54 protein-coding genes and 1 tRNA gene (1 of these 55 running past the window's edge) are annotated in these 55,712 nt (G+C 59.8%); 27 read left to right on the top strand and 28 right to left on the bottom strand.

The annotated features are described in order from the left end of the window. From speG to purM, 3 genes are all read right to left on the bottom strand, one after another. On the bottom strand, positions 1 to 368 hold the 5' portion of the coding sequence (gene speG, locus ACEQFP_RS11440) for a spermidine N1-acetyltransferase (protein ID WP_005283759.1). The gene continues 184 nt to the left of window position 1, outside the view; only the first 368 of its 552 coding nucleotides appear in the window; it begins with the start codon at positions 366 to 368; its stop codon lies beyond the left edge, outside the window. Between the two features lie 91 nt (positions 369 to 459). Then, the gene (gene purN, locus ACEQFP_RS11435; protein WP_370546889.1) at positions 460 to 1,098 is read right to left on the bottom strand and encodes a phosphoribosylglycinamide formyltransferase; all 639 of its coding nucleotides are present in this window, start codon (positions 1,096 to 1,098) and stop codon (positions 460 to 462) included. A gap of 10 nt (positions 1,099 to 1,108) precedes the next feature. Beyond that, positions 1,109 to 2,152 carry a phosphoribosylformylglycinamidine cyclo-ligase gene (gene purM, locus ACEQFP_RS11430; RefSeq protein WP_097364039.1) on the bottom strand — a complete coding sequence of 348 codons (1,044 nt, stop codon included), beginning with the start codon at positions 2,150 to 2,152 and terminating at the stop codon, positions 1,109 to 1,111. A gap of 268 nt (positions 2,153 to 2,420) precedes the next feature. Between purM and upp the strand changes: the two genes are divergently transcribed. The 3 genes from upp (at position 2,421) to hda (ending at position 5,293) form a co-directional block, all read left to right on the top strand. Further along, positions 2,421 to 3,047: a uracil phosphoribosyltransferase gene (gene upp / locus ACEQFP_RS11425; protein ID WP_005296572.1), complete on the top strand. Its 627-nt coding sequence runs from the start codon at positions 2,421 to 2,423 to the stop codon at positions 3,045 to 3,047. A gap of 104 nt (positions 3,048 to 3,151) precedes the next feature. Continuing rightward, a complete protein-coding gene (uraA, locus tag ACEQFP_RS11420) occupies positions 3,152 to 4,429 on the top strand; it encodes a uracil permease (protein ID WP_005283772.1) in 1,278 nt (425 codons plus the stop codon). A 147-nt stretch (positions 4,430 to 4,576) separates the two neighbouring features. Next, positions 4,577 to 5,293 carry a DnaA inactivator Hda gene (gene hda, locus ACEQFP_RS11415; protein WP_005283774.1) on the top strand — a complete coding sequence of 239 codons (717 nt, stop codon included), beginning with the start codon at positions 4,577 to 4,579 and terminating at the stop codon, positions 5,291 to 5,293. A 115-nt stretch (positions 5,294 to 5,408) separates the two neighbouring features. On the opposite strand, the gene arsC is transcribed toward hda, so the two are convergent. Next, complete coding sequence (gene arsC, locus ACEQFP_RS11410) at positions 5,409 to 5,762, bottom strand: arsenate reductase (glutaredoxin) (protein WP_005283777.1); 354 nt, start codon at positions 5,760 to 5,762, stop codon at positions 5,409 to 5,411. Positions 5,763 to 5,829: 67 nt separating this feature from the next. Then, the gene (locus ACEQFP_RS11405; protein WP_005296570.1) at positions 5,830 to 7,311 is read right to left on the bottom strand and encodes a M48 family metallopeptidase; all 1,482 of its coding nucleotides are present in this window, start codon (positions 7,309 to 7,311) and stop codon (positions 5,830 to 5,832) included. A 242-nt stretch (positions 7,312 to 7,553) separates the two neighbouring features. Here ACEQFP_RS11405 and ACEQFP_RS11400 point away from each other — a divergent pair, with 242 nt between their 5' ends. Further along, complete coding sequence (locus tag ACEQFP_RS11400) at positions 7,554 to 8,633, top strand: AI-2E family transporter (protein ID WP_005296568.1); 1,080 nt, start codon at positions 7,554 to 7,556, stop codon at positions 8,631 to 8,633. 40 nt (positions 8,634 to 8,673) lie between these two features. Here the strand turns inward: ACEQFP_RS11400 and bcp are convergent, their stop codons facing one another. Together bcp and ACEQFP_RS11390 are read right to left on the bottom strand one after the other, a co-directional pair. Beyond that, the gene (bcp, locus tag ACEQFP_RS11395; protein ID WP_370546888.1) at positions 8,674 to 9,144 is read right to left on the bottom strand and encodes a thioredoxin-dependent thiol peroxidase; all 471 of its coding nucleotides are present in this window, start codon (positions 9,142 to 9,144) and stop codon (positions 8,674 to 8,676) included. A 20-nt stretch (positions 9,145 to 9,164) separates the two neighbouring features. Further along, on the bottom strand, positions 9,165 to 9,767 hold the full coding sequence (locus ACEQFP_RS11390) for a glycine cleavage system transcriptional repressor (protein ID WP_370545989.1): 603 nt from the start codon (positions 9,765 to 9,767) through the stop codon (positions 9,165 to 9,167). 102 nt (positions 9,768 to 9,869) lie between these two features. On the opposite strand from ACEQFP_RS11390, the gene dapA reads away from it, so the two are divergent. From dapA to ypfH, 5 genes are all read left to right on the top strand, one after another. Beyond that, positions 9,870 to 10,751, top strand: coding sequence for a 4-hydroxy-tetrahydrodipicolinate synthase (dapA, locus tag ACEQFP_RS11385; RefSeq protein WP_005283793.1), 882 nt, complete (start codon positions 9,870 to 9,872; stop codon positions 10,749 to 10,751). Positions 10,752 to 10,767: 16 nt separating this feature from the next. Continuing rightward, on the top strand, positions 10,768 to 11,808 hold the full coding sequence (gene bamC, locus ACEQFP_RS11380; RefSeq protein ID WP_005296561.1) for an outer membrane protein assembly factor BamC: 1,041 nt from the start codon (positions 10,768 to 10,770) through the stop codon (positions 11,806 to 11,808). Between the two features lie 157 nt (positions 11,809 to 11,965). After that, positions 11,966 to 12,679 (top strand): phosphoribosylaminoimidazolesuccinocarboxamide synthase, encoded by a 714-nt coding sequence (gene purC / locus ACEQFP_RS11375; RefSeq protein ID WP_005283802.1) that lies wholly within the window; start codon positions 11,966 to 11,968, stop codon positions 12,677 to 12,679. Positions 12,680 to 12,988: 309 nt separating this feature from the next. Further along, a complete protein-coding gene (locus ACEQFP_RS11370) occupies positions 12,989 to 14,959 on the top strand; it encodes a tRNA(Met) cytidine acetyltransferase TmcA (RefSeq protein WP_396464346.1) in 1,971 nt (656 codons plus the stop codon). 156 nt (positions 14,960 to 15,115) lie between these two features. Continuing rightward, a complete protein-coding gene (ypfH, locus tag ACEQFP_RS11365; RefSeq protein ID WP_005283811.1) occupies positions 15,116 to 15,790 on the top strand; it encodes an esterase in 675 nt (224 codons plus the stop codon). Between the two features lie 12 nt (positions 15,791 to 15,802). On the opposite strand, the gene ACEQFP_RS11360 is transcribed toward ypfH, so the two are convergent. From ACEQFP_RS11360 to acrD, 5 genes are all read right to left on the bottom strand, one after another. Further along, the gene (locus tag ACEQFP_RS11360) at positions 15,803 to 16,009 is read right to left on the bottom strand and encodes a YpfN family protein (protein WP_005283814.1); all 207 of its coding nucleotides are present in this window, start codon (positions 16,007 to 16,009) and stop codon (positions 15,803 to 15,805) included. Then, complete coding sequence (locus ACEQFP_RS11355) at positions 16,006 to 16,686, bottom strand: M15 family metallopeptidase (RefSeq protein WP_035606580.1); 681 nt, start codon at positions 16,684 to 16,686, stop codon at positions 16,006 to 16,008. Before ACEQFP_RS11355 ends, ACEQFP_RS11360 begins: the two co-directional genes overlap by 4 nt. Then, complete coding sequence (gene dapE, locus ACEQFP_RS11350) at positions 16,683 to 17,816, bottom strand: succinyl-diaminopimelate desuccinylase (RefSeq protein WP_005283820.1); 1,134 nt, start codon at positions 17,814 to 17,816, stop codon at positions 16,683 to 16,685. The genes ACEQFP_RS11355 and dapE overlap by 4 nt, the downstream gene beginning before the upstream one ends. After that, positions 17,813 to 18,196, bottom strand: a complete 384-nt coding sequence (locus ACEQFP_RS11345; protein WP_035594387.1) for an ArsC family reductase — start codon at positions 18,194 to 18,196, stop codon at positions 17,813 to 17,815. The genes dapE and ACEQFP_RS11345 overlap by 4 nt, the downstream gene beginning before the upstream one ends. Positions 18,197 to 18,621: 425 nt before the next feature. Further along, a complete protein-coding gene (gene acrD, locus ACEQFP_RS11340) occupies positions 18,622 to 21,738 on the bottom strand; it encodes a multidrug efflux RND transporter permease AcrD (protein WP_396464345.1) in 3,117 nt (1,038 codons plus the stop codon). A gap of 285 nt (positions 21,739 to 22,023) precedes the next feature. Between acrD and ACEQFP_RS11335 the strand changes: the two genes are divergently transcribed. After that, entirely contained in the window at positions 22,024 to 22,311 is a 288-nt protein-coding gene (locus ACEQFP_RS11335; RefSeq protein WP_005296554.1) for a helix-turn-helix domain-containing protein, read from the top strand. Between the two features lie 34 nt (positions 22,312 to 22,345). On the opposite strand, the gene narP is transcribed toward ACEQFP_RS11335, so the two are convergent. Together narP and narQ are read right to left on the bottom strand one after the other, a co-directional pair. Then, entirely contained in the window at positions 22,346 to 22,993 is a 648-nt protein-coding gene (gene narP, locus ACEQFP_RS11330) for a nitrate/nitrite response regulator protein NarP (RefSeq protein WP_005296552.1), read from the bottom strand. A 54-nt stretch (positions 22,994 to 23,047) separates the two neighbouring features. Beyond that, positions 23,048 to 24,748 carry a nitrate/nitrite two-component system sensor histidine kinase NarQ gene (narQ, locus tag ACEQFP_RS11325; protein WP_097364035.1) on the bottom strand — a complete coding sequence of 567 codons (1,701 nt, stop codon included), beginning with the start codon at positions 24,746 to 24,748 and terminating at the stop codon, positions 23,048 to 23,050. Positions 24,749 to 25,141: 393 nt separating this feature from the next. Here narQ and napF point away from each other — a divergent pair, with 393 nt between their 5' ends. The 7 genes from napF to napC are packed head-to-tail and all read left to right on the top strand — an operon-like array spanning position 25,142 to position 31,107. Next, complete coding sequence (gene napF / locus ACEQFP_RS11320; RefSeq protein ID WP_005283841.1) at positions 25,142 to 25,651, top strand: ferredoxin-type protein NapF; 510 nt, start codon at positions 25,142 to 25,144, stop codon at positions 25,649 to 25,651. Continuing rightward, positions 25,651 to 25,917 carry a chaperone NapD gene (gene napD, locus ACEQFP_RS11315; RefSeq protein ID WP_005283844.1) on the top strand — a complete coding sequence of 89 codons (267 nt, stop codon included), beginning with the start codon at positions 25,651 to 25,653 and terminating at the stop codon, positions 25,915 to 25,917. The genes napF and napD overlap by 1 nt, the downstream gene beginning before the upstream one ends. Beyond that, the gene (gene napA, locus ACEQFP_RS11310) at positions 25,914 to 28,403 is read left to right on the top strand and encodes a nitrate reductase catalytic subunit NapA (RefSeq protein ID WP_005283847.1); all 2,490 of its coding nucleotides are present in this window, start codon (positions 25,914 to 25,916) and stop codon (positions 28,401 to 28,403) included. Before napD ends, napA begins: the two co-directional genes overlap by 4 nt. A gap of 12 nt (positions 28,404 to 28,415) precedes the next feature. Next, positions 28,416 to 29,168, top strand: coding sequence for a ferredoxin-type protein NapG (napG, locus tag ACEQFP_RS11305; protein WP_005283850.1), 753 nt, complete (start codon positions 28,416 to 28,418; stop codon positions 29,166 to 29,168). Further along, positions 29,168 to 30,034, top strand: a complete 867-nt coding sequence (gene napH, locus ACEQFP_RS11300; protein ID WP_068869882.1) for a quinol dehydrogenase ferredoxin subunit NapH — start codon at positions 29,168 to 29,170, stop codon at positions 30,032 to 30,034. The genes napG and napH overlap by 1 nt, the downstream gene beginning before the upstream one ends. Further along, a complete protein-coding gene (gene napB / locus ACEQFP_RS11295) occupies positions 30,031 to 30,477 on the top strand; it encodes a nitrate reductase cytochrome c-type subunit (protein WP_005283856.1) in 447 nt (148 codons plus the stop codon). The genes napH and napB overlap by 4 nt, the downstream gene beginning before the upstream one ends. A 9-nt stretch (positions 30,478 to 30,486) precedes the next feature. After that, positions 30,487 to 31,107: a cytochrome c-type protein NapC gene (gene napC / locus ACEQFP_RS11290; RefSeq protein ID WP_396464344.1), complete on the top strand. Its 621-nt coding sequence runs from the start codon at positions 30,487 to 30,489 to the stop codon at positions 31,105 to 31,107. 140 nt (positions 31,108 to 31,247) lie between these two features. On the opposite strand, the gene ACEQFP_RS11285 is transcribed toward napC, so the two are convergent. The 5 genes from ACEQFP_RS11285 to ACEQFP_RS11265 form a co-directional block, all read right to left on the bottom strand. Further along, the gene (locus ACEQFP_RS11285; protein ID WP_396464343.1) at positions 31,248 to 32,201 is read right to left on the bottom strand and encodes a hypothetical protein; all 954 of its coding nucleotides are present in this window, start codon (positions 32,199 to 32,201) and stop codon (positions 31,248 to 31,250) included. Between the two features lie 65 nt (positions 32,202 to 32,266). Next, positions 32,267 to 32,923 (bottom strand): 4Fe-4S dicluster domain-containing protein, encoded by a 657-nt coding sequence (locus tag ACEQFP_RS11280; RefSeq protein WP_005283863.1) that lies wholly within the window; start codon positions 32,921 to 32,923, stop codon positions 32,267 to 32,269. Positions 32,924 to 32,981: 58 nt separating this feature from the next. Then, on the bottom strand, positions 32,982 to 33,665 hold the full coding sequence (locus ACEQFP_RS11275) for a YdhW family putative oxidoreductase system protein (protein WP_370557676.1): 684 nt from the start codon (positions 33,663 to 33,665) through the stop codon (positions 32,982 to 32,984). A gap of 10 nt (positions 33,666 to 33,675) precedes the next feature. Next, positions 33,676 to 35,778, bottom strand: a complete 2,103-nt coding sequence (locus ACEQFP_RS11270) for an aldehyde ferredoxin oxidoreductase (protein ID WP_396464342.1) — start codon at positions 35,776 to 35,778, stop codon at positions 33,676 to 33,678. 107 nt (positions 35,779 to 35,885) lie between these two features. Then, on the bottom strand, positions 35,886 to 36,512 hold the full coding sequence (locus ACEQFP_RS11265; RefSeq protein WP_005283873.1) for a ferredoxin-like protein: 627 nt from the start codon (positions 36,510 to 36,512) through the stop codon (positions 35,886 to 35,888). Positions 36,513 to 37,148: 636 nt separating this feature from the next. Here ACEQFP_RS11265 and nudK point away from each other — a divergent pair. The 3 genes from nudK to ACEQFP_RS11250 all read left to right on the top strand — a co-directional run bounded on the left by nudK (position 37,149) and on the right by ACEQFP_RS11250 (position 41,129). Next, positions 37,149 to 37,721: a GDP-mannose pyrophosphatase NudK gene (nudK, locus tag ACEQFP_RS11260; RefSeq protein WP_005283883.1), complete on the top strand. Its 573-nt coding sequence runs from the start codon at positions 37,149 to 37,151 to the stop codon at positions 37,719 to 37,721. A gap of 215 nt (positions 37,722 to 37,936) precedes the next feature. Further along, entirely contained in the window at positions 37,937 to 40,216 is a 2,280-nt protein-coding gene (gene maeB, locus ACEQFP_RS11255) for an NADP-dependent oxaloacetate-decarboxylating malate dehydrogenase (protein ID WP_005283886.1), read from the top strand. A gap of 94 nt (positions 40,217 to 40,310) precedes the next feature. Continuing rightward, on the top strand, positions 40,311 to 41,129 hold the full coding sequence (locus ACEQFP_RS11250) for a ChaN family lipoprotein (RefSeq protein WP_068869866.1): 819 nt from the start codon (positions 40,311 to 40,313) through the stop codon (positions 41,127 to 41,129). On the opposite strand, the gene ACEQFP_RS11245 is transcribed toward ACEQFP_RS11250, so the two are convergent. The 3 genes from ACEQFP_RS11245 to amiA form a co-directional block, all read right to left on the bottom strand. Beyond that, positions 41,115 to 41,567, bottom strand: coding sequence for a YaiI/YqxD family protein (locus ACEQFP_RS11245; RefSeq protein ID WP_005283891.1), 453 nt, complete (start codon positions 41,565 to 41,567; stop codon positions 41,115 to 41,117). The two genes, ACEQFP_RS11250 and ACEQFP_RS11245, sit on opposite strands and share 15 nt — an antisense overlap. After that, a complete protein-coding gene (gene hemF / locus ACEQFP_RS11240) occupies positions 41,564 to 42,484 on the bottom strand; it encodes an oxygen-dependent coproporphyrinogen oxidase (protein WP_005283896.1) in 921 nt (306 codons plus the stop codon). The genes ACEQFP_RS11245 and hemF overlap by 4 nt, the downstream gene beginning before the upstream one ends. 88 nt (positions 42,485 to 42,572) lie before the next feature. Continuing rightward, a complete protein-coding gene (gene amiA, locus ACEQFP_RS11235) occupies positions 42,573 to 43,442 on the bottom strand; it encodes an N-acetylmuramoyl-L-alanine amidase AmiA (protein WP_035607456.1) in 870 nt (289 codons plus the stop codon). A 373-nt stretch (positions 43,443 to 43,815) separates the two neighbouring features. Between amiA and ACEQFP_RS11230 the strand changes: the two genes are divergently transcribed. The 3 genes from ACEQFP_RS11230 (at position 43,816) to ACEQFP_RS11220 (ending at position 46,042) form a co-directional block, all read left to right on the top strand. Beyond that, positions 43,816 to 44,241 (top strand): GNAT family acetyltransferase, encoded by a 426-nt coding sequence (locus tag ACEQFP_RS11230; protein WP_005296536.1) that lies wholly within the window; start codon positions 43,816 to 43,818, stop codon positions 44,239 to 44,241. A gap of 155 nt (positions 44,242 to 44,396) precedes the next feature. Continuing rightward, complete coding sequence (locus ACEQFP_RS11225; RefSeq protein WP_097364026.1) at positions 44,397 to 44,978, top strand: RpoE-regulated lipoprotein; 582 nt, start codon at positions 44,397 to 44,399, stop codon at positions 44,976 to 44,978. 164 nt (positions 44,979 to 45,142) lie between these two features. Beyond that, positions 45,143 to 46,042 (top strand): Dyp-type peroxidase, encoded by a 900-nt coding sequence (locus tag ACEQFP_RS11220; RefSeq protein ID WP_369115010.1) that lies wholly within the window; start codon positions 45,143 to 45,145, stop codon positions 46,040 to 46,042. A 110-nt stretch (positions 46,043 to 46,152) separates the two neighbouring features. Here the strand turns inward: ACEQFP_RS11220 and crr are convergent, their stop codons facing one another. The 5 genes from crr to cysZ form a co-directional block, all read right to left on the bottom strand. Further along, complete coding sequence (crr, locus tag ACEQFP_RS11215) at positions 46,153 to 46,662, bottom strand: PTS glucose transporter subunit IIA (protein WP_005283911.1); 510 nt, start codon at positions 46,660 to 46,662, stop codon at positions 46,153 to 46,155. A gap of 48 nt (positions 46,663 to 46,710) precedes the next feature. After that, a complete protein-coding gene (gene ptsI / locus ACEQFP_RS11210) occupies positions 46,711 to 48,438 on the bottom strand; it encodes a phosphoenolpyruvate-protein phosphotransferase PtsI (RefSeq protein WP_005283914.1) in 1,728 nt (575 codons plus the stop codon). Between the two features lie 53 nt (positions 48,439 to 48,491). Next, positions 48,492 to 48,749 (bottom strand): phosphocarrier protein Hpr, encoded by a 258-nt coding sequence (ptsH, locus tag ACEQFP_RS11205; RefSeq protein WP_005283926.1) that lies wholly within the window; start codon positions 48,747 to 48,749, stop codon positions 48,492 to 48,494. Positions 48,750 to 49,131: 382 nt separating this feature from the next. Beyond that, a complete protein-coding gene (gene cysK, locus ACEQFP_RS11200) occupies positions 49,132 to 50,091 on the bottom strand; it encodes a cysteine synthase A (RefSeq protein WP_005283932.1) in 960 nt (319 codons plus the stop codon). 152 nt (positions 50,092 to 50,243) lie between these two features. Further along, positions 50,244 to 51,023: a sulfate transporter CysZ gene (gene cysZ, locus ACEQFP_RS11195; RefSeq protein WP_396464341.1), complete on the bottom strand. Its 780-nt coding sequence runs from the start codon at positions 51,021 to 51,023 to the stop codon at positions 50,244 to 50,246. Positions 51,024 to 51,291: 268 nt separating this feature from the next. On the opposite strand from cysZ, the gene zipA reads away from it, so the two are divergent. The 4 genes from zipA (at position 51,292) to ACEQFP_RS11175 (ending at position 55,285) form a co-directional block, all read left to right on the top strand. Further along, complete coding sequence (gene zipA, locus ACEQFP_RS11190) at positions 51,292 to 52,239, top strand: cell division protein ZipA (RefSeq protein WP_005296523.1); 948 nt, start codon at positions 51,292 to 51,294, stop codon at positions 52,237 to 52,239. Positions 52,240 to 52,308: 69 nt separating this feature from the next. Next, complete coding sequence (gene ligA / locus ACEQFP_RS11185) at positions 52,309 to 54,336, top strand: NAD-dependent DNA ligase LigA (RefSeq protein ID WP_370557074.1); 2,028 nt, start codon at positions 52,309 to 52,311, stop codon at positions 54,334 to 54,336. Beyond that, positions 54,336 to 54,554, top strand: a complete 219-nt coding sequence (locus tag ACEQFP_RS11180; RefSeq protein WP_035594827.1) for a DUF3820 family protein — start codon at positions 54,336 to 54,338, stop codon at positions 54,552 to 54,554. Before ligA ends, ACEQFP_RS11180 begins: the two co-directional genes overlap by 1 nt. A gap of 62 nt (positions 54,555 to 54,616) precedes the next feature. Then, on the top strand, positions 54,617 to 55,285 hold the full coding sequence (locus ACEQFP_RS11175; protein WP_005283953.1) for a hypothetical protein: 669 nt from the start codon (positions 54,617 to 54,619) through the stop codon (positions 55,283 to 55,285). Between the two features lie 161 nt (positions 55,286 to 55,446). On the opposite strand, the gene ACEQFP_RS11170 is transcribed toward ACEQFP_RS11175, so the two are convergent. Then, positions 55,447 to 55,522 (bottom strand) — tRNA-Val (locus ACEQFP_RS11170). Between the last annotated feature and the right edge of the window lie 190 nt (positions 55,523 to 55,712).

Raw genomic sequence — 55,712 nt, 5'->3', positions numbered from 1 at the left:
AAGAGATAGAGCTTATACAGGTTTAGCACCGCGAAGGCGTGCTCCATCGCCAGCAGCGCGGCCTTACTGGCGTAGCCTCGGCCCTGATGGGCGGGATCGATGATGATCTGGAATTCGGCGCGGCGATGAATGTGGTCGATCTCCACCAGCTCGACCAGCCCGATCTTGTTGCCATCCTGCTCGACCACGAAGCGGCGTTCGCTCTGGTCGTGGATATGCTTATCGTACAGTTCGGCCAGCTCGACGAAGGCGATATACGGCTCTTCGAACCAATAACGCATCACGCTGGCGTTGTTATCGAGCTGATGGACAAAGGGCAGGTCTTCCCGTTCCAGGGGATGGAGCCTGACGTGGCTGGTGCTGGACATGATCGTTCCTCTCGTCACAGATGGTGGGCGGCCGGCGGGCCGCCGAGTAGGAGCGATAGTATAACTGTTGTTTATCGATTACAGCAGGGGGCTAGTCGTCGGCGTAGCCTTGCGGCGGTAACGGGCGACCGTCTAGCCAGGCTTGTGGCGCGTGGTATTGCAGGCGGCCTTGGCAAAACCAGGCGACGACCAGCGGATAGATGGCATGCTCTTGCACCTGCACTCGGGCGGCGATCTCCTCGACGCTGTCGTCGGGGAAGATCGGCACCCGTGCCTGGAGCACCACCGGGCCGCCGTCTAGCGTCTCGCTGACGAAGTGCACCGAGGCGCCATGCTCACGATCCCCCGCCGCCAGGGCGCGGCGGTGGGTGTCTAGGCCAGGATAATGCGGCAGTAGCGAGGGGTGAATGTTGAGCATCCGCCCGTGGAAGCGGCGGACAAAGTCGGGCGACAAGATGCGCATATAGCCGGCCAGTACCAGCAGATCGGGCTGGTAGGCGGCGATACGCTCCGCCAGCGCGGCGTCGAAGGCCTGACGGTCAGGATAATCCGTGGGCACCAACGCGTGGGCATCGATGCCCGCCTGACGCGCGCGCGTCAGGCCGTAAGCATCGGCGCGGTTGCTGAAGACGGCGACGATCTGCCCCGGGATGCGTCCCGCCTGACAGGCCGCAATCAAGGCCTGAAGATTACTGCCCTGGCCGGAGATGAGGACGAGGATACGTTTCATCGCCTTCCCCTTAACGCAAGATCTCGACCTGCGGCTCGTCGCCCTGTGCCTCGGCGATGTGACCCAACAGCCAGGCCTGCTCGCCCTGTTGCGTCAGGCGCAGCAAGGCGCTCTCCACTTCCTCCTGTGGCAGCGCGATCACCATGCCGACGCCACAGTTAAAGGTGCGGTACATCTCGTGGCGGCTGACATTACCCGTCTGTTGCAGCCAGTCAAAGATCGCCGGCCATTGCCAGCTGTTCTCGTCGATCACCGCCTTGCTGCCGGCAGGCAGTACGCGGGGAATATTTTCCCAGAAGCCGCCGCCGGTCAGGTGGGCCAGGGCGTGCACGTGATGGTGGGCGATCAGATCCAGACAGGCGGCGACGTAGATCTTAGTCGGCGCGAGCAGATGGTCGGCCAGCGCACGCCCCGCCAACTCGGTGTGACGCGGGTCGCAACCGCTAACCTGCAAGATCTTGCGGATCAAGGAGTAGCCATTGGAGTGGGGGCCGCTGGCCGCCAGGGCGATCAGGGCGTCGCCGGGGCGTACTTGGCTGCCGTCGATGATCTCTGACTTCTCGACGACCCCGACGCAGAAACCGGCGACGTCATAATCTTCGCCGTGGTACATCCCAGGCATCTCGGCGGTTTCTCCCCCGACCAGCGCACAGCCAGCCTGCTTACACCCCGTGGCGATCCCGCTGATCACGCTGGCGGCGGTATCGACATCCAGCTTGCCGGTGGCGTAGTAGTCGAGGAAGAACAGCGGCTCGGCGCCCTGAACCACCAGATCGTTGACGCACATCGCCACCAGATCGATGCCGATGGTGTCATGGCGTTGCAGATCCATCGCCAGGCGCAGCTTGGTGCCGACGCCATCGGTGCCGGAGACCAGTACCGGCTCGCGGTATTTCTGCGGCAACGCACACAACGCGCCAAAGCCACCGAGTCCTCCCATCACCTCGGGACGGCGAGTCTCCTTGACGACTCCCTTAATCCGGTCGACCAAGGCATTGCCCGCATCGATGTCTACTCCGGCGTCTTTGTAACTGAGCGTGGTTTTGTCGGTCACTGCGTAAATCCCCATGGCGGTTAGGCGTGGTCCGCCGGGCGTGTCTGGACGCTGGCGAACCCTGCGGAAAATGTCAGGCGGCGCAATTCTAGCAGTCAAAGCAATCGTTTGCTATCCCCTTATCGCCGACGTGAACGTTTTCGTCGTGCTAGATAGAGAGTGTTCCTTCATTGACGAAGATCATAATTTTTCCTCTGGCATCCCGGCGAAAAGGCGGTATAATCTCGCGATTTTTTTGGGCGCAGAACAGCTACATGGGAGAAAAAAAATGAAGATCGTTGAAGTGAAACACCCGCTTGTGAAACACAAACTGGGTTTGATGCGTGAAAATGACATCAGCACCAAACGATTCCGCGAACTGGCCTCGGAAGTGGGCAGTTTGCTGACCTATGAAGCGACCGCAGACCTCGAAACAGAAAAAGTAACCATTGATGGTTGGTGCGGCCCGGTCGAAGTTGAACAGATTAAAGGGAAAAAGATCACCGTGGTGCCGATCCTGCGCGCAGGGTTGGGCATGATGGAAGGGGTACTGGAGCATGTGCCGAGCGCCCGTATCAGCGTGGTCGGTATTTACCGTAACGAAGAGACGCTGGAGCCGGTGCCGTACTTCCAGAAACTGGTATCGAATATCGATGAGCGTATGGCGCTGGTGGTCGATCCGATGCTGGCGACGGGGGGGTCGATGATCGCCACCATCGATCTGCTGAAGAACGCCGGTTGCCGTGCGATCAAGGTGTTGGTGCTGGTCGCCGCACCGGAAGGCATCGCCGCGCTGGAGCAGGCGCATCCGGATGTCGAGCTGTATACCGCCTCCATCGATCAGGGGTTGAACGATAAAGGCTACATTATCCCGGGGTTGGGCGACGCCGGCGATAAGATATTTGGTACCAAATGACCCGTGAGCCGACTCGTTAGTCGGCTTTTTTTTGGCGTGGCGGCGCTTCACCGCCATGCCTTGCCAGAGTATAACACCCTTCAACGTTATTAGAGGAAACTGACATGACCCGTCGCGTCATCGGTGTCAGCGAGCGCCCGCCGCTGCTGCAAACGATTCCGCTGAGCTTCCAGCATCTGTTCGCCATGTTTGGCGCCACCGTGCTGGTGCCTATCCTGTTTAAGATCAACCCGGCGACGGTATTACTGTTTAATGGTATCGGCACCCTGCTGTACCTCTTCATCTGTAAGGGGAAGATCCCCGCTTATCTCGGTTCCAGCTTCGCCTTTATTTCGCCGGTGATGCTGCTGTTGCCGTTGGGCTATGAGTTGGCCTTGGGCGGCTTCATTATCTGCGGTGCCCTGTTCTGCCTGGTGGCGTTAATCGTCAAGAAGGCGGGGACGGGGTGGTTGAATGTGATCTTCCCACCGGCGGCGATGGGGGCCATCGTGGCGGTGATCGGTCTGGAGCTGGCCGGTGTCGCGGCCAACATGGCCGGTCTGTTGCCCGCCGACGGTAGCCATGCCGATACGACGACCATCACCATTTCGATGGTGACCCTGGCGGTGACGGTCCTCGGTTCGGTGCTGTTCCGGGGCTTCCTGGCCATCATCCCGATCCTGATCGGGGTGCTGGTCGGTTATGCGCTCTCTTTCTACCTGGGCGTCGTCGATATTACGCCGATCAAAGAGGCGCACTGGTTTGCCCTGCCGACCTTCTATACGCCGCGCTTCGAGTGGTTCGCCATTCTCACCATCCTGCCGGCTGCGCTGGTGGTGATCGCCGAGCATGTCGGTCATCTGGTGGTGACCGCCAACATTGTGAAGAAAGATCTGATGCGCGATCCGGGACTGCATCGTTCCATGTTCGCCAACGGCTTCTCCACCATGATCTCCGGCTTCTTCGGGTCGACGCCGAACACCACCTACGGCGAGAATATCGGTGTGCTGGCGATCACCAAGGTCTACAGCACCTGGGTCATCGGTGGGGCGGCGATCTTGGCGATCCTGCTCTCCTGCGTCGGTAAGTTGGCGGCGGCGATCCAGGTGATCCCGGTGCCGGTAATGGGCGGGGTCTCGCTGTTACTGTACGGGGTGATCGGGGCTTCCGGTATCCGCGTGTTGATCGACTCCAAGGTGGACTACAACAAGGCGCAAAATCTGATCTTGACCTCGGTGATCCTGATCATCGGTGTCAGCGGCGCGAAGGTACACATCGGCGCCGCCGAGCTGAAGGGGATGGCGCTGGCCACCATCGTCGGGATCGGCATGAGCCTGCTGTTCAAGCTGTTTAGCCTGCTGCGTAAGGAAGAAGAGATCATCGAACTGCCCGAGGATATCTGATCGTTGGAATGAGGCGGCCAGCGGACAGGCCGCTTTTCCCTGGGAGCCGCGCCGTCCTACTGTCGGCGCGGCTTTTTGCTCGGCAGACGGATTAGCGCATGCCAGGGCGAATTTCTGTGTTAAACTGAAAACGTTTTTTGCAAGTTCATGTCTGAGGTGATTCTGAACACGCCCACCCAGCTTTCATTGCCGCTCTATCTGCCCGACGATGAAACCTTTGCCAGTTTCTATGCGGGAGAGAATGCCGCGCTGCTCGCCGCGTTGCAGAATGCATTACGTCAGGAGCACGCCTCCTACATCTACTTTTGGTCGCGCGAGGGCGGCGGCCGCAGCCACCTGTTGCACGCGGCCTGTGCCGAGATGTCGCAACATGGCGAGGCGGTGGGGTTTGTGCCGCTGGATAAACGCGCCTACTTCGTGCCGGAAGTGTTGGATGGCATGGAGCAGCTGGCCTTAGTCTGCATCGACAATATCGAATGTATCGCCGGCGATGAGGCCTGGGAAATGGCCATCTTCAACCTGTACAACCGCATTCAAGAGAGCGGGCGCTCACGCCTGTTGATCACCGGCGATCGGCCGCCGCGTCAGCTGAATCTGCATCTGCCCGATCTGGCCTCGCGCCTGGACTGGGGGCAGATCTATAAGCTACAACCCCTGGGGGATGAAGAGAAGCTGCAGGCGCTGCAACTGCGCGCCCGGCTACGTGGCTTCGAGTTGCCGGAGGATGTGGGGCGTTTCCTGTTGAAGCGCCTGGATCGTGAGATGCGTACGCTGTTTATGACGCTGGATCAACTCGATCGCGCCTCGATCACCGCACAGCGTAAGCTGACCATTCCCTTCGTCAAAGAGACGTTGCTGCTTTAGCCGCGGGTTTGACGAGATCCCCATGCGCATCGTGGTGCGCATCACAATAACGGGCGGCGATGGCTGCCCGTTATCGTTGTCTTCCCGTTATCGTTGTCTTCGCTCCCCTCTGGCGTTAGAGCAGCGCCAAGACCTGCTCCGGCGGTCGGCCGAGACGTGCGCGTCCATCTTTGACCACGATCGGGCGTTCGATCAGTTGCGGATACTGCACCAGGGCGGCGATCAGCGCCGCCTCGTCCACACTCGCCTCATCGAGGCCCAGGCTTTGATACAGCGCCTCGCCCTGACGCATCAGTTGGCGTGCCGAGCTGAAGCCCAGCGCCTGGAGCAGCGCGCGAAGGGTGGCGGCATCCGGTGGGGTCTCCAGATAATGCACGACCTCGGGCTGGATACCGCGCTCGGTTAACAGTTGCAGGGTGGCGCGACTCTTGGAGCAGCGCGGATTGTGGTAGATGACGACGGCAGACATAGCGGCTCCTGCTGGCTGGGGTGAGCGGGGCGACTCCCGACCGTAGCATGCCGGGAGCGCCGTTGAATTAACGACGTTGGTACTGTTTGAAGCGTTCTTGCAGTTGACGCAGTTGATCGATGCGTGCGTCATAACGCGCCTGCTTCAAGCTGCCGAGTGGGACCAGGGCGCTGGCATTGCCCAGCAAGCCGATGGCTTGTTGCAGTTCGCCCGTCAGCGCCAACTGCTCGGCGCGGGCGGCCAGCTCCTCATCACGCAGCCCTTGGGCGCCACTGGCCTGGGCTAACAACTCCCAGCCGTTGACGTCGTTGGGGTGGCTATAGGTATAGCGGTACAGCAGGCGGGAGGCCTGTGCGGCCTTTCCCCCCTGAATGTAGGCATTCGCCAGGTTGATCTGCAAGACGGCATCGTTGCGATTTTTCGCGAGCGCCGCCTCTAGACGGGCGATGGCGGCGGCAGCCTGTTTCTGGTTGAGATCGATGTCGGTCATCAGGTCGATATACCAGACGTTGTCAGGATCGGCGCTCAGTAGGGGTTGCAGGGTGCGACGCGCATCGTCGAATTTGTTGGCCTGAGAGAACAGAATCGCTTGGCCATAGCGTGACGCCGCCTGCTCACGCACATTGCCGCGCGCCATCGCGTCCAGCATGTCGCTACTGAGGTAGCCGCCATCGATATCGTTGCCGCTATACATGCCCAGGGTACGCATCTTGGCCAGCAGGTAGTCTAGCGACGACTGTACCGGGTGCGGGCGCATCTGGTTGGCGCGGTTACGGGTATCCGTCAGACGGCTGTCCGGCAACGGGTGGGTCAGCAGCATCTCCGGGGGCTTAGAGGAGTAGCGCGACTGGTCGGCCAACTTCTGCAGGAAGTTGGGCATCGCCTGCGGATCGAACCCCGCGCGCTGCAACACCTGGATCCCGATGCGATCCGCCTCCTGCTCATTCTGTTGGGTAAAGCTGATGATCCCCTGTTGGGTCCCAGCCAGGGTCCCGGTGAGGGCCGCCATACCCGCCTGAGGGCTGGCCATCGCCAGCAGAATCGAACCGAGCGCGCCGACCCAGGTCAGCGGCGCGGTACGTTGCTGTTCCTCCATCGCCCGCGCCAGGTGGCGTTGGGTGACGTGTGAGATTTCATGCGCCATGACCGAGGCCAGCTGGCTCTCATTATCGGTATAGCGGAATAGGGCACTGTGCAGCACCACGTTGCCGCCGAAGAAGGCGAAGGCGTTGATCTCGTCGTTACGCACCAGATAGAAGTGGAACGGGGTGCGCACCCCGTCGGCATGGGCCACCAGCCTCTCACCCAGGCGGTTGATGTAGCCGTCGAGGAGTGGGTCATTGATCAGCGGTGCGCTGGCACGTAACTGACGCACGTAAAAATCCCCCATGGCCAACTCTTGGTTGATGCTGAGGATATTACCGGCGGTGGTACCGATGTCCGGTAGCTGCTGGTCCTGGAACGGGGCCGCGTACAACGAGGGTGTCGCACCGAACAGTCCGCCCGTTAGCAGCAGAGCGATAAGCGATCTGTTAAACCGTAAAGTCATAAGTAACGCTTCCAAGGCAACGATAGACATTTGACGCTGATCGCGGCGAAGAGTTCTTCTTCCCGCTCCCGCTCTCTATTACACTAGGCGCGCGAGAGGAACGTGTCCTGCAATAATTGAGGTTTATCATTCTGCCACTATTATCCGGCCGTGCCAAAGCTTGTTAGATTTTATTTATCCTATTGTTATGTAACCCTATTTATAGGTGATCGCGTCATGGCACAGAATGAGGGAGTATAACCGTGCTTGAAATGCTGATGCAGTGGTACCGGCGTCGTTTTACCGACCCGCAGGCGATTGCCCTGCTGACCATACTGCTAGTGGGCTTTTGCATTATCTATTTCTTTAACGGCATCTTGGCGCCGTTGCTGGTGGCCATCGTGCTGGCCTACCTGTTGGAGTGGCCGACTAATAAGCTGGAGGGCATCGGTTGTTCGCGGATCTGGGCGGTGTGCGTGGTCCTGCTGGTGTTTATCGGCATCGTGCTGGTGACGATGTTGGTGTTGATCCCCATCGTCTGGCAGCAGGGGTTGGGGCTGATGGGTGACATGCCGAAGATGGTCACCCGTTTCTATGAGTATGCCGCCACCCTGCCACGCCGCTATCCGGCACTGATGGACGCCGGCATCATCGACGTGGTGGTGGAAAATCTGCGTGCGCGCATGGCGCTGATGGGCGAGTCGGTGCTGAAGTTCTCCTTAGCCTCGCTGGTGGGGATGGTGACGCTGGCCATCTATCTGGTGCTGGTGCCGTTGATGGTGTTTTTCCTGTTGAAGGACAAGGAGCAGATGCTCAACGCGTTGCGCCGGGTCTTGCCGCGTGAACGTGGGCTGGCCGGGCAAGTGTGGTTGGAGATGAATCAGCAGATCACCAACTACATCCGCGGCAAGGTGGTGGAGATGATCGTGGTCGGTGTGGCCACCTATCTGGTGTTCCTGATACTGGGGTTAAACTATGGCCTGCTATTGGCCGTCCTGGTCGGCGTCTCGGTGTTGATCCCTTATATCGGCGCGGTGTTGGTCACTATCCCGGTGGTGCTGGTGGCGCTGTTCCAGTGGGGGATGGGGGCGGACTTTTGGACGCTGTTTATCGCCTATCTGGTGGTGCAGGGATTGGATGGTAACGTGCTGGTGCCCTTGCTCTACTCGGAGGCGGTCAATCTGCATCCGTTGGTGATCATCTTGTCGGTGATCATCTTCGGCGGCTTGTGGGGATTTTGGGGCGTCTTCTTTGCCATCCCGTTGGCGACCCTGGTCAAGGCGGTGATCCATGCCTGGCCGGACGACTTTGGTAATGAGGCGCCGGGCGACACGGCGAAGTAAGAGTAACGCGGCGCGAGTGGCGCCGCGGGATTACGCGCGCTTATGGATGGCTGCGTAGGTAGGCCAGCACCACCTCGCTGTGGGTGCTGGTCTTAAAGTTATCGAACACATGCTCTACGCGGCCGTTAGCGTCGATCAGGAAGCTAATACGGTGGATGCCGTCATAGCTCTTGCCCATGAACGATTTCTCGCCCCAGACGCCAAACTGTTCGGCAACCTGGTGATCCTCATCGGACAGCAGGGTAAAGTTGAGCAACTCTTTTTCGGCGAAGCGTGACAGTTTCTCTGGCTTATCACTGCTAATGCCGAGCACTTCCACATCAAGCTGCTTCAGTTCCGCCATGTTATCGCGCAATCCGCAGGCTTGTACCGTACAGCCCGGGGTCATCGCTTTGGGATAAAAATAGACCAACACTCTCTGGCCCTGGAAGTCGGCCAAGCTGATCTGCTCACCATCTTGATCCAACAAGGTGAACTGGGGGGCGAGGCTACCGGCTTGCAATGGACTCATTACCATTCTCTCCATCTCTTTTATTCGTCATGCTGAGAATAATTCACTACGTTAATGCTGCCCTGGGCGTTCAGCTCGTCACATAACTGGTTGAAGGCCTGCTCGATCAGGCTGGGATCCTGGTTCGCTGGGCTGTGGGCGGTGATCTGGATATAGAGCTGTTGCTCCGCCGAGCCGTCACGGGTTTGGGTGCGTGAAACCAGCTCGGCGATGTTCATCTGATGCGAGTCGAACAGATCGGTGAAGCGTTCGATGATGTGTGGCGAGTCTTTGACCTCCACCTGCACCCAGACCGTCGCTGGCATGGTGGGGCGTTCGTGCCAGGCGGTGCGCTTCATGACGATCAGCAGATCCATCTCGACACCTTTCAGCGGCAGGGTCGATTCGATCAGGGTTATCGCGTTCCAGCTGCCGGAGAGCAGCATGATGAACGTGAACTCTTCGCCCAACATCGCCAGACGGCTGTCTTCAATGTTACAGCCGCAACTACTGACGTGGCGGGTAATATTGTTGACGATACCGGGGCGGTCCGCGCCAAGGGCGGTGATGACTAAATAGTGTTGATTGGGCTGTGGCAAAAGAGTTCTTCCTGTAATGGGGATCGGGTGTACCAAGGTAATCATAAAAAAAAGTACGCGACAAGCAATTAGCATTCAGATGTCTACTTGCGTTGGCAATGCTTTAAAACGTACCATGAGACGCCTGTTTTTAGAGGGGGATGGAGTATGTTCACGGGAAGTATTGTCGCGCTGGTCACGCCGATGGATGACAAGGGTCATGTCGACCGCGCAAGCCTGAAAAAGTTGGTGGATTACCATGTCGCCAGCGGTACGTCGGCGATCGTTGCCGTGGGCACCACCGGTGAGTCGGCGACGTTGAATCATGACGAGCATGTTAACGTCGTCTTACAGACGCTCGAGCTGGCCGATGGACGCATCCCGGTGATCGCCGGGGCGGGTGCCAACGCCACCAGCGAGGCCATTGCGCTGACGGAGCGCTTTAATGATAGCGGTGTGGTGGGCTGCCTGTCGGTGACGCCTTACTATAATAAACCGACTCAGGAGGGGCTGTTCCAGCACTTCCGCGCCATCGCCGCCTGTACCGATCTGCCGCAAATCCTGTATAACGTGCCGTCACGTACCGGTTGCGATATGCTGCCGGCCACCGTGGCGCGTCTGGCGCAGATTGAAAATATCGTCGGAATTAAAGAGGCCACCGGGAACTTAAGCCGTGTCGGGCAGATCCAAGAACTGGTCAACGATCAGGATTTCATCCTGCTAAGCGGCGATGATGCCTCGGCATTGGATTTTATGCGCCTAGGCGGGCAGGGGGTTATCTCGGTTACCGCGAACGTCGCGGCACGCCAGATGGCAGAGATGTGCCGCCTGACGCTGGCCGGTGAGATCGCCGCCGCCCGCAAACTGAATCAGTGTCTGATGCCGCTGCATCACGACCTATTTATAGAAGCAAACCCGATACCCGTAAAATGGGCAACCAAGGTATTGGGCTTGATAGCGACCGACACCCTGCGTCTGCCGCTGACACCATTGAGCGACGCTGCGCGCCCGGTGGTAGAACGCGCACTGCGCCATGCCGGTGTGCTGTAACTCTTAGGGAGATTGAATGGCTTACTCAGTACAAAAGTCGACGATTGCCACCCTCGTTGGCGTCTCTTTGGCGATGATGCTCTCCGCCTGCTCCAGCGACCAGCGCTACAAGCGTCAGGTTAGCGGGGACGAAGCGTACCTGGAAACGCCGGCGCTGCAGGAGCTGAAGGCACCGGCGGGGATGATCCTGCCGCTGCAGAATAGCACCTACGATATTCGTTTTGGCAATGATAAAGGGGCTATTGGCAAGGCGCTGGATATCCGTCCTCCGGCTCAGGCGTTGGCACTGCTGAATGGCTCACGCGCCCAGTATAGTAACGGCGCCGCCATCATGCTGGTGGAGAACACCGCGGGCACCCATGGGTTGTGGGGGCAGGTGGTGCGTGCGGTACAGGCGGATAACTTCCCGATCGCCAACCGCCAGGACGCCAGCCAGTCGTTGACGACGGACTGGATCGCCTTTAATCGTGCCGATGAAGATCAGCAGTATCGCGGGCGTTATCAGATCTCTGTGCAGCCGCAGGGGTATCAGACGGCGATCGTGGTCAAGTCTCTAGCCCTGGAGCAGAGTGGTTCGCCGGTGACGGCGAACGGCGAGATCCAGCGCTATGCGGTTAATGTATTGAACGATGTGGTTAGCAATCTGGATAAGATCCAGGGTGAGCTGGCAGATGCCCGCGCGAATCGCACCATCGGTCAGATCGATGTGCAGAGCGGGGCGGATGATACCGGCCTGCCGTTGCTGATCGTGCGTGCGCCTTATGCGCAGGTCTGGGAGCGCGCGCCGGCGGTATTGACGCGTCTGGGGATGACGATCAGCGACAGCAGCCGTCCGCAGGGCACCATCGCGGTGAAATACAAGGAGCCGAGTAGCAGCACTTGGGAGAGCTTGGGTGTGAGCGCTCCGGATCTGGCTAATGGCGACTACAAGATCCAAGTCGGCGATCTGGATAACCGCACCAGCCTGCAGTTCCTCGATAGCAAGGGACAACCGTTGACGCAGGCGCGTAACGACGCGTTGGTCAAGGTATTCCAGGCGGCGTTCGCCCGTCCATAATCTGCGACGATCACGCATCAGGGGGCCTCGGCCCCCTTTTTTCTGCATTTTTTTCTCCACGCAATCGTTTGGCTGGCGTATAATGCCCCTCATCCGGCGGTAACGCCGCCTCCGAACGCTTCGGTTTATTCTGTTCTTAACCTATGGAGTACGCAAAATGCAAAAGCTCGCTGAGTTGTATCGTGGCAAAGCCAAGACGGTCTATGCCACGGATAATCCGGATCTGCTGATTCTGTCGTTCCGTAACGATACGTCAGCTCTGGATGGCCAGCGCATTGAGCAGTTTGATCGCAAGGGGATGGTGAACAACAAGTTTAATCACTTCATCATGACCAAGCTGGAGGAGGCCGGGATTCCAACGCAGATGGAGCGTCTGTTGTCCGACACCGAGGTGTTGGTGAAGAAGCTGGAGATGGTGCCGGTGGAGTGCGTGATCCGTAACCGCGCCGCGGGCTCGCTGGTGAAGCGCCTGGGCATCGAAGAGGGGAAAGTGCTGAACCCGCCGTTGTTCGATCTGTTCCTGAAGAACGATGCGATGCATGATCCGATGGTGAATGAATCCTACTGCCGTACCTTCGGTTGGGTCAGCGACGCGCATCTGGCTCAGATGAAGGCGCTAAGCTATCGGGCCAACGAGGTGCTTAGCCAACTGTTTGATGACGCCGGGCTGATCCTGGTCGACTTTAAACTGGAGTTTGGCCTATTCAAGGGGGAAGTGGTGCTGGGCGACGAGTTCTCCCCGGATGGTAGCCGACTGTGGGATAAGGTGACGCTGGAGAAGATGGATAAGGATCGCTTCCGCCAGAATCTGGGCGGGTTGATCGAGGCCTACGAAGAGGTCGCGCATCGCTTGGGTGTCGCGCTCGACTGAGCCTAACGAGCGACGGGGCGTGAGGCCCCGTCGCTGTTTCCGGCGCGGATTGGGCGCGCCGCTCCTGATCGTGGCTGTGCCTTTGGCGTATCGGTTATCGAGGGTTATCGGGGGGGGGCCCTGCCGTCGTTATCGCTACGCCGCCTTCTCGCCCTGTCCTCCGATTGCTGGCACGCCTTCTGGCGACGTGACGGCGGCCTGATCTCATCCACACTCGCCATCCCCTCCATTCCCGTCTATCCGACACGGGTTAGGGGGAAATGCTGTTATACTCCGCACTTTCTCCCGTGAAACTAACGTGATCGCACCATGCCTCTTTCCGCCTCGCTTCCTGCCATGCGTCGTGCCGGTATCCGCCGCCTGTTGGTGATCAGCGGTGACGCCGACTGGTGCCGTAGCCAAGCCTTGCGCGCCATCGCCTCGCTCGCTGAGGTGAGTTGGTGCGGCAGCCCGGCCCCCGCGGGTTGCCAAGCCTTGTCGTTTAGTCAGATACGAACCCTGCTAGGACGCGAGTTGGGTCACGCGTTGTTGGATTGGCATAGCGGTTGCCACGCAGAGGCGTTGGCGGCGCTCGCCGGAACCTTACGCGCGGGGAGCTGGCTGATCCTGTTGACGCCGCCCTGGTCGGCGTGGCCGCAGCATGCCGACCCGGACAGCCTGCGCTGGAGTGAGGGCGAGCAGCCTAGCGCGACGCCACATTTCGTTTACCATCTCCAGCGTACCCTGAGCGAGGCCTCCGGGGTGACGCTGTGGCGCCAGGGGGAGGCGTGCCCGCCCCCGGCACCGCTGGCCTGTGCGGATTGGCAGCCACCGGATGGTGCGCCGACGGCACAGCAAGAGGCGATCCTCACCGCCTTGGCGCATCCGGCGGCGGTGAATGTGGTGCTGGGGCCGCGTGGTCGGGGTAAATCCACCCTGAGCGGCATGTTGGCGACGCGCCTCGCGGGGCGCTGCCTATTGACGGCACCGGCGCGGGTCTCGGCGGCGCGGGTGCAGCAGGCGCTGGCGGCGTTGCCCTTCGTCGCACCGGATGCGCTGCTGCTGCGCATCGAGGCGGGGGAGTCGCTGCCTGACTGGTTGTTGATCGACGAGGCGGCGGCGATCCCGGCGCCCCTGTTACAGCGGCTGATCGCCGCCTTTCCCCGGGTGTTGATGACCACCACCGTGCAGGGGTACGAGGGGACGGGACGCGGCTTCCTGCTCAAATTTTGCTCGGCATTACCCGACTGTCGCATCCATCATCTGGATCAGCCGTTGCGCTGGGCTGCCAGCGACCCGCTGGAGGCGTGGCTGAATGCGGCGTTGCTGTTTAGCGAGGTCGACGATCAGGCCGTGGCGCCGGTGACGGCGTTGCGTTGGCTGAACCAGGCGCAATGGCAGACGGCCGCGCCACGCATGCGTGACTTCTACATGTTGCTAACCAGTGCGCACTATCGCACTTCGCCGCTCGACCTCCGTCGCCTGATGGATGCACCCGGCCAGCATCTGTGCGCGGCGTTGGGCGCGGAGCGGGTGCAGGGGGCGCTGTGGTTGGTGGAGGAGGGGGGGCTGAGCGCCGATTTGGCACAGGCGGTGTGGGCCGGTGAACGGCGCCCGCGTGGTAGCCTGGTCGCGCAGTCGTTGGCCGCGCATGGCGGTGAGGTTATCGCGCCGCAATTACGCTCCTGGCGTGTTAGCCGCATCGCGGTGCGGGCGGGAATGCGTCGGCGCGGTGTGGCGACGGCGCTGATGAGTGAGGCGGTGTCGCAGGCGCGTGGGCAGGCGATGGATTTTCTCTCCGTGAGCTTCGGTTATACCGCCTCCTTATGGGCCTTCTGGCAGCGCTGCGGTTTTACGCTGGTGCGTGTTGGGACGCAACGCGAGGCCAGTAGCGGATGTTATAGCGCCATGGCGCTCTACCCCTTGACCCCGGCGGGGCGAGCCTTGGCTGAGCGTCTGGCCCTACGCCTGGCACGTGATGCTCACTGGTTGATGGCGCAGACCGGGTTGTCGTTGCCGCTGACGCCCTTGGCGGCCATGGCGCCCGATGAGGCCGACCGGCGTGAGCTAATCGGGTTCGCGCACCATGCGCGCCCCTATGAGAGCGCCTGTCCTGCCCTGTTGCGCTTCCTGGCGGCGAGCCCTGCGTCGGCCCTGCCGCCGTTGTTGCTACAGCTGCGCCAACAGCAGGGCGATCTGGCGCGTCTATCCCCACCATCTGGCGTCTGTGGGCGGCGTGGCCTGATCGCCGCTCTGCGTCGCGCCGTGGCCGAGGCCTTGGCGGCGCAGGCGTCATCTTGACACCACAAAGGCGGTGCCGACGGCCACTAGGCATCGGCGTCGACCTGAGCGTATAGTCATAACGTAGAGAAGATAAGTGCGAGTTTGTGATTACGCGCGCCGCTCGCGCTAGCGTCGTATACCAACGGCAAGCCAGGCGCGCCGAAGGAGTCGATTATGGAACATCATCATGTGGTGCAGCAGCCCGATGGGGCGCCGCAGCAACTGATCTTACTGTTTCACACCGCGGGCGATAATCCGGTGGCGATGGGGCAGATCGGCGGGTATTTCGCCCGCGCCTTTCCTCAGGCGTTGGTGGTCAGCCTCGGCTCACCCGAGGTGAGTCCCGATGGCGCGGGATGGCAGTGGTATGCGCCGCAGGCGGAGGACGAGGCGCAGTGCATTGCGGCGATGATGCCGCAGTTTATTGCGCAGGTACGTCATTGGCAGCGAGTGAGCGGCGTCGGTTACCAGGCTACCGCCTTGGTCGGCTTCTCCCAGGGAGCGATCATGGCGTTGGAGGCGGTGCGTTGCGAAGCCGATCTGGCCGGACGGGTGATCGCCTTCAGCGGGCGATTCGCGACCTTGCCGCAGGATAAGCTGGGGAATACGGTGATCCACCTGCTACACGGCAGCGAGGATGAGCGAGTCGCGCTCGCCGAGGCTCAGGCGATGGAGGCGCGCCTGCGCGCGACAGGAACCGATGTGACGCTGGATACGGCGTCGGTGGGGCACGCCATCAATGATGACTTGATGGAGGCGGCGATGAGTCGCCTGTTGAGTTACATCCCTCAGCGTTACTGGGACGAGGCGCTCAGCGGTAAGCGTGGGGAGATCGTGGCCTACCGCTGAGGCGTGCGGACGTTACGGGCGTGGCTTGCGCCCTTTATCCGCCTTTGGCCAGTCGTCATCCGCATCCCACTGGGCGTTATTGTCGCGGTGAGGCGGCAAGGGGGGACGATGGTCTAAATAGCGCTTGGGATCGAGGCGCATCAGCGCCTTGATCCCGTTCCAGATCATCCCGATCAAGACCAGCAAGATCAGCCACCAATAGTCTGCCAGCCAACTCATTGTTTCCCCTCCTGGGTATGAATGTAACGTGCGAAGATCGTCGCCATATTCGCCGTGAGCCAGTCGCGCCCGGCGATCTCGTGATCCTGCCAGGCCGCCAGCAATAACGTCGGCGTGAGTTGCGTTTCGGCCTGCTGCGCCAACGGCCGATAGCTCAGGTGCCAGGGCTCGGCGGCGACGCCGGCGGGCGCGTTGCCTGTGAATGGGCGGTAGAAGTCGAACTCGGCCATGTGCGCGTCCAACCAGCGCGTCAGCGGAAGGAAATAACCGCCGGCTTGGTACTCCCACGGCTCCAGTTGGAGTCGTGCTTCCGAAGGCAGCGCCGCGACATCATAGACATCGAGATCGCTGCCCCAATGGTGGCGGCTGGCACCGGGCAGCGCCGACCAACGCAAGATAGCCTGGCAGCGCGCGTCGGGCGCGAGCGTGTCGGCCTGGATCGGGCGGCTGTCGGCGTCCAGCAGCGGACGGCGGCCATGGAACTTGTCGTTCCAGATGCGCTGTTGGCGGGCGAAGTCGCGGAAGGTGCTGGCAGGCTGGAGATCAATGCCATCCGCTTGCGCCCGCCGTTGCATGGCGAGAAATGCCTCGGCAGCTGGCCGTTGCAGGCGGTGATGGCCGCACAGCGTCACCAGATGGTCGCTGCTTTGGCCGGTTAACATCGCGGGGGTGATCATGCGAGGAGTCGCTCCATGATGCGTTGATACATACGGCAGAGGCGCTGGAGATCGGCGGCGCTGACGCATTCATCGACTTTGTGGATGGTGGCGTTGAGTGGCCCCAGTTCGACCACCTGCGCCCCCATACGGGCGATAAAGCGCCCGTCGGAGGTGCCACCCGTGGTTAACAGGCGTGGCGCCTGACCCGCGTAACAGTTGACGGCATCGACGACCGCCTCGACCAGCGCGCCGCCGGGCGTGAGGAAGGGCAGGCCGGAGAGCGACCAGTTGAGGGTGTAGCGCAACCCATGGCGCTCGAGCAACGCCGTCACCCGTTGCTGGATCGACTCGACGCTCGACTCGGTACTGAAGCGTAGATTGAATTGCACATACAACTCGCCGGGGATCACGTTGTTGCTGCCGGTACCGGCGGCGAGATTGGCGATCTGCAGGCTGGTGGGGGGGAAGAAATCGTTGCCGCGATCCCATTCGATGGCGACCAGTTCGGCCAGCATCGGCGCGGCACGGTGTACCGGATTGTCGGCCAGATGCGGATAGGCGACATGTCCCTGAATGCCGTGCACGGTCAGATCGGCGGTGATGGAGCCGCGTCGACCATTCTTGACCACGTCGCCGAGGCGTTGCTCGCTGGAGGGCTCGCCCACCAGACAGTAGTCGAGGCGTTCGCCGCGCGCCATCAGGGTTTCGACCACGCGCACGGTACCGTCGCGGGCACTGGCCTCCTCGTCGGAGGTGATCAGGAAGGCCAGGCGACCGGCGTGTGTAGGATGGGCGGCGACGAAACGTTCGGCGGCGACGATCATCGCCGCCAGTGAGCCCTTCATATCGGCGGCGCCGCGACCATATAGCAGGCCGTCTTCGAGTGTCGGGGTGAAGGGGGGATGGCGCCACTGGCGTTCATCGCCGGGCGGCACGACGTCCGTATGGCCGGCGAAGGCCAATACTGGTCCCTCACCGCCACGCCAGGCCCACAGATTACGCGTCTCACCGTGCGGCATCGCTTCGATATGGAAGTCCAGGGCGCGCAGGCGCGCCATCAGGATCTCTTGGCACCCGGCATCGTCGGGACTCAGCGAAGGGCAACGGATCAGCTGTTGCGCCAAGGCGAGAACGGGGCAGAGCGTCATAGCGCCTCCTCGGCGAAAAAGGCCGCGTATGTCTCGGCCTTGAAGCCCAATAACAGCCGTTCGCCCTGTTGCAGCAGCGGGCGTTTGATCAGCGCCGGGTGAGCCAGCATGAGCTGTAGCGCCCCCTCCGCTTGCTGCGCCTGGGCGCGGGTGGCCTCATCCAGCCCCCGCCAGGTGGTGCCGCGCGTATTCAGCAGCGCGGTGACCCCCAGCCGGGCGATAAAATCGTGTAACAGCGCCGCTTCCAGGCCATCGCTGCGGTAGTCATGAAAGCGGTAGGCGATCTGCCGTTCATCCAGCCACTTGCGGGCCTTTTTTACCGTATCGCAGTTCTTAATGCCGTAGATCACCGGCGCAGGGGAAGATGACGGAGTGGTCATGATACTGTTACCTTTGCTGTGCGAAGGCTCCATAATGCGGTAATTCTGCCGTGGGATCTACCCTTGCCGCACCGCCTGGGGCGTCGCCGTCCCCCCTTGCTTTCCGCGTCTCGTCCCCTTCGCACCATGCGGCTTATGCGCTCGCTCGGCCAGACGTTAGGCGCGGGGATGGCGGTGGAGCGCGGCGGGATGTCACGCGCTCGCGTGACACAGCACGAAATTTATCCGCTGAAAACTTCACCACCGGCGGATGGCGAGTTATTATGCAGACGCTATTTTCCCTATAACTTAATAAAGATACGAAAATGATTGATAAAGAATTGGATACCTGGAAGTCATTTATTGAATTTATTTTGAACCAACGGGAACAACAACAGGAGTAGCCGATCCCTCGCCCCCGTTAAGGGGGCGGCGTCGTTTTGGCCTCAGGCGTGGTGGCTCGGTTTTCCGGGAAAGCGGCGACGAACCAAGATAAAGAACAACGGGACGAAGTAGATCGAGAGCAGGGTCGCGGCAACCATGCCACCCAGTACCCCGGTACCGACGGCATGTTGACTGGCGGAGCCGGCGCCGTGGCTGGTCGCCAGGGGGAGCACCCCGAAGATGAAGGCCAGCGAGGTCATCAGGATCGGCCGCAGACGTAGGCGGCAGGCCTGCAATGTCGCCGCCAGCAGATCCTTGCCGTTACGGTTGAGCTCATTGGCGAATTCGACGATCAGGATGGCGTTTTTGGCCGACAGGCCGATGATGGTCAACAGGCCAACCTGAAAATAGACGTCATTCTCCAGTCCCCGCAGCCAGGTGGCGCAGACCGCGCCCAGCACGCCAAGTGGCACCACCAGCATGACCGAGAAGGGGATGGACCAACTCTCGTACAGGGCCGCCAGGCAGAGAAATACCACCAGTAGGGAGAGGGCATACAGCGCCGGTGCCTGGGCGCCGGAGAGGCGCTCCTGGTAGGACATGCCGGTCCACTCCAACCCGAAGCCGCTGGGCAACTCGCTAACCAACTGCTCCATGATATCCATCGCGTGTCCGGTACTGATGCCGGGCGCCGCCTCGCCGACGATCTCGACCGCTGCCGCGCCGTTATAGCGCTCCAGCCGCGGCGAACCATAGCGCCAATCGGTGCTGGCAAAGGCAGAGAAAGGCACCATCGCGCCCTGGGCGTTGCGGACATACCATTTGTCGATGTCGCTCGGCAACATGCGGTAGGCGGCCTCGCCCTGCACATAGACCTTTTTTACCCGGCCACGGTTAAGGAAATCGTTGACATAGGTGGAGCCCCAGGCGGTTTTCAAGGTGTCGTTGATGTCGTCGATATTGACCCCGAGCGCCTGCGCCTTGCGTTGATCGATGTTGACTTGGAGCTGTGGGCTATCGTCCATGCCGTTGTGACGTACGCGGGTCAGCGCCGGCTGCTTGGCGGCGGCGGCCAGCAACTGGTCGCGTGCCTGCATCAGCGCGTCGTGGCCGAGACCGGCGTGGTCCTCCAACTCCATGTCGAAGCCGGCGGTACTCCCCAGGCCAGAGATCGCCGACGGGCTGCTGGCAAAGACGCGGGCCTCGCGGATCTGGGCAAACGCTTTACTGGCACGCTCGACGATGGCGGCCGCGCTGTCGCTATCGTTCGGGCGTTGCTCCCAGGGTTTGAGGCGGACGAACATCCGGGCGACGTTCTGGCCGTTGCCGCCAGGGCCTGCGCCGACGATGGAGAACACCGATTGCACATCCTTACCCTCGTCGACCAGCAGATAGTGTTCCACCTTCTCCACCACCTTCAGTGTCTCCTGCTGGGTCGAACCGACCGGTAACTGGATCTGGGTCATAAACACCCCGCGATCCTCCAACGGGAGGAAGGAGGTGGGCAGATGCAGGTATAACGTGCCCAGGCCAGCGAGGATCAATAGATAGAGCAGCATGCTGCGCCCGGCATTGCGTACCACGCGCTCGACACCGTTCTCATAGCGCAGGGCGCTACGCTCGAAGGTGCGGTTAAACCAACCGAAAAAGCCTTTCTTGCCGTGTAACTGCGTCTTGTCGATTGGACGTAGCAGGGTCGCGCAGAGTGCCGGAGTGAGGATTAGGGCGACCAGCACCGAGAAGATCATCGCCGAGACGATGGTGATGGAGAACTGGCGGTAAATCGCCCCGGTAGTCCCACCGAAGAAGGCCATCGGCACAAAGACGGCCGACAGCACCAGGGCGATCCCGACCAGGGCACCCTGGATCTGATCCATCGACTTCCGGGTCGCCTCGCGCGCTGAGAGCCCCTCTTCGCTCATCACACGTTCGACGTTTTCTACCACCACGATGGCGTCATCCACCAATAGCCCTATCGCCAGCACCATGGCGAACATGGTGAGCGTATTGATGCTATAGCCCATGGCGAGCAACACCGCGAAGGTCCCCAGCAAGACCACCGGCACGGCGATGGTGGGGATCAAGGTGGCGCGCAGGTTCTGCAAGAAGAGGTACATCACCAGGAACACCAACAGGATGGCCTCGAACAGGGTCTTCACCACATCCTGGATCGCCGCTTTGACAAAGGGCGTGGTCTCGTAGGCGTATTCGACTTTTAGGCCGTGAGGGAAGTAGGGTTCCAATTGGGCCAGCTTGGCCTTCACGCGGGCGTCGGTGGCCAGTTCGTTGGCGCCGGAGGCCAGCTTGATACTCATCCCCGTGGCTGGCTTGCCGTTAAAGCGTGACAGATAGTCGTACTTTTCCGCGCCCAGCTCGACCTGCGCCACATCGCCGAGCGTGACCAGCGAGCCGTCGCTGTTGACCCGCAGGGTGATGGCGCAGAATTGCTTCGGCGTCTGCAACTGAGACTGCGCCATCAAGGTGGCGTTGAGCGCCTGGCCGGGCAGTGCCGGGGTGGCGCCGATCTGGCCGACGGCGATCTGGCTATTCTGGCTCTTGATGGCCTGGACGACGTCTTGGGTCGTCAGGGCGAACTGGTTGAGCTTAATCGGGTCGAGCCAGATGCGCATGGCGTATTGGGAGCCGAAGGCATCGACGCTGCCCACGCCTTCGATGCGGCTGATGGGATCTTGCAGGTTACTGGCGACATAGTCGGCGATATCCTGGCGATCCATGCTGCCATCGGTGGAGACGAAGGCCACCGTCATCAGGCTACTGTCCCCCGACTTGCTGACCCGGATCCCCTGTTGCTGTACCTCTTGGGGTAGCTTGCGGGTGGCGGCGCTGAGCTGATTCTGTACCTGTTGCATCGCCTCATTGGGATCGGTGCCGGATTGGAAGGTCAGGGTGATGGAGGCGCTGCCGCTGCTGCTGCTCTGCGAGGACATATACATCAGTCCATCCAGGCCGGTCATGTTCTGCTCGATAATCTGGGTGACGGTGTTTTCCAGCGTCTGAGCCGAGGCGCCGGGGTAAGAGGCGCTGATGCGTACCGTCGGCGGTGCCAAGTCAGGATACTGTTCAATCGGGAGATCGCGGATGGCCAACAGGCCGGCCAGGCTAATGATGATGGCGATAACCCAGGCGAAGATGGGGCGATCGATAAAAAATTTAGCCATGAGTAGCCATCCTGCTAATTCTGACAACCGAGGGAGGTGGTTACTCGTGGTGCGGGTTACGCACGAGCACGCCGATGATGATGCTGCACTGTATCCTGTGTCATGGGAAAAAAAGTGGAGAAAAAATGGAAAAAACGTAAAAAATCGTGCGTTGGCGCATGGCTGAGCGATGAGTGGTCGAAAAAGCGCCAGCGTGGCGTCACCATGTGTCGATTTTGCCGGGTTTTGCGGAAAAATTGTGCAATACTAGGCGTTATCGCATCCAGGGAGTCAGAAGGAGAGGGAATGGAGATCAATCCGGTATTTGCCCGCCGCTTGTATCTATGCTGGCTATTGACCCATGAAGAGAAGCCGAATGTACCACGCCTCATGCAGTGCACCGGCTGGCCGCGTCGCACATTGCAGGATGTGCTCAAGGCCTTACCGGGGCTGGGGGTTACGCTGCGTTTCGTCGAGCAGGGGGTGCGTCATAACGATGGCTACTACATGCTGACGGATTGGGGGCCGCTTGATGCGGCCTGGGTGGCGCAGCACGCCGAGGCGTTGCGTGTTAGCCTCACCGAGGCGGCATAAGTCGCGAGGCGCCATTGCCGCCTCGCCCCATGCGTTATTGGTTTTTGTACTCCAGGTAGAGTACCGTCGCGGCGACGCGTGAGCGGACATTCAGCTTACGCAGCAGATTACGGATGTGCACCTTAACGGTCTCTTCCGAGATATGTAGTTGCGCGGCGATCTGCTTGTTGGACATGCCGCGCGCCACCTCTTGCAGGACGTCCAACTCGCGTTCGGTGAGATCGGCCAGTGGATCGGCGATCTCGCTGCGCGTACCCAGGTAGTTCAAGACCGCCTCGCTAAATACATTGTGTCCTTCCGCCGCCTGGTGGATCTGTGCCAACAGTGTCTCGGGCTCGCTATCCTTCAGCAGGTAGCCATCCGCTCCGGCATCGACCAGGGCATACACATCGCTGCGTGCGTCGGAGACGGTGAGGATGATGATGCGTGCATCGACCCCTTCGTTACGCAACGCCTTGAGTGTATCCAGTCCCGATAGCCCCTTCATATTGAGATCTAACAGGATCAGATCCGGTTGAATGCGTTCGGCCAAGGCGATGGCCTCGCTGCCGCTACTGGCCTCCGCCGCCACGTCGAAGAGGGGATCCAACTCGAGCAGTTGGCGTATGCCACGGCGCATCAGTGGGTGATCATCGACGATCATGACACGAAAGCCGGCGGTGGTTGAAGTTGGGTTTTCCATGACAAGCTCCCTGAAGGAGGGCGGTGTATCACCACCCAGCATTATTATTATAAATCAGATCCCATCGCCGGATGTGGGGCGAAACGTTAGCGTAACACGCGTCCCTCCCGTCGGCCCTGGGGTAAGGTGTAATTCGCCATCCAGGCGGGCGGCGCGCTCGGCCATGATGGTCAAACCGTAGTGACCCGGCGGCTCTTCGCTACTGGGTAACCCGACGCCATCGTCGGTGATGCTGATGACGCTGATGCCATCGGCGCGCCCGTGGCAGTTCACGCTAATGTGTTGTGCCTGAGCATGCTTGATGGCGTTAAGCGTGGCCTCCCGGACGATCTGTAGCACATGAACCTGTTGTTGCGCATTGAGTAATTGGGAAGACAACGTGCAGTGTAGCGTGATCTTTGCCGTCGTCTGCAATTTTAGCGGGGCCAATAGCTGTTGCAACGCCTCGCGCAGATCGGCCTCCTCGATCGTCAGGCGGAAGGTGGCCAGTAGCTCGCGGAGCTGGCGGTAGGCGTCGCTGAGGGCCCGATCGAAGTCTTGAATGATCGCTTGAGCCTGATGGTTTTCGGCCTCAGTCGCCCGGCGTAGCAAGGTAATCTGAATGCGCAGGAAGGCCAGCGCCTGAGCGAGCGAGTCGTGCAGCTCGCGAGCGATGGTGGCACGCTCCTCCATCAGCAGTAATTGCACCTGCTGCTTCTGAGCGCGGTTGAAGTAGACGCCACGGCTGAGCATATTGGCGACGTTTTGCATCAACTGGCGTTGGGGAGCCTGATGCGCTGGCCAACGCAACATACCGAGCGGATGTCCATCCAGCATCAGCGGCAGCGTCTCACTCGCCTCATCGGGCCTCACCTCGCCGCTGGCGAGCAGCCAGCGCCCCTGACCACTGTCCACCACCTCGAGTTGTAAGAAGTCGAGCCCCTCGCTGCTGCGCACGATCTCCAGGACCTGTTCGAAGCTGGGCTGGGTGATCTGACTCACGGTCAGCGCCTGTGAAGCTTCGAATAGCACGCCGAGGGTACGGTTGGCTTGGGTCAGGCTCTCGGTCTTCTCACGGACCTTATCTTCGAGTGAACGGTACAGCTTCTCCAACTCGCCCGACATGCGTACGAAGGCCTTCGACAGGACGCCCATCTCGTTGGGTAAGTTGACGTCCAGCGGCAGCGGCGTGAAGTGACCCCGCTGCATGCGGACGCTGGCGTTGACCAGCTTGTTGAGCGGTGCCACCACTTCGCGCCGAATGGTGCGGATGGCGAACCACACTAAGCCGAGTAGCGCCAGCAGGCCGATCAGGCTGATCAGCACCACCTGTTCCATTTTTTGCTCGGCATGGCGCTGTAGCACCAGGACAAAGTGATCGATCTGATCGACGTAATGGGCCACGCCATGTAGGAAGGCTTGGCTATGTCCCTGGCGGAGTTGGATCTCTAACCCTTGCCAGGTGGTGAGCAGTTGGGCGTACTCGCGTTGCACCGAGCCAGGCACATAGAAACGGGTCAGTTTTTGCAGCGCGGAGGCGTGCAATGACTGGTTGTACTCTTCGAGGTGACGCGCCACATCCTGCGGTTGGTTGGTGAGATCGTAGGCCAGACGATAGCTTTGCATACGTAGCGAGCCGGCGATGTTCACCGCCTCGGCATCGTTGATGCTGCTGGCGACGGTTAACAAGGCGATGCCCGTCGACAGTACGGAGAGGATCACCATGGCGATCAAGGCGCGCGCCAGGGTACTGGTCACGGAACGTTTTACCAACACATCAGCTTTCCTAAGTGAGACATGGCGCAGCGCCGATCGTGGGGAGACGCCATGCGTTATATAACTGTATAAATAGCGAAATTCAGCGCAACAGCGGACACAATGCGTGAAAGTGAGCGGAAAGGTTTGATCCCGCGCAATTATCCCCCCTATTTAACTCTAAAGAGGAATTATCAGCAGTAATAGAAACCGGATACTCGACGCCATAAGCACAATAACAACATAAATGCTGTGGTGAAGGCTAGACGTTGTTCCTGTCGCATGCATGTCATGCGTCGTCGCGTGCCTCGGAGGATACGATCGTAGGCCGCGAGCGCAACGTTGTATGAGCGATGTTGGCGCCGAGCGCGCCCTTTTTGACCCGATGGATGAGCGATGTCACAGGAGCGTTCGATGACTACTCTGTCCCGACGCCATTTATTGCGTGGCCATTGGCGACATGCCGTGGCGGAGCGCCGCCCGCCTTGGGCGCTAGAGGAATCGGCCTTTGTGGCCGGTTGTAGCCGTTGCCATGCCTGCATCACCCAGTGTGAGAGCGGGGTGTTGGTCGTCGGCCAAGGCGGCTTTCCTACCCTCGATTTTTCCCGTGCCGAGTGCACGTTCTGTCGGCGTTGCGCCGACGCCTGTCCGCAGCCGCTGTTTCACCCCGCCGATCAGCGTCCTTGGCGGCTACATGTCGAGATCCAGGCGCATTGCTTGGCGCAGCGCGGTATTGAGTGCCGCAGTTGTCAGGATGGCTGCGAACCGCGGGCGATTATCTTCATCCCTCGCCCGGGGAGTGTCGCGGCGTTGCGTCTGGCCCCCGAGCGCTGTAGCGGCTGTGGCGCCTGTATCGCCGCCTGTCCGGTTGATGCGCTGCGAATGGTGGAGAGCGCCACCCCCAGCGAAGTTAAGGAAGCGTAATGAGCAGAGAGATATGGCACGTCTGCGGGCTGGTGGTTCAGGCCCGCCCGCAGGCAGTGACGGACGTGGCGCAACAGTTATCCGCCATGGACGGTACCGAAGTCGCGGCCAGTGAGCCGCAGCAGGGCAAGCTTGTGGTTGTCATGCAAAGCGAGGATTCAGGCACGCTGCTGGATCGAATTGAGTCAGTGCGCAATGTGGCAGGCGTGCTGGCGGTGTCGCTGGTTTATCACCAGCAGGATGAGCAAGGTGAGGATACGCCATGAAACTCAGTCGTCGAGACTTCATGAAAGCCAACGCCGTCGCTGCCGCTGCCGCAGCGGCGGGGCTGACCATTCCGACCGTGGCCAGCGCGGTGACGGGAGATGCAGCGGATACGATCACGTGGGAAAAAGCCCCGTGTCGCTTCTGCGGTACCGGATGCGGTGTACTGGTCGGCACACAGAATGGCCGAGTGGTGGCCTCCCAGGGTGACCCGGATGCCCCGGTCAACCGGGGGCTGAACTGCATTAAGGGCTATTTCCTGCCCAAGATCATGTACGGTAAAGATCGTCTGACCCAACCGTTACTGCGCATGAAGAATGGGCAGTACGACAAAGAGGGCGAGTTTACCCCGGTCAGCTGGGATCAAGCCTTCGATGTGATGAGCGACAAGTTCAAGGGTGCGCTGAAGGAGAAGGGGCCGAGTGCCATCGGCATGTTCGGATCCGGTCAGTGGACGGTGTGGGAAGGCTATGCGGCCGCCAAGTTGTTTAAGGCGGGTTTCCGCTCCAACAATATCGATCCCAACGCGCGTCACTGCATGGCCTCCGCGGTGGTCGGCTTTATGCGTACCTTCGGTATGGATGAGCCGATGGGCTGCTATGACGATATCGAGCAGGCCGATGCCTTCGTACTGTGGGGCTCCAACATGGCGGAGATGCACCCGATCCTGTGGTCGCGCATCACCAACCGCCGACTGAGCAACGACAAGGTTCAGGTCGCGGTACTCTCCACCTTCGAACACCGTAGCTTCGAGCTGGCGGATAACCCGATTATCTTCACGCCGCAGTCCGATCTGGTGATCCTGAACTACATCGCCAATTACATCATTCAGAACAACGCGGTCGATCAGGCGTTCCTCGATCAGCATGTCAACATCCGTAAAGGGGCGACCGACATCGGCTACGGCCTGCGTCCGACCGATCCACTGGAGAAGGCGGCGAAGAACCCGGGGAGCGATGCCTCCGAGCCGATGAGCTTCGAGGACTACAAGGCCTTTGTGGCCGAGTATACCCTGGAAAAAACCGCCAAGATGACCGGGGTACCGCAGGATCAACTGTTGGCGTTGGCCAAGCTGTATGCCGACCCGAACATCAAGGTGGTCTCCTACTGGACCATGGGCTTCAACCAGCATACCCGTGGGGTGTGGGCAAATAACCTGTGCTACAACATCCACCTTCTGACCGGCAAGATCTCTAAGCCGGGCTGTGGTCCCTTCTCGTTGACCGGCCAGCCCTCCGCCTGCGGTACCGCCCGCGAGGTCGGCACCTTCTCCCACCGTCTGCCGGCGGACATGGTGGTGACCAACGCCAAGCATCGCCAGATCGCCGAAACCCGTTGGAAGATCCCGGCCGGAACCATTCCGGACAAGGTTGGGTTGCACGCCGTGGCGCAAGACCGTGCGTTGAAAGACGGCAAGCTTAACGCCTACTGGGTGATGTGTAACAACAACATGCAGGCCGGTCCGAACATCAATACGGATCGTATGCCGGGCTGGCGCGATCCGCGTAACTTCATTGTGGTTTCTGACCCTTACCCGACGGTGAGTGCGCTCTCCGCCGACCTGATCCTGCCGACCGCCATGTGGGTGGAGAAAGAGGGCGCCTACGGCAATGCCGAGCGCCGTACCCAGTTCTGGCACCAGCAGGTTCCGGCGCCGGGAGAGGCCAAGTCGGATCTGTGGCAGTTGATGGAGTTCGCCAAGCGTTTCACCGTCGATGAGGTGTGGCCAGCCGAATTGTTGGCGCAGATGCCGGCATTGAAGGGCAAGAGCCTGTATGAGGTGTTGTTCGTCAACGGTAACGTCAACAAGTATTCGCTGGATGAGATCCCGGCCGATCGTCTGAACGATGAGGCGCGCGCCTGCGGCTTCTACGTGCAGAAGGGGCTGTTCGAGGAGTATGCCGGCTTTGGTCGCGGTCATGGTCATGACCTGGCGCCGTTCGATGACTACCACAAGGCGCGCGGTATTCGTTGGCCGGTGGTCGACGGCAAGGAGACTCTGTGGCGTTACCGTGAGGGCTACGATCCGTTCGTTAAGGCGGGAGAAGGGGTGCGTTTCTACGGCAAGCCGGATGGTAAGGCGGTGATCTTTGCGCTGCCCTATGAGCCGCCCGCCGAGGTGCCGGATCAGCAGTATGACCTGTGGCTCTCCACGGGCCGCGTGTTGGAGCACTGGCATACCGGCTCGATGACGCGCCGTGTGCCGGAACTGCATCGTGCCTTCCCAGAGGCGGTGCTGTTTATTCATCCGCTGGATGCCAAGGCGCGCGGCTTGCGCCGAGGCGACAAGGTGAAGGTGTCGTCACGTCGCGGCGAGATGATCTCCATTGTCGAGACGCGCGGACGTAACCGCGTCCCGCAGGGGCTGGTGTATATGCCATTCTTCGATGCCGCACAACTGGTCAACGTGTTGACGCTAGATGCGACCGATCCGCTGTCGAAAGAGACCGACTTTAAGAAGTGCGCGGTGAAGGTTGAGAAGGTGTAAGGACGAGATCCGATGACGGAACAACGAGATAAGGGACCGGCACGGCGGCGCTTCTTGCGCGATGCCGTTCGCGGTGCGGGTGGGTTGGCGGCCGTAGCGATCCTGCTGGGATTGCAACAGAAGCAGTCTCAGGCACGGGATGGGTTGGCATTACGTCCGCCCGGCGCGTTGCCCGATGGTCGCTTCGAGGCCGCGTGTATTCGCTGTGGGCAGTGCGTCCAGGCTTGCCCGTATGACACGTTGCAGTTGGCGACGCTGTTGTCGCCTTCGGCGGCGGGTACCCCTTATTTCATCGCTCGTCAGACACCGTGCGAGATGTGTGACGACATCCCTTGTGTGGCGGCTTGCCCGAGCGGGGCGCTCGATCCGGCATTGACCGATATCGATGACGCCCGCATGGGGCTAGCGGTGTTGCTCGATCACGAGAACTGCCTCAACTGGCAGGGATTGCGCTGCGACGTCTGTTATCGCGTCTGCCCGGCGATCGATCAGGCCATCACCCTGGAGTTGCATCGTAACGAACGCACCGGTAAACACGCCAAGTTCTTACCGACCGTCCACAGCGATCACTGTACCGGTTGCGGCAAGTGTGAACAGGCCTGCGTACTGGAGGAGTCGGCGATCAAGGTGCTGCCCCTGGCGCTGGCGCGTGGCGAGTTGGGGCGGCACTACCGCCTCGGCTGGGTCGAGAAACAGAAGGCGGGGCATGCCTTGGTGCCAGAGAGTGCGCCATTGCCGATCCGTCAACCGCAGGGAGGTGAGTGATGGCGAATCCGGTCGCCCAAGCGGGGCTGGAGGCGCGTCGGCGTCTCGGTTGGTGGCGTAGCCACCGTTGGCTGTGGCTGCGACGCAGCTGTCAGTTGGGGGTGTTGGCGCTGTTTCTCAGCGGCCCAGTGTTCGGGGTATGGATCCTGAAGGGCAATTACAGCGCCAGTCGCTTCCTGGATACGTTGCCGATGAGTGATCCGCTGATGATGCTGGAGAGCCTGCTCGCGGGCCATTGGCCGGCCATGACAGCGTTACTGGGGGCGTTAGTGGTACTGGGACTGTATGGCCTGATCGCCAGCCGCGCCTTCTGCGCTTGGGTATGCCCATTGAATCCGGTGACCGATCTGGCCGCCTGGTTGCGCCGCCGCCTGGCCATCCGCCAATCGGCACCGCTATCGCGCCAGCTACGCTACGGCATCTTGCTGGCCATCTTGGTCGGTAGCGCCGTCAGCGGCACGCTGCTGTGGGAGTGGCTTAACCCCGTCGCGTTATTGGGACGTAGCCTGATCTTCGGCGCGGGCGCCGGGCTGTGGCTGATCCTGGCGATCTTCCTCTTCGATCTGTTGATCACCGAGCATGGCTGGTGTGGCCACCTCTGCCCGCTGGGTGCCCTGTATGGGGTGATCGGCAGCAAGAGTCTGCTGCGTATCGGTGCGACGCGGCGTGAACGTTGTACCCGTTGCATGGATTGTTTCCATGTTTGCCCGGAGCCTCAGGTATTGCGCGATCCGGTACTCAATCACAATCACAGCCCGCTGGTGCTGAAGCAAGAGTGCATTAGTTGTGGGCGCTGCATGGACGTATGTGCCGAGCAGGTATTTGAATTTAAGACACGATTTCATCGTTCGGGAGATAAACAATGAAGAGCAATGTCATCAAGAAGCGGTTCTCCCTGGGGGTACTGTTACTGGCGTTGGCGGGGGGGGCCTCGGCCGTCGACAATGCGGTCGACTTAGCCCAGTCACCGGAGGTGTCCGGCACCGCCGAAGGGCAGGTCAGGATGCCGAAACAGCAGGAGCGGATGGCATTGAACTATGTCAACCAACCGCCGATGATCCCGCACAGCGTGGACGGCTACCAGATTACCAAGAACACTAACCGCTGCCTGCAATGCCACGGGGTGGAGAACTACCGTACTACCGGCGCGATGCGTGTCAGCCCGACTCACTTTATCGACGCCAGCGGCAAGATGTTGGGGCAGGTAGCGCCTAACCGTTACTTCTGTCTGCAATGCCATGTGCCGCAGAGTGATGCCGCCCCGATCGTCGGCAACACCTTTACCCCCTCCAGCGGTTTCGGTCAGTAAAAGGGGCCTATGATGAGTGAGCAACACAACGCCCCGACGGGCAACAAGCCGGGTCTGCTGCGCCGGGTGTGGCAGTGGTGGCGTCGCCCTAGCCGTTTGGCGATCGGCACGCTGTTATTGCTGGGGTTTGGCGCCGGTATCCTGTTCTGGGGCGGTTTTAACGCCGGTCTGGAGAAGGCGAACACCGAGCAGTTCTGCCTCAGCTGTCATGAGATGCGCGACAATGTTTACCAGGAGTACCTGGAGACGGTGCATTATTCCAACCGCAGCGGGGTGCGTGCCACCTGTCCAGACTGCCACGTGCCGCATGAGTTTGTGCCGAAGATGATCCGCAAGATTCAGGCCAGTAAGGAGCTGTACGGCAAGATCTTCGGGGTGATCGATACGCCGCAGAAGTTTGAGGCGCATCGCTTGCAGATGGCGGAAAACGAGTGGGCGCGCATGAAGGCCAATAACTCGCAGGAGTGTCGTAACTGCCATAACTTCGACAATATGGACTTCAGCCAGCAGAAGACGGTGGCGGCGAAGATGCATGACCAGGCGATTCGGGATAACAAGACCTGTATCGACTGTCATAAGGGCATCGCCCATAAGCTGCCGGAGATGAAAGGCATTCCTACCGGCTATTAAGCGCCCTTGAGGCGATATGCGAATCAATGCGCCCATCTGGGCGCATTTTTTTTTAGCTATCGACAGGGAGCCTTGGCCGCACCATGCTCGCTTCTCCGACGCGCGCGCTCTTGTCCGTGAGTTCGCGGCTATCCCACGACTTAGCAGGCGATGAAGCGGTGGGTATGATCGAGACGGTATCTCACCCCGGCGCGGATACCCTCCTCCCCCTCGACGGCGAGGGCGAAACGTATACGCTTCCCATCGTGGTAAGCCAATGCGGCGCAGCCTCCCACGCCCAAGACAATACTGTTAACCGGCGCGACGCTGGCGATGACCGAGCCGGCACCGACGGCGGTGATATCTACGCCGTCGCCACTATTGATAATTTTGGCCGTATCGCCAAAGCTGACGAGACGCGCCAGATCACCCGTGTTCGCGAGGTGACTCTCTGGCCCACAGGCGGCGAGATGGGCTCGAGTGCCGCCATTGACGATGCGTGCATGCGCGCCCGCGCTACTGACATAGGCTGCATTGCCGCTCAGCGCGATACGGACTTGTTTGCCATTGCTGGCAATATGCGCCTGGTAGCCGCAGCTGGCGAGGCGTACCCGTGCACCACTACAGGCGATCTGTGCGCCGTAGCCCGCGAGGGCCAGTTCACCATGATCGCCGCGCCAGCCGAGGTGACTGTGTGAGCCGCAACAGGCGAGTTGGCTCTGTTGCGCGTGGTTGCCCAGCTGGAAATGGTCACCCGCGCAGGCGATGCGGCTGCCGTAAACGCCATTGTGCCAGCGTTCACCATCCCGGGCACTGGCGATCTTGGGTGCATAATCGCCCTGGGGTGGGAGGGGAGCGGCCGCGTTGCGGAGCGAACTTAATCGCTCCGCCAGGTGCATCATGGCGCCGATATCTTCCCGAATAAAGGCCAGGCGTGTGTACCCGCGGGCCCAACCATACTCGGCCAGCGCGCTAGCCCAGTCGAGCCGCTCGGCCTGGATGAGGGCTCGGTAGATCGCGCCGTAGTGGCCTCCCCGTGGAAAATGATGCCGCAACCAGCGGTATAGCCAGCGAGAGGCGCACCCGTGGCGCAGGTCGTGCAGGGTGAGGATCATGGCCGCGCCTCCTCACGAGAGGGGAAGCGTGGAGATGGCGAGATAACGGCGTGCATACGCATCGTCTACCCTTTAGGAATGACGTGTTGGGCGGCGCGGCGGTACTGATGTGGCTTACCGGTGCCTGGCAGCCAGTATTGTTCGTACCTATTCCCCTGTAACCAGCGTTTAATCTCTGGGCTCTCCTCGTCGCCAAAGATCAGCGCCTGCTGCGGGCAGACGCTGACACAGATCGGCGGGAAACCTTTCGCCAGCCGCGACTCACAGCAAAAGTCACACTTATCAGCGACATGCCGCCGAGGATCCAGATAACGGGCTTGGTAGGGGCAGGCGGAGACGCAGTAGCCACAGCCAATACAGTCTGCCGGGTTTACGCGGACAATACCGTTCTCGTCACGCCATGACGCGCCGGTCGGACAGACATCGATGCAGGGCGCCTGGTCGCAGTGCTGACAAGCCTGGCGGAAGTAGCGATAGGTCGTCGCCTGTTCATCCTCGGCCAAGGGGATATGCAGGATGCTAAGACGACTCCCCTGGCGGGGGACGCGATGGGTCTTGCGGCAGGCACGCGCGCACAGGTTACAGCCGGTACAGCGTGATTCATCGTGGATCATGGCATAGCGGGTACGCGTTCCTGCCTCGGCGTTCCCGGCCCGGCATGGGCCGGTGAAAAAGATGACCGTTCCGAGGCCGATGATAAAGTTCCGGCGAGTCAATGACATCGCGTTATCCTCCTGGCGATGGCGGCGTGCGCCCTATTCCCTACGCGGCCCGCGCCGCTCAGGGGTTCTGATGCTGCTCGACTTCGATCCATTGGCATAACCCATAGGCCTTGCCATGGCTCATAAAACGCTCGCTGAACAGATACGGCGCGCCGTTGCTCGCCTCGACCCGGCGAATGTCGGCATAGTCGGGGTGGGTGTCCAAGGTGGCTAGCGCGGCGCGGATCTGGGCGGCCGTGAAGCCGTATGGTGGCAACGCCAGCATGGCGAGCGGGTAAGGCCGGGGATAGGTACGGCAAGCGAAACGTACCGCCTCGGCGATCGCTCGGCAGATATCCTGTTCCATCATCTGGAGGCAGATATCGGCATAGTTGGCCGTCATGTTACGCGCCGAATAGTAGTAGTCATCCCGAGCACCGGTGAGGCAGACAATGTCCGCCTCTGTTGCGCGTTGGGCCAGACTCGCTAGTAGCATCGTTAAATCGGCCTCGGCAAAGGCGTAAGGCGGTTGCAGGAAGCGCGCGCGGGCGACCAGCTTACCGCTCGCGGAGTGCTGGCGAATGAAGTCTGCCAGGATCGCTTCCGGCGCATCATGGGTTTCCGCTGGCGCGGGTACGGATAGCGCGTTAGACGCGGGTTGCAGCCGTCGTAGCCATTGGCGTTTGGCGCGGTCGGGCTCGTCGACCGGCGCGGCGGAAGGGGGAGTGGGCGGATCAGCCGCCACATCATGGCGATGAGTCATGGGTCGCTCCCTAGGCCGGCAGGAGATGCTGCGCCGCCAAATCGTCCGCCACGTCGTTGAGACCGAGGCGGATTAAGGTTTCTCGCGTCGGGCAACCGAGTTGCGCGTCCCACCCCATCGCCTGATAAAACAGGGTCAGCGCCTGCTGCATGTCCGCACGATCTAACTTGTCGGTTCCCTCGCTGAAGACCGGGATGTGGGGATCTTTATCGAATACCCAGGAGCAGATGAGGTCGTGTTGCCGGCGCATGTCGTTGGTCTGCATCAATTTTACCGTGTAGGCGCGGTGTAGGGTGAGGATGCGCTCGGCGGCCAGATCGAGGCTCTGCTGGCTGGTCTCGTCTCCGGTGACCGCCTGGAAGAATTTGGCCTCCAGGGCCAGATCGCCCCGGTAGTTGCGCGACTTGAGCGGCGAGACGGTCATCGGCCAGACCCAGTTGCACAGCGTGATCGCGTTGTGTAGGCAGACGCGGAGTAACGCCCACTTGGCATAATTGATCTTGGCGGCATTGATCGGCGTGTAGTTTTTGGTTTCATCATACGCCGCCTCCGAGCCGAATAGCTCGGCGGCGATCGCGCGTTGCAGCGCCAGTGGTAAGCCTGAACCGATAAAGTTGATGTGGGTGTGGGTCATGCAGTCTCGATTAAACATGCAGTTAACGATGGCACCCACTTGGGCTGAGGCTTCATTGGCGTGATGTACCGGGTAGCCGAAGGGCGACCATAGCTTGTTGTGTTCATCGGCCCAGTACGCCTCACCCAGATCCCAGCGCTGAGCGATGGCATAAGAGCCATCGGCCAGATGGCTGAATTCGCCGATGCGATGCGCGAGGCGAGAGTAGAAATCTTGCAGGAAGGCCGGATCGCCCGCCTCCAACAGATCCCAACGGATTTGGTCATATTCATCGGCGGGCAGGACACGGCGGAAGACACCGTGGCTGTAGCAGTAGCTGAAGTCACGATGCAGCTGCCCGTAGTTGCACCATAGGCCATAATCATCGAACAGATTCAGGCCGACGAGGTTGCCGACGACACGCCCATCGTCCGGGTCATCGAAGTCCTTTGGCCCGTTGGGAAAAATGGTGGTGTGCACGAAGTTGGCCACGCAGGTACTCCCCCCGGTCGTGGGCACGCCGAAGTCGCCGGCTTGTGGGACATGGAGCTGCGATACACAGCGAATGGGGCAGGAGTGGCAGCCCCCCATCTTCACGGTGTACTTCTCGGCCATCGGGCCGAGATCGAAGACGGCTTTTTGCGTGCGCAGGCCGACGGTGTTGGGATTGCCCGGCGGGATCACCCCGGTCTCGATAGGCCCGCCCTCAGCCGCCCCCCAGAATAGCCCCTGGCGGGCCGTCCAACGTGAGGCCGGGGAGGAGTACTCCGCCCAAGGTTGGGGTGTGCTGGGAACGACATGGTTGTTATTGGCCCCGATCAACTCACGCAGCATATAGTCGTTGAGGCGCTTCATCGCATGGCGATCGGCGATAGCGACCCCACGACTGCCGAACACGGCGATGGCTTTGAGGTTTTTCGCCCCCATCACCGCTCCGCTTCCCGCGCCGCCGCAGTGGTTACGGCTATTGATGATGCAGGCGAGCGGCACACGGTTCTCCCCGGCCTGCCCGATGGCGGCGACGCAGGTCTCCGCGCTCGTCAGGCGGCAGATGGCCTCGCTGGTGGCGCGGGTGCCCTTGCCCCACAGGAAGTCGGCCTTTTCCAGACTGACCTGATCGTCGTTAATATGGAGCCAGACCGGTGATGGCGAGGCGCCCTCGATGATCAACGCATCATAGCCGGCAAATTTCATTTGTGCGGCGAAGAAGCCCCCCATGTGGGCATCGACCACTAAGTGCCCTTTGGTGAAGGTGGAGAGGGTGGTGATGGTGACGCGTGAGCTACAGGGGGCGCCGGAGCCGGTGAGTGGGCCGACGGCAAAGACCAGTTTATTTTCCGCCGCGAAGGGATGGGTACCGGGCGGCACCTCATGATACATAATCTTATAACCGAACCCCATCCCACCGATAAAGGGCTTGAGTGCGCTCGAATCGAGACGGCTAATCTTTCCGCTCGTCAGATTGACGCGTAAAATAGTCCCGCTCCAACCGTAAATCATCATATTGTCCTTGGTGCCAAGATTAAATTAACCTGTCTCAATTATCTTTTTGCTGAATATATATTGAATAATATCGTTATATATCTACCGGGAATGAACTGCGCCGTTTATTCATCGATGGCTTGCCAGGCAACGATTTTGAGTGCTCCGGTCGGACAGGCATCGGCACACTCGCCGCATAATATGCACTTGGCGGATTTTTTCGTTACCGTATTGACGGTAGCCATCATCCAGGGGCAGGCCGTGGTGCAGGCGCTACAGCCGATGCAACGTTTCTGATCGACGGCAATACAGCCTAAGTCGGCTCGCCAGCGGATGGCACCGATCGGGCACGCATCTAGGCAGGCGGGATCGCGGCATTGGCGGCAGGTGTCGGCGTGATAGCTGAGATCGCCATACAGGCCGCCGCCGGAGCCGATCCCAGCGTTGCCAAAGAAATAATTCCGTTGGACCTTAATACGGGAAAAGAAGCTGCCTACGCTGCCGTCGTTGAAGAGGGTGCAGGCGAGTTCGCAGCGCTGGCAGCCGGTGCAGCGTGCTCGTCGGGTGATCAAGACGCCCTTCGGTGTGGCGAGTAAGCTCACACGCCCACTGTCGATATCCTCTTGATCGCAACCGAATAAGGCCAGTAGTGGCGGGGCGAGGGTTAATCCGACCAGCCCACGTCCAGAGAGGCGGAGAAAGGCCAGGCGAGTTAACTCGGAATCCAATAAGGGATGATCGCTCTGATCCATATCGTATACATCCTTGTGGCGTGATCTCAAGCCGAGAGATTGAACGCGATTTTCTACCGTATGACGATGATCGGCGCTAGCGTAATAGGCCGAGATAAAGACTAATAAGAGGAGCGCTTGGTGAATGTCATAAAATAGTAGAGCGCAGCATGATAACCGTAATTGATCATTGTCAATGAAGCTGACGAATAGAAAAAAGAGTGCTGAGCGATAGTAGACATATTTATTATTGATGGTGAATGGCTTCGGTAAATAATATCAAATCTCATTTTTATATATTTTTGGTGAGATGGGTTATATAAAAACATTTATTTTTATGATGATCATTCCGCATTGTCGCTATTACCTTGGTATATCTTATTTTCGATACCCGATACCCGATACCCGATACCCGATACCCGATACCCGATACCCGATACCCGATACCCGATACCCGATACCGGACGTTTTACATCATGCGGAGCGTCCCGTCGCGGCCCCAGCGTACGTTGATCGCGTCACATCGATGGCGGGGACCGGGATGCGTGACGGCGTTTACGCTCGTCTACTCCTCCCCCGTTTCGCTGGATCAGTGTTAGCGCGTGGTATTAATGAGTATGCTGATGGCTATCTTGGCTCACGATATAAGGCTGTGTGATGAACATCCAATTTATCCATGAACGCTTGCTCTCTGACGCCTGGCGTCCGCTGCGCGAGTACGAGTATGACCTACCACGTCGTCAGGGTGGGGTGGTGCGCCAGCGGCGCGAGGTCTATCTCCGCGGTAATGGCGCGACCGTATTGCTGTATAACCCACAGCGCCGCTGTGTGTTGCTGATTCGCCAGTTCCGTCTACCGACTTACCTTAACGGCAATCCAGACGGCATGTTGATCGAGGCCTGCGCGGGGCTTCTCGATCAGGATGCGCCGGAGGCGTGTGTCCGGCGGGAGGCGATGGAGGAGACCGGCTATGCCATCGGCGAAGTCCGGCGCCTCTTTTCCGCCTACATGTCGCCGGGCGGGGTGACCGAGATCGTACACTTCTTCTGCGCCGAATATAGCGAGAGCCTGCATCAGGGACGTGGCGGCGGCATCGACGATGAAGATATTGAGGTGTTAGAGATCCCCTACCAGGAGGCGTGGCGGATGGTCGAAGAGGGGCGCATCTGCGATGGTAAAACCATCATGCTCTTGCAGCATGCGCGGCTAACCAACTGGTTTTCCTCGTGAGATAGAAGGGCTTAGCGGCTAAATAAATACGCAGACGGTGCCTTTCTTTGTGGCTTTATGCCTTGCCTCATGGTTTCGCACGGTTCCGGCGCTATACTCACGTTTCACAAATCATTTACAGCATAATAAAGAGTGTGCCGCCCTGAGCGGTGTGGTGCCATGGTGGGTGGCTGCACGTTTGGGCGACAGCGAGAGACGCTAAAAGGAAGCCTAAAATGGACGAACAATTGAAACAAAGTGCACTTGATTTCCATCAGTTTCCCGTCGCCGGGAAGATCCAGGTCGTGCCGACCAAGCCGTTGGCGACCCAGCGCGATTTGGCGTTAGCCTATTCGCCGGGGGTCGCGGCGCCATGCTTGGCGATTGCCGACGATCCGTTGGCGGCTTACAAGTACACGGCGCGCGGCAACCTGGTCGGGGTGATCTCTAACGGTACTGCCGTGTTGGGATTGGGCAACATCGGCGCCCTGGCCGGTAAGCCGGTGATGGAGGGGAAGGGTGTGCTGTTCAAGAAGTTCGCCGGCATCGATGTGTTCGACATTGAGGTGGATGAGCTCGACCCCGATAAGTTGATCGAGGTGATCGCCGCGCTAGAACCGACTTTTGGCGGCATCAACCTGGAGGATATCAAAGCGCCGGAGTGCTTTTACATTGAGAAAAAGCTGCGTGAGCGCATGAATATCCCGGTATTCCACGACGATCAGCACGGGACGGCCATCATCTGTACCGCCGCGGTGCTGAATGGCCTGCGAGTCGTCGCTAAGCCGATCGACCAGGTGCGTCTGGTGGTATCCGGCGCGGGCGCCTCGGCGATCGCCTGTCTTAACCTGCTGGTGGCGTTAGGGCTGAAGCGGGAAAATATTACCGCCTGTGACTCTAAGGGGGTGATCTACCGTGGGCGCGAGGCGCATCTGGTGGAGAGCAAGGCGGCCTACGCCATCGAGGATAATGGCTGGCGTACCTTGGCCGATGCCATTCCTGGCGCCGATATTTTCCTTGGTTGCTCCGGTCCCGGGGTGTTGACCCAAGAAATGGTGAAGCGTATGGCGCCGTCGCCGTTGATCTTGGCGCTGGCCAACCCAGAGCCGGAGATCCTGCCTCCGTTGGCTAAGGCGGTACGCCCGGATGCGATTATCTGTACCGGCCGCTCCGACTTCCCCAATCAGGTGAACAACGTGTTGTGTTTCCCGTTCATCTTCCGTGGTGCGTTGGATGTGGGGGCGACGACGATCAACGAGGAGATGAAGCTGGCGGCGGTGCGCGCCATCGCCGATCTGGCCCTGGCAGAGCAGAGCGAAGTGGTGGCCTCGGCCTACGGTAATCAATCCCTCTCCTTCGGGCCGGAGTACATCATTCCTAAACCCTTCGATCCGCGTCTGATCGTCAAGATTGCGCCGGCGGTGGCGCAGGCGGCGATGGACTCTGGCGTCGCCACGCGGCCGATCGCCGATATGGAGGGGTATGTCGAGCATCTGACCGAGTTCGTCTATAAGACCACCCTGTTTATGAAACCGGTCTTCTCCCAGGCGCGCCAAGATCCGAAGCGTGTGGTGTTGGCGGAAGGTGAGTCAGAGCGAGTGCTGCATGCGACTCAAGAGCTGGTGAGCTTAGGCTTGGCGCAACCGATCTTGATCGGACGCCCGCAAGTGATCGCGCAACGCCTGAAGAAGCTGGGGCTGCAGATCGAGATCGGGCGAGATGTGGAGGTGGTGAACAACGAGTCCGATCCGCGTTATAACGATTATTGGCATAGTTACTATGCGATCATGAAACGGCGCGGTGTTTCCCAGGCGCAGGCACGTCGGGCGTTGATTGCTAACCCGACGGTGATCGCCGCCATCATGGTGCAGCGCGGCGAGGCTGACGCGATGATTTGCGGTACCGAGGGTGACTATCAGGATCACTACGATGTGCTGCATGAGGTGTTTGGGTACCGTGAGGGCTGCCATGTGGCGGCAGCGATGAATGCGCTGCTGTTGCCGAGCGGCAATACCTTTATCGCCGATACCTATGTCAACCAGGATCCCACGGCCGAGCAATTGGCGGAGATCGTGCTGATGTCGGCCGATGAGGTGCGTCGTTTTGGTATTGAGCCGAAGGTTGCGTTGCTCTCTCACTCCAGTTTCGGCACGGCCGATTGCCCATCGGCGCGTAAGATGCGTCAGGTCTTGGCGCTGGTGAAACAACGGGCGCCGGAGTTGGAGATCGATGGCGAGATGCATGGCGACGCGGCGCTGGTAGAGAGCATTCGCCAGGGGGTGATGCCGGATAGTCCCCTGAAAGGGGCCGCCAATATTCTGATCATGCCAAACATGGAGGCGGCGCGTATCAGTTATAACCTGCTGCGGGTCTCTTCCTCCGAGGGGGTCACCGTTGGCCCCATGCTGATGGGGATCCGTAAACCGGCGCATATCCTGACGCCGATCTCTTCCGTGCGGCGCATCGTGAATATGGTGGCGCTGGCGGTGGTTGAGGCGCAGAGTCGAGCGCGTTAAGTCCGTAACATGCCGCCCACTGGGCGGCATTTTTTTGTCTCTTTCTCGGTGTCGTTGAGGGGATGGTGGCGGAGGTTATCTGGTGGGAGGGGCGATGCGAGCGATGCTATTGACGTTGGCGCTCTTGGCGTTGGTGGGTTGCCAGCGCGCGATACCGCCTGCGGAGCGCATCGTGGCGTTGGAGACGGGGCGCCTGTTAACGCCGGAGCAGTTGGTGGAGCATCTGGCCGCGGCACCCCGGCTGATCGTCGGCGAGCAGCCGAGTGACCCACGTCATCAACAGATCGCGGACTGGCTACTGGGGCAACTGAGCCAGCGACGGCCGCAGGGCAGCCTATTGTTGGAGAGGGTGCAACCGGAGCAGCAGGCTGCCATCGCGGCGTTGACGGGACGCCCACTCACGGATCTGAGCGACGCGAGGCTGTCTGCGACGCTGCACTGGCCACCGACTTGGCCATGGGCGCAGTATGGTCCCCTGGTGCGTCGAGCGCTACAGGGGCGCTATCCGTTGCTGGCGGCTAACCTGAGCGAGCGTGAGTTGGCGCGAATCCGTTTGCACCCAGTACCGCCGCCGGGTGCCTTGAGTACCCAGGATGCGGTGCAGGTGGAGATCGTCGCCGCCTTGGCCAGCCGGTATAAGGGGACGCTACCGCAGAGCACACAGCTGACATACGACTTGGCGTTACAGCAGTGGCGTGATCGGCGGATGGCACAGGCGCTATTAGCGGCGCCACTACCGGCCTTGTTGCTGGTCGGCACGCTCCATGCACGGCGCGATCTCGGCGTACCGCTGCACATCGAGGATGAGGAGCCGCTGACCGATGTCAGCGTGCTGATCCTCGCTGCGCCGGGGGCGGGGGTGACGGCGCAGCAGGCTGATTATGTCTGGTATAGCGCCTCAGCGCGCCTGTAGCCACAGCTGCAACTGGTTGGCGAACTGCTGACGTTCGCGTGGGCTGAGTGGCGCCGGCCCACCACTTTGGATGCCACTGGCGCGTAGCGTCTCCATGAAGTCACGCATCGTCAGGCGGGAGCGAATCGTCGCCGGATCGTAGCGCTCGCCGCGCGGATTGAGGGCGCATCCCCCCTTTTCCAACACGGCCGCCGCCAAGGGAATATCGGCGGTGACGACCAGATCACCGGGGGCGATACGTTGCACGATCTCGTTATCGGCGGCGTCGGGGGTGGTGGCCACGCAGAGCATACGCGCCCGGCTCCCTGCCGGCAGGCGTTGTGGGCGGTTGGCGACCAGGGTGATCGCCAAGGCGTGTCGCTCCGCCGCGCGGAGTAGCACCTCTTTAATCACCGTTGGGCAGGCATCGGCATCGATCCAGATTTGTCGTGTTGTCATGTTGTCTCGTTAGCCAGCCAATCGCGCGGTGTGAGAAAATCGCGCGTCAGGCGCGCCTCCGGCGAGTCGGCTGGGGGTTGATAGTCATATTCCCAGCGTACCAGCGGCGGCATCGACATGAGAATCGATTCACTGCGTCCGCCACTCTGTAAGCCGAATAGCGTACCGCGATCCCACACCAGATTAAACTCTACATAACGGCCGCGCCGATAGAGTTGGAACTGCCGCTCCCGCTCACCCCATGGTAGGGCACGCCGCCGCTCGACGATCGGCAGATAGGCTGGACAGAAGCCGTTACCGACGGCGCGGGTGAAGGCGAAGGCATGCGCGAAGTCCGGGGTGTTGAGATCGTCGAAGAACAGCCCGCCCACGCCGCGCGCCTCTTGGCGATGAGGGAGAGAGAAGTAGCGATCGCACCACGCCTTGTAGCGCGGGTAGTACTGCGCATCGAAGGGCTGGCACAGGTCGCGCGCCTGGCGGTGCCAGTGCACGACATCTTCATGAAACGGATAGAACGGCGTCAGATCGAAGCCTCCGCCGAACCACCACAGTGAGGAGCCATCGGGGCGTTCGGCACTAAAGAAGCGGACGTTGGCGTGTGCGGTGGGGACATAGGGACTCCATGGGTGTAACACCAGGGAGACCCCCATCGCCTGGAAGGCACAGCCCGCCAGCTCTGGTCGCTGGGCGCTCGCCGCGGCGGGCAGGCTGTCGCCACGAATGTGAGAGAAGTTGACGCCAGCCTGCTCGAACAGCGCGCCTTGGCGCAGGACTCGGGTGCGTCCGCCACCGCCTTGGGCGCGTTGCCACTCATCTTGCTGGAAGGTCGCGCCACCGTCGGCGGCCGCGAGTTGTTGGCACAAGTCATCCTGGAGTTGCAGCAGGAAGTGTCGTACCGCGTCACTGTCTGGGATCATCAAGGTGTCTCTCCGCGTGGTTTGTCCCGCTCAGTATAACGGAAGGGCGATCGTCACCGGAGAGGCAGGGCACCGATTGTCCGCCCGCTTACGCGGGTCGGCGCCGTTGATGTGCCTCGAAGTCATGCAGGTAATGGACGATACCCCCGGCGATGGCTTCGGCGATGGTGGTGCGGAAAGCCGAGGAGGTCAGCAAGCGCTCCTCTTCGTGGTTAGTGATAAAGGCGGTCTCGACCAGTACCGAGGGGATGGCCGGTGACTTGAGCACGGCGAAGGCCGCCTGCTCGGTATGCTGGCAGTGCAGGCGGTGGATCGGGCGGATCTGGTTAAGCAGATGGCGTCCGAGGATCAGGCTGTTCTTGATGGTGTCGGTCTGCACCAGATCGAACAACACCTGTTGTAGGTAGTTGTTGTCCTCGGCGGCATAACGTTCGCCAGCCACTTTGTCGGCGTCGTTTTCACGTTGTGAGAGGTATTTCGCCATGGCGCTGCTGGCACCGCGATTGGAGAGGGCAAACACCGAGGCGCCGGCGGCTTCCGGACTGGTAAAGCCATCGGCATGGATTGAGACGAACAGATCCGCTTGATGCTGGGCGGCGATCTCCACCCGTTTGTACAACGGAATGAAGTAATCATCTTCGCGGGTGAGGCGCACAACCAGGTTGTGTTGACGACGTAACAGATCGCGTACCCGGTGGGCGATGTCTAACACCACGTGTTTTTCCTTCGAGCCTTGATGCCCCACCGCGCCGGGATCGATGCCGCCATGACCGGGATCGAGCATGATCACGCGCGGCGCGTTCGCGGCCTTGTGCTGCCTTCCCAAATGCTCGGGAACCGCGGCCTGCGCACGCTGGGGCAGCAAGCTGGTGCCGAGCAACAGGGCCAGCCCCGAGCAGAGGAACTGGCGGCGGGAAGTGGGCTGTGGTAGAGGGCGAAAATCGGAAAATCTCTTCATGGTGCAATCTATTCCATCAGTCAGCGTCGTTAACGATAGACGTTAATCCTAACGCGATGAAAATGCATGGATCGAGGGGATAACTATGTCGATTTGTTGCTTGAGGGGGACGCGGAGATATGACGCTTGCCATCACGCGATGTCCGCTGGGGCGCCGAGTGACCACAAGGCGTGGGAGATCGCAAGATTTCCATTGCGGATCTGTGGATTACAGCGATAATTAGGCGGCATCCTGCGCCTTATGGGCGGTGGTTGGCGCCGCATCGACGGCTCAACCCGTGTGGGAGCGCGTTGATCGCGCCCGGTCTCGTGCTGTACCGGCCTGGCCCGAGGTCGATGCCCGGGCATCTTATAATCTATAACGGTCGATATCATGGAAATTCGCGTTTTTAATCAATCCGACTTTGACGAAGTGATTACCCTATGGGAGCGCTGCGATTTGTTGCATCCCTGGAATGATCCCGAAACGGATATTGAGCGCAAGATGAATCACGATGCCGATCTCTTCCTGGTCGCGCAAGTCGGCGGTGAGATCGTCGGAACCGTGATGGGCGGGTATGATGGTCATCGCGGCTCGGCATACTATCTGTGCGTACATCCAGACTTCCGTGGGCGTGGTATCGCCAATGCCTTGGCCAGCCGTCTAGAGAAGAAGCTGCTGGCGCGGGGCTGTCCTCAGGTGCGCATCTTGATCGATGCGGACAATGACGCGGCGATTAGCATGTATGAGAAGCTGGAGTATGAGACTCAGGACGTCTTATGCCTGGGTAAGCGCTTGATCATCGATCAGGAGTATTAAGCGCGCGAGGGGGGGATTCGCCGCCCACTTTGCCATCGCGTCGCGCGGTTGTGGCCGCGGTTTTACCTGCGGCACAGCAACTTTTTTGTGTTTTATCACTCCAATCCCCTGATGTTTCCCCCTACGGCACGGCCGTATTCGCAAGGAGTCTATCGATGGGTATTCGTTTATTGATCGTGGCGCTGCCATTATTGTTGAGCGGTTGCGCCAGCATGCCGTCGCTGTCGTGGTCGTCGCTTTCCCCCTTTAACTGGTTCGGCTCGACACTCGAGATGCGTGCCGATGGTATCGGCGGGATCGATGCCTCGACGCCGATGCAGCAGGAGGCCATCGATCAGGGGTTAGCGGGACAGTATCGTCTGCGCAGTGGCATGGGGATCGAAGGGGGGAGGATGACGCGTTTCTACCAGGCGATGGCGGATGGGCAAGTGATCTTGACCCTCCGTGGCGAGACACGGGTCGAGCAGATCACCCTCGATAGCGCCACGATCGCCACCGCGTGGGGAACCCGAGTGGGCATGCCTTTCTCCGCCCTGTATGCCAGTGCCTATGAGGGCGAATGCCAGCGTGTGCCCGCCTCGGAGGGGGTCACGGTGCAGTGTCAGGCGCCGCAGAGTAAGCGTGTCAGCTATCGGTTCCATGGCCAGTGGAACGGCCCGGCGGGCCTGATGCCGCCGAACGATGTGCTGAGCGCATGGCCGGTCAGCCAGATCATCTGGCGGGCCGACGCCGTCTAGTCCCCACTTGGCCAAGCGGCATTTCTTTGTTTTGTAACAAGGGAATGCCGCGCGTATGGCGTAATATATGCATAAATCGGCCTCGATAGGCCGTCACTGTGACCGGCGTGATGTCATGCTGCCGGTGGTGTGATTAATTAGACGATAACGTAATGGAGAGCCTCATGTCTCAGCCTCAGAGCGGCATTCTGCCGGAACATTGTCGCTTCGGTATTTTCATCGAAGCCATGGCGTCCGGCGATCTGGCTGGATTACGCCAGGGATGCAAAACCTTTACCACCCAGCTATTGGCACTGCAGCAGCGCTATCCCGATGCGCACCTGGGGGCGGTGGTCGCTTTCGGTCACGCGTTATGGCGCGAATTGACGGACAATGATGAAGAGGGCGCCTCTCTGAAGCCGTTCGAACCGTTGGGGAAGGGCTTGGCGCCGGCAACACAGCGCGATTTGCTGATCCACATTCAGTCATTGCGTCATGATGTGAACTTCTCCCTGGCACAGGCGGCGCTGGCTGCCTTCGGCGACGCCATCGTGGTCGAGGAGGAGGTCCATGGCTTCCGCTGGATCGAGGAGCGTGATCTGAGCGGCTTCGTCGATGGCACGGAGAATCCGGCGGGCGAGGCACGTCCGGCCGTCGGGGTGATCGCCGAAGGGGTCGATGCCGGCGGCAGCTATGTCTTGGTGCAGCGCTGGGAGCATAACCTGCGTCAGTGGTCACGCTTTAGCGTCGAGCAGCAGCAGCAGATCATCGGGCGTACCAAGCAGGAGAGTGAGGAAATCGATCCGAGTGAGCGTCCGGATACCTCGCATGTCAGCCGTGTCGATCTGCAGGAGGATGGGAAGGGACTGAAGATCATTCGCCAGAGCCTGCCTTATGGCACCGCCAGCGGCAAGCATGGTCTGATGTTCATCGCCTATTGCGCGCATCTGCACTATATCGAGAAGCAGTTGCTGAGCATGTTCGGTGAGTTGGATGGCAAGCATGACCAGCTGCTTCGTTTCAGCAAACCGGTGAGCGGGAGCTACTATTTTGCGCCTTCTGTGGAGCGTTTGCTGACCTTGTAAGGTCATCAGGGCGGTGGGTGTTATTCCGCCTCCCTGTCGGGCTCTCTCCCGGCGATAATGCAAAAAAAACGGCGCCTGAGGGCGCCGCTTTTGCATACTTGACTCGGTCATTACTTCTTGATGCGGATCACCGGCGTCTCGCCAACGACGACGCTGCCAGACAGCTTGATCAGCTCTTTGATCTCATCCATGTTGGAGATCACGACTGGGGTCAGCGTTGACTTGGCCTTCTCCTCCAGCAGCGGCAGATCGAACTCGATGACCACGTCGCCTTTCTTCACGCGTTGCCCTTCTTCGGCGATGCGTTTGAAACCTTCGCCTTTCAGCTCAACGGTATCGATACCGAAGTGGACAAACAACTCAACACCGCTATCGGACTCGATAGAGAAAGCATGGTTGGTCTCAAAGATTTTACCGATAGTACCGTCGACCGGTGCTACCATTTTGTCGCCGGTCGGTTTGATGGCGATACCGTCGCCGACGATTTTTTCGGCGAATACGACATCGGGCACATCTTCAATATTGACGATTTCACCGGACAGGGGAGCAAAAATCTCAATGCTGCCCGTCTCTTTCTTGTCGTCTGAAACCAGCGATTTCAGTTTATCGAACAAACCCATGATCTTCTCCTAAGCAAGTAATGTTGGGCGGCGTTCCAGCGTTCGCCATTAGCAAAGGGTCTTTTCTTCGATGAACTTGTTGACCACGCCCATCAATTCGTCAGCCGTCGGCTGACGCAGCGCCTCTTCTGCCAATGCCTTCACATCTTCAAAGTTCGCATTGCGAATGATTTTCTTGATGCGCGGAATTGAGATTGAACTCATGCTGAATTCATCAAGCCCCATGCCCAACAGGAGCAGTGTAGCACGCTCATCGCCAGCCAGTTCACCGCACATGCCGGTCCACTTGCCATGCGCGTGAGATGCATCGATCACCTGTTTAATCAGGGTCAACACTGACGGCGCCATCGGGTTGTAGAGGTGAGATATCAGCTCATTGCCACGATCTACTGCTAGAGTATACTGGGTTAAATCGTTTGTCCCAATACTAAAGAAGTCAACTTCCTTCGCCAGGTGGTGGGCAACGGTCGCGGCGGCGGGTGTTTCCACCATTACGCCAACTTCGATAGTTTCGTCGAAGGTTTTACCTTCTTCACGCAACTGCGCTTTCAGCAGTTCCAATTCCGCCTTGAGCATGCGTACTTCTTCGACCGAGATGATCATCGGGAACATGATACGCAGCTTGCCGAAGGAGGAAGCACGCAGGATAGCACGCAGCTGAGTATGTAGGATCTCTTTGCGATCCAGACAGATACGGATAGCGCGCCAGCCCAGGAATGGGTTTTCTTCTTTCGGCAGATCCATGTAAGGCAGATCTTTGTCGCCGCCGATGTCCATGGTGCGCACGATGACCGCCTGCGACCCCATCGCCTCGGCCACGGCTTTGTATGCCTGGAATTGCTCTTCTTCCGTCGGCAGCGCGTCGCGATCCATGAACAGGAATTCGGTACGATACAGGCCGACACCTTCGGCACCATTACGCTCGGCGCCGGCGACGTCACGCACGGTACCGATGTTGGCGCAGACTTCTACCTGATGACCGTCCAGCGTGATCGCCGGCAGATCCTTCAGTTTGGCCAGTTCGTTTTTCTCGTTGATGTACTGCGCCTGAACGGCCTTCAGCTGATCGATAGTCTCGGCGGTCGGGTTCAGGTAGATCTTGTTATTGACGGCATCCAGGATCAGATAGTCGCCGTTCTGTACCTTCTGGGTCACATCGCTGGTACCGACGATAGCCGGTAATTCCAGAGAGCGTGCCATGATGGAGGTATGGGAGGTCCGGCCACCCAGATCGGTGATGAAGCCCAGCACTTTGTCCAGGTTCAGCTGTGCCGTTTCTGACGGGGTCAGATCGGTGGCAACCAGGATCACCTCATCTTGAATGGCGCCCAGATCGATGATGGTCATGCCGAGGATGTTTTTCAGCAGACGCTTACCGATATCACGTACGTCGGCCGCACGCTCTTTCAGGTATTCATCGTCCAGCTCTTCCAGCGCGGTAGCCTGGCCGTCGATCACCTCGCGGGCGGCGGCTTCGGCACTCATGCCGTTATCTTTAATCAGGGCTATGATTTCCTGCTCAAGCTCTTCATCTTCCAGCAGCATGATGTGCCCTTCGAAGATCGCCGCTTTCTCTTCACCGAGAGTCTCGCTGGCTTTCTGACGAATGGCTTCCAGTTGCTGTGCGGCCTTGTCGCGGCCCTCTTTGAAGCGGGCGATCTCGTGCTCGACTTCGTCGGCAGTGATCTTCTTACGGCTGATGACAATCTCGTCTTCTTTGAGAAGAAGCGCCTTACCAAAAGCGATGCCCGGTGAAACTAAGATACCTGAAATCATAACCCTACCTTTGACGTTAGACTGGTTTAACCTAGAGTGGTGAGCCGTGAGGCTTACTCAAGCTCGGCCATCAGTTTTACCAGATGCTCAACGGCGTTCTGCTCATCTTCACCTTCGGCGGAGATGGTAACTACGGTGCCCTGGGTCAGACCCAGCGTTTGCAGCTTGAACAGGCTCTTGGCGCTGGCGCTCTTACCGTTGGAGGTAACAGTGATGTCGGAAGCGAATGCTTTGGCTTCTTTCACGAACTGAGCGGCAGGACGGGTGTGCAGGCCATTCGGAGCGGTGATAGTGACTTCTTGCTGGAACATAGTTTTCCCCAACTATTTATGTTTAATGTCGTGGCGCTAAAGTTTAGCGCAATCGCTTAACTTTAGCCTGCCTTTAGGTGCGTATCCGGTGCACTGCTCCGTGGTAGTGACGCAGAGGGAAGAGGGTGTGTCGTCCTCCTCTCTGTGTGCTCACCGCGGCTCAATCCACCTCGGTTAAGATCACCGCCTCATTCGTTAAATCGATTCAGCGGATTTTTCATAGCAAGCGCGAATAATTTTGCGCTTCAAAATAATGGTCTGGTTAAATACTAGACCCAGAAAATAAAAGCAAGGATAGGGGGTGGTAAAATTTGAACTGCTCCACAAAAAAAGCACCCAATAGGGTGCTGTTTTGAACAATTCATGCCATCAAATTCGGCGCTCATTCTTGCTCAGGAAATAGCCCGGCAAATAACGCGGTGCTCAAATAACGCTCGCCTGAGGAGGGGAGGATCACTACGATATTCTTACCGCTGAACTCCGGCTGTTGCGAGAGGCGTAACGCCGCGGCGACGGCGGCGCCGGAGGAGATGCCAGCCAGGATTCCCTCTTCACGCATGAGTCGCCGCGCCATCTCGATAGCCTCATCGTTGGCGATGCGCTCGACACGGTCGATCAAGGTCAGGTCGAGGTTAGCGGGAATGAAACCGGCGCCGATGCCCTGGATCTTATGCGGCCCCGGTACCAGGGGTTCACCCGCCAACGCTTGACTGATCACCGGCGAGTCTTCGGGTTCAACGGCGACGACACAGAGTGGATGGGCGCGATCCTGCTTCAGATAGCGGGCGGTACCGGTCAGCGTACCCCCGGTGCCGACACCGACCACCAACACATCGACCTGCCCTGCGCTATCCTGCCAGATTTCTGGGCCGGTAGTTTGGCGATGGATCTCCGGGTTGGCCGGGTTGCTGAACTGTTGCAGCATGAGGTAGCGGGCCGGGTCGCTGGCGACGATTTCATCGGCCTTGGCGATCGCCCCTTTCATGCCCTGCTCTGCGGGGGTGAGAATGAGCTCAGCGCCCAATCCCTTCAAGAGCTTACGGCGCTCTACACTCATGCTCTCTGGCATGGTGAGCGTCAACTTGTAGCCGCGTGCGGCGGCGACGAAGGCGAGGGCGATGCCGGTATTACCACTGGTCGGTTCCACCAGTTCGACACCGGGTTTCAGAATGCCGCGTTTCTCGGCATCCCAGATCATATTGGCACCGATGCGATCCTTGACGCTAAAGCTGGGGTTGCGTGACTCCACCTTAGCCAGAATATGTCCGTTTCCGAGGTGATTAAGGCGTACCAGGGGGGTATGCCCGATAGTCTGGGAGTTATCTTGATAGATCTTGCTCATGGCCGCTCCTGTTCGGTCGACAGTGTCCGTGACTTAGCAGCATACGCAATAACCCGCTTAGGGGAAGTAAATAAATATTATATGGATAGTCGAAATCGCACTAAACGGTGGGGGCAAGGGGGTGCGCCGGTGAGCGGCGCACCGATGTCGCATCAGCGGTTGAGGGCCAGCTCTGCACGATAACGGTCAACCCACATGGCGGTGGCGCCACAGATTGCAACCGGCATGATCACCAGGTTGACGAATGGGATCATGGTAAACAGGCTGACCAGCGCGCCGAATTGCAGGTTATCAACCTTGTCGGCGCGCAGGGCGTCACGCATGCGTGGGAAACTCACTTTATGATTATCGAAGGGATAGTCACAGTATTGCACCGCCATCATCCAGGCGCTGAATAGGAACCAGAGTACCGATGCCAATGTTTGGCCGACCCCCGGCACCAGATAGAGCAACAGCAGCACCAGGGCGCGGGGTAAGTAATAAGCGAGTTTGATCCATTCACGTTTCAGGATGCGTGGCAGATCGTTCATTACCCCCCACAGGCCGCTGTCGGGTAAGGGTTTACCCGTCAATTGCCCCTCTAACTGCTCTGCCAATAGGCCGTTGAAGGGGGCGGCGATCCAGTTAGCCAGGGTGCTAAAGAAATAGCTAAACACCAGCAGAACCGAGATCACGGCGATCGGCCACAGTAGATAGCTCAGCCACTGTAGCCAACTGGGGACATGCGCCATCAACGCCGGGATCCAGCGCCCCAGACGATCGAATAGCCACCAGAAGGCCGACCCCATCAGGATAATGTTGACCAGGAGTGGCATCAGCACATAACGCTTGATGCCGGGCAGACGGATCAGGCGCCATCCTTGAGCGAAGTAGTGGACACCGTTGCTGTTGTTCGGGGACTGCCGTCCCGAGGCCGGAAATACGTTATTCATTGGACTCCGTCTTATCTCGTCATGCGCGTCATTCCGTCTCACGAGGAAAGTGTGATGCCGGTCGATTGTGCGCGTCATCGACTTATGATATCTGCGGATGAGGGCGCTTGCCAGTTAGGAGTTGACCGAAAAAAGAACAAAATAGCGGGAAAAATCATCTTTATTAACAGAAAGTTTAGTCCAGACTTGCACTTGTCCTGACAGCCCAATACATTTATAGATTGAGGGTTTGCCGAAATGGCAATGAATTAAAACAACAGAGATTGCGATGATGCAGGATTTGCGTCTGATATTAATTGTTGTTGGTGCGGTTGCCATAATAGCGCTGTTGCTACACGGCTTGTGGACCAGTCGTAAGGAACGCTCTGCGCTGTTTCGTGATCGTCCGAACAAACGTCAAAAGGTCCGGCACGACGAAAAACCGTTCTCTGAAACTGACGACGGGGTCGGTGAAGTGCGCGTGCAGCGTGGCGGCAGCTCGCTTCAACACCCGGTGGAGCCTGCCGTGGGCTCGCTGGATGAGGCGCGGGAGCGCCGTCCTGATCCGCTAGATCGGCAGGAGAGTGAGCACTCGGTAGCGCTCGAGCCGAATGCGCACCCCGAAGCGCGCGATCCCTTGCTGGGAGAGCCTCTGTTGTCCGATGAGCGCGAAGATGAGCCAGCGTTACTGGCGGAGGCGTTAGCGCCTGGCGCGGGTCACGAGGACGCGGCGGCTCAGGACGTGGCGCCGACAGCGGCCGCCTCGCCCGATGCCCCCGCCACGCCAGCGCCCGCTAGCGCGGCGGAGCGTGAGACGGTCTTGGTGATGCATGTCGCCGCCCATCAAGGCAGCAGCATCGGTGGCGAAGTCTTGCTGCAGAGTGTGTTGCAAGCCGGTTTTCAGTATGGCGCAATGAAGATCTTCCATCGTCATCTTAATCCGGCGGGCAGTGGCCCGGTGCTATTTAGCATGGCGAACATGGTGAAGCCGGGGACTTTCGATGTCGAGAATATGGCTGACTTTTCTACGCCCGGCGTCTCCTTCTTCATGATGGTGCCTTCGTATGGCGATGCCCATCAGAACTTTAAGCTGATGCTACAGTCTGCACAGCGTATCGCCGACGATGTCGGTGGCGTGGTGTTGGATGATGAGCGGCGTATGATGACGCCGCAAAAACTGGAAACCTATAAGGCGCGCATCCGGACGGTGCTGGACAATATAGACCGTAACGCCTGATGCCTCTGCGCCGTCGTCTTACTCTAAACCCCCGTTTACCGGGGGTTTTTTATCATCAAATGGTGGCTTATGACTTCCACGATTGAACAACAACTCGAACAGCTGCGTGCCGCGTTGCGCCATCATGAGTATCAATATTATGTTCTGGATGAGCCGCAGGTTACCGATGCGGAATATGATCGGCTGATGATGCAGTTGAAGGCGCTGGAGAGCGACTACCCGCAGCTGGTGACGGCGGACTCGCCGAGCCAGCGCGTCGGTGGCGCGCCGCTGGCGGCCTTTGGCCAGGTACACCATGAGGTACCGATGCTGTCATTGGATAACGTCTTCGATGAAGAGAGTTATCGCGCGTTCGATAAGCGCCTTCATGAGCGCCTGAAAAGCGATGCCGCGCTGACCTTCTGTTGTGAGCTGAAACTGGATGGCTTGGCGGTCAGCTTGCTGTATGAGCAGGGGGTGTTGGTGCGCGCGGCCACGCGTGGCGACGGTAGCACCGGTGAAGACATCACCAGTAATGTGAAGACCATCCGCGCCATCCCACTGCGTCTACAGGGGGAGGATATTCCGGATCGTATCGAAGTACGCGGTGAGGTATTCATGCCCCAGGCCGGCTTCGAGGCGATGAATGAAGAGGCGCGGCGGCGCGGCGGTAAGATCTTCGCGAATCCGCGTAATGCGGCGGCGGGCTCGCTGCGCCAGCTCGATCCGCGTATCACCGCTCGCCGTCCGTTAACCTTCTATTGCTACGGCGCCGGCCTGCTGGAGGGGGGAACGCTGCCGGGGAGTCACTATCAGTGCCTACAGCGCTTCAAGTCTTGGGGACTGCCGGTTAGCGAGCGGGTGAAACGGTGCCACGGCAGCGATGAGGTCTTGGCCTACTACCGCCAGACGGAACAGGATCGCTCCACGCTGGGCTTCGATATCGATGGTGTCGTGATCAAGGTGGATGACATCGCGACGCAAGAGGCCTTGGGTTTTGTGGCGCGCGCGCCGCGTTGGGCGACGGCGTTTAAGTTCCCGGCACAGGAGCAGATGACGCAACTGAACGGCGTCGAGTTTCAGGTCGGCCGTACCGGGGCGATCACTCCGGTGGCGCGTCTGGAGCCGGTACAGGTCGCCGGGGTGACCGTCAGTAACGCGACACTGCATAACGCGGACGAGATCGAGCGTCTGGGGCTACGCATCGGCGATACGGTGATCGTGCGCCGTGCCGGCGATGTGATCCCGCAGGTGGTCGGCGTGGTCGAGTCACAGCGTCCGGCTGATGCCACGGAGATCCTCTTTCCAACCCATTGCCCGGTATGTGGTTCCGAGGTGGAGCGTATCGAGGGGGAGGCGGTGGCGCGCTGTAGCGGGGGGCTGATTTGTGCGGCACAGCGTAAGGAGTCGTTGAAACACTTCGTCTCACGCCGGGCGATGGATGTCGAGGGGATGGGGGATAAGGTGATCGAGCAGCTGGTGGAGCGTGAGTATGTGACGACCCCGGCCGATCTCTATCGTCTGAGCGCTGGCAAGCTGACGGGCTTGGAGCGGATGGGGCCGAAATCCGCCAACAAGCTGATCGCCGCCCTGGATCGTTCGCGAAGCACCACGTTGGCGCGCTTCCTGTTTGCATTAGGGATCCGCGAGGTGGGCGAGGCCACCGCGGCTAACCTGGCCAGCCACTTCGGCTCGTTGTCTGCATTGCGCGGCGCCGATTTGGAGAGCTTAAAGAGTGTACCGGAGGTCGGCGAGGTCGTGGCGCGGCACATCCGCCACTTCTTAAGCGAGGCGCATAATTGCCAGGTCATCGATGAGCTGATCTCCGCCGAGATCGGCATCCATTGGCCCGATGTCACGCCCGCTTTGCAGGCTGCAGAGATCGATAGCCCTTTTGCCGGTAAGACGGTGGTCTTGACCGGATCGCTGAGCGTGTTGTCGCGCGACGAGGCGAAAGATCGCCTGGTGGCATTGGGCGCAAAGGTCAGCGGCAGCGTGTCGAAGAAGACCGATCTGGTGATCGCGGGAGAGGCCGCCGGTTCGAAACTGGTCAAGGCCAACACGCTGGGGATCACGGTGATCGATGAGGCGCAGCTACTACAGATGTTGGGCGAATGATGGATAAGCGTCAGCTGGTGGCGCTGGCCAACACCGCGATGCCATTCGGTAAGTATCGCGGGCGGATGATCATCGATCTGCCGGAGGAGTACCTGCTATGGTTTGCGCGCCAACAGGCCTTTCCAGCGGGAGCGTTGGGGGAGTTGATGCAGTTGGCACTCACGCTGCGTGGCGAAGGGTTGGAGGGATTAGTCAAACCATTAAAGGGAATGCGCTAAAGTTGGCTGCCATAGCGCCGTTATATATCTCGATACGATGAGCCATCAGAGGAGCGGAGCGTATGGCGTTAGGGCCGATTGATATGGCGGGCGGTATGCCGCCACGGGCGCAGGGCGGTGGGCAACTGAGTGCGGAACTGCTAGACGCCCGTATTGAGCGCCTGCTCCAGATCCTGAATCGCAGTGATCTGACCCCGAGTCAGCGTGAGAGTACCCTGCGTGCGCTCACCGCGTTACAGCGGGAGCGTACCCTGCTGCAGGCGTTCGCCCAGAATGAGCCGGCGGCGGCGGTAGGGCGCGAGGCTCAACTTGCCGCGTCGCGCCATGCCCCACACGCCGCCGCGCCTACGGCACAGACGCCGACGGGCGCGCGCGTGACACTGGGAGAGCAGGGACGCATGCTGGCGGAGCGTGCCAATGTGGAGCGTGCGTTGGACGTGAGTCAGGGGGCCGATAAGCTCTTCACTGCATTAGGGAAGCAGACGTTGCAGGCCGATCCATTACGTTCGGTGTTGGAGAATCAGGTAGTGGCCGCTACGCCGCTGGTCGTCACCACCCATCCGGTCGAGGAGGAGTTATCCGTTGCCTCGGTCGGCAACCCACAACCGGTATTCGGCTTCATCCCACCACACTGGATCCCCGGTAGTGTGCGGCGACAGGCCCGCTCGCCGGCCAGTCTGTTGCTGATCGGTATCGTCGTGTTATTGCTGGTGATCCTATTGATCTGGTAACACCCAAGCCCCCGCCATCATCCCCAAGTGAGAATCAGATTAATCATTCGCGTTACACGCTGGGGATGATCTCGAGAAGAGGTACTCTACGCGCTAGAGGCGCCGGAGCAGACCGCTGGTCACACGGAAAAGGGATAATCATGGGAAGCGAATAGGCAGATTGGTGGGTGATGACGGGATCGAACCGCCGACCCCCTCCTTGTAAGGGAGGTGCTCTCCCGGCTGAGCTAATCACCCAATCTGATCCGGAAAGGTGGTGCAAAAAGAATGGTGGGTCGTGCAGGATGACTCGCCCTACGGGCCATCGCTACGCGATGTTATCCTTCACATTAACCAGTTCTTATTTATCGAAGAATGGTGGGTCGTGCAGGATTCGAACCTGCGACCAATTGATTAAAAGTCAACTGCTCTACCAACTGAGCTAACG

This window comes from Edwardsiella sp. A.80236, assembly GCF_044540725.1.
Classification (GTDB): Bacteria; Pseudomonadota; Gammaproteobacteria; order Enterobacterales; family Enterobacteriaceae; genus Edwardsiella; species Edwardsiella tarda.
The sequence above is the reverse complement of the archived record's forward strand: the minus strand, read 5'-3'. Positions and strand labels throughout refer to the sequence as shown.

What these genes read in the sequence shown, in the direction of transcription:
- purN (WP_370546889.1), bottom strand. Translation starts at nt 1,098, where the DNA reads ATGAAACGTATCCTCGTCCTCATCTCCGGCCAGGGCAGTAATCTTCAG.
- upp (WP_005296572.1), top strand. Translation starts at nt 2,421, where the DNA reads ATGAAGATCGTTGAAGTGAAACACCCGCTTGTGAAACACAAACTGGGT.
- uraA (WP_005283772.1), top strand. Translation starts at nt 3,152, where the DNA reads ATGACCCGTCGCGTCATCGGTGTCAGCGAGCGCCCGCCGCTGCTGCAA.
- hda (WP_005283774.1), top strand. Translation starts at nt 4,577, where the DNA reads ATGTCTGAGGTGATTCTGAACACGCCCACCCAGCTTTCATTGCCGCTC.
- arsC (WP_005283777.1), bottom strand. Translation starts at nt 5,762, where the DNA reads ATGTCTGCCGTCGTCATCTACCACAATCCGCGCTGCTCCAAGAGTCGC.
- ACEQFP_RS11405 (WP_005296570.1), bottom strand. Translation starts at nt 7,311, where the DNA reads ATGACTTTACGGTTTAACAGATCGCTTATCGCTCTGCTGCTAACGGGC.
- bcp (WP_370546888.1), bottom strand. Translation starts at nt 9,144, where the DNA reads ATGAGTCCATTGCAAGCCGGTAGCCTCGCCCCCCAGTTCACCTTGTTG.
- ACEQFP_RS11390 (WP_370545989.1), bottom strand. Translation starts at nt 9,767, where the DNA reads ATGATTACCTTGGTACACCCGATCCCCATTACAGGAAGAACTCTTTTG.
- dapA (WP_005283793.1), top strand. Translation starts at nt 9,870, where the DNA reads ATGTTCACGGGAAGTATTGTCGCGCTGGTCACGCCGATGGATGACAAG.
- bamC (WP_005296561.1), top strand. Translation starts at nt 10,768, where the DNA reads ATGGCTTACTCAGTACAAAAGTCGACGATTGCCACCCTCGTTGGCGTC.
- purC (WP_005283802.1), top strand. Translation starts at nt 11,966, where the DNA reads ATGCAAAAGCTCGCTGAGTTGTATCGTGGCAAAGCCAAGACGGTCTAT.
- ACEQFP_RS11370 (WP_396464346.1), top strand. Translation starts at nt 12,989, where the DNA reads ATGCCTCTTTCCGCCTCGCTTCCTGCCATGCGTCGTGCCGGTATCCGC.
- ypfH (WP_005283811.1), top strand. Translation starts at nt 15,116, where the DNA reads ATGGAACATCATCATGTGGTGCAGCAGCCCGATGGGGCGCCGCAGCAA.
- ACEQFP_RS11360 (WP_005283814.1), bottom strand. Translation starts at nt 16,009, where the DNA reads ATGAGTTGGCTGGCAGACTATTGGTGGCTGATCTTGCTGGTCTTGATC.
- ACEQFP_RS11355 (WP_035606580.1), bottom strand. Translation starts at nt 16,686, where the DNA reads ATGATCACCCCCGCGATGTTAACCGGCCAAAGCAGCGACCATCTGGTG.
- dapE (WP_005283820.1), bottom strand. Translation starts at nt 17,816, where the DNA reads ATGACGCTCTGCCCCGTTCTCGCCTTGGCGCAACAGCTGATCCGTTGC.
- ACEQFP_RS11345 (WP_035594387.1), bottom strand. Translation starts at nt 18,196, where the DNA reads ATGACCACTCCGTCATCTTCCCCTGCGCCGGTGATCTACGGCATTAAG.
- acrD (WP_396464345.1), bottom strand. Translation starts at nt 21,738, where the DNA reads ATGGCTAAATTTTTTATCGATCGCCCCATCTTCGCCTGGGTTATCGCC.
- ACEQFP_RS11335 (WP_005296554.1), top strand. Translation starts at nt 22,024, where the DNA reads ATGGAGATCAATCCGGTATTTGCCCGCCGCTTGTATCTATGCTGGCTA.
- narP (WP_005296552.1), bottom strand. Translation starts at nt 22,993, where the DNA reads ATGGAAAACCCAACTTCAACCACCGCCGGCTTTCGTGTCATGATCGTC.
- napF (WP_005283841.1), top strand. Translation starts at nt 25,142, where the DNA reads ATGACTACTCTGTCCCGACGCCATTTATTGCGTGGCCATTGGCGACAT.
- napD (WP_005283844.1), top strand. Translation starts at nt 25,651, where the DNA reads ATGAGCAGAGAGATATGGCACGTCTGCGGGCTGGTGGTTCAGGCCCGC.
- napA (WP_005283847.1), top strand. Translation starts at nt 25,914, where the DNA reads ATGAAACTCAGTCGTCGAGACTTCATGAAAGCCAACGCCGTCGCTGCC.
- napG (WP_005283850.1), top strand. Translation starts at nt 28,416, where the DNA reads ATGACGGAACAACGAGATAAGGGACCGGCACGGCGGCGCTTCTTGCGC.
- napH (WP_068869882.1), top strand. Translation starts at nt 29,168, where the DNA reads ATGGCGAATCCGGTCGCCCAAGCGGGGCTGGAGGCGCGTCGGCGTCTC.
- napB (WP_005283856.1), top strand. Translation starts at nt 30,031, where the DNA reads ATGAAGAGCAATGTCATCAAGAAGCGGTTCTCCCTGGGGGTACTGTTA.
- napC (WP_396464344.1), top strand. Translation starts at nt 30,487, where the DNA reads ATGATGAGTGAGCAACACAACGCCCCGACGGGCAACAAGCCGGGTCTG.
- ACEQFP_RS11285 (WP_396464343.1), bottom strand. Translation starts at nt 32,201, where the DNA reads ATGATCCTCACCCTGCACGACCTGCGCCACGGGTGCGCCTCTCGCTGG.
- ACEQFP_RS11280 (WP_005283863.1), bottom strand. Translation starts at nt 32,923, where the DNA reads ATGTCATTGACTCGCCGGAACTTTATCATCGGCCTCGGAACGGTCATC.
- ACEQFP_RS11275 (WP_370557676.1), bottom strand. Translation starts at nt 33,665, where the DNA reads ATGACTCATCGCCATGATGTGGCGGCTGATCCGCCCACTCCCCCTTCC.
- ACEQFP_RS11270 (WP_396464342.1), bottom strand. Translation starts at nt 35,778, where the DNA reads ATGATTTACGGTTGGAGCGGGACTATTTTACGCGTCAATCTGACGAGC.
- ACEQFP_RS11265 (WP_005283873.1), bottom strand. Translation starts at nt 36,512, where the DNA reads ATGGATCAGAGCGATCATCCCTTATTGGATTCCGAGTTAACTCGCCTG.
- nudK (WP_005283883.1), top strand. Translation starts at nt 37,149, where the DNA reads ATGAACATCCAATTTATCCATGAACGCTTGCTCTCTGACGCCTGGCGT.
- maeB (WP_005283886.1), top strand. Translation starts at nt 37,937, where the DNA reads ATGGACGAACAATTGAAACAAAGTGCACTTGATTTCCATCAGTTTCCC.
- ACEQFP_RS11250 (WP_068869866.1), top strand. Translation starts at nt 40,311, where the DNA reads ATGCGAGCGATGCTATTGACGTTGGCGCTCTTGGCGTTGGTGGGTTGC.
- ACEQFP_RS11245 (WP_005283891.1), bottom strand. Translation starts at nt 41,567, where the DNA reads ATGACAACACGACAAATCTGGATCGATGCCGATGCCTGCCCAACGGTG.
- hemF (WP_005283896.1), bottom strand. Translation starts at nt 42,484, where the DNA reads ATGATCCCAGACAGTGACGCGGTACGACACTTCCTGCTGCAACTCCAG.
- amiA (WP_035607456.1), bottom strand. Translation starts at nt 43,442, where the DNA reads ATGAAGAGATTTTCCGATTTTCGCCCTCTACCACAGCCCACTTCCCGC.
- ACEQFP_RS11230 (WP_005296536.1), top strand. Translation starts at nt 43,816, where the DNA reads ATGGAAATTCGCGTTTTTAATCAATCCGACTTTGACGAAGTGATTACC.
- ACEQFP_RS11225 (WP_097364026.1), top strand. Translation starts at nt 44,397, where the DNA reads ATGGGTATTCGTTTATTGATCGTGGCGCTGCCATTATTGTTGAGCGGT.
- ACEQFP_RS11220 (WP_369115010.1), top strand. Translation starts at nt 45,143, where the DNA reads ATGTCTCAGCCTCAGAGCGGCATTCTGCCGGAACATTGTCGCTTCGGT.
- crr (WP_005283911.1), bottom strand. Translation starts at nt 46,662, where the DNA reads ATGGGTTTGTTCGATAAACTGAAATCGCTGGTTTCAGACGACAAGAAA.
- ptsI (WP_005283914.1), bottom strand. Translation starts at nt 48,438, where the DNA reads ATGATTTCAGGTATCTTAGTTTCACCGGGCATCGCTTTTGGTAAGGCG.
- ptsH (WP_005283926.1), bottom strand. Translation starts at nt 48,749, where the DNA reads ATGTTCCAGCAAGAAGTCACTATCACCGCTCCGAATGGCCTGCACACC.
- cysK (WP_005283932.1), bottom strand. Translation starts at nt 50,091, where the DNA reads ATGAGCAAGATCTATCAAGATAACTCCCAGACTATCGGGCATACCCCC.
- cysZ (WP_396464341.1), bottom strand. Translation starts at nt 51,023, where the DNA reads ATGAATAACGTATTTCCGGCCTCGGGACGGCAGTCCCCGAACAACAGC.
- zipA (WP_005296523.1), top strand. Translation starts at nt 51,292, where the DNA reads ATGATGCAGGATTTGCGTCTGATATTAATTGTTGTTGGTGCGGTTGCC.
- ligA (WP_370557074.1), top strand. Translation starts at nt 52,309, where the DNA reads ATGACTTCCACGATTGAACAACAACTCGAACAGCTGCGTGCCGCGTTG.
- ACEQFP_RS11180 (WP_035594827.1), top strand. Translation starts at nt 54,336, where the DNA reads ATGGATAAGCGTCAGCTGGTGGCGCTGGCCAACACCGCGATGCCATTC.
- ACEQFP_RS11175 (WP_005283953.1), top strand. Translation starts at nt 54,617, where the DNA reads ATGGCGTTAGGGCCGATTGATATGGCGGGCGGTATGCCGCCACGGGCG.